Below are 50,465 nucleotides of genomic sequence, written 5' to 3' on the forward strand. Positions count from 1 at the left end.
TCCTCGCCAGCACCGGCATGACCCTCGAACCCGAACCACCGAGATAGCCCGAACCTCGGCCTTTCAACCTCTGTAGCGGCCTTCACGTCTCGCACCCGAAGAGGAGCCCAACGGGCGCCTTCGGTTCAGCGGAAAGGAGTGGTTCCTTGAGAAGGCCACCGGTCAAACTGGCCCTCGCTGTCTCAGTCGGCCTGGTCGCTTGGTCGCTGCCCAGCCTCGCGATCGCAGCCACCAAGAGCACCAACGGTTCTGTCACCAGGGATGTGGACAACTGGCAGGGGATCTCGGTCGAGGACACGTCCTGCGACAACCATGATGTGTACTCGGATTACAAGCGCGACTCCGGGTCGGCGCAGGTGTTCCGCAACTCCCAGGGCTGCGGCACCACCGAGACCAGCAGTAAATCGTCCTCGAACCTGATCCAGCGCTTCAACTCGTGTGTCGACGACGTGGGAACCAACACCTGCAGCAGCGACGCAACTCGCTAACCACGTGGTATGACAGTTCCAGGGTGAGTTTGGTGCGGGCGGGGACCAGCCCGACCCGCACCAAACTCCTGCGTTTGGAGGTCGAGTGTCGGCAATCAGGGATGCGCTGGCAGTACAGGCGCGGGGGCTGCGCTACTCAGTCGCCGACAGAGTGATCTTCGATGAGGTGGATCTAGAGGTCAAGTCGGGTGCGTCGATGGCGGTTGTGGGGCCGAGTGGCTCTGGAAAGACAACACTGTTGATGTGTCTTGCCGGTGTCCTACCATTGTCCGCTGGGCAGGTCTGGATCGGCGGCACGGAGTTGACCACTCTTAATACCAAGGCGCGGGCGGCTCTCCGCCTGAGGTCTATCGGTGTCGTGTATCAGTTCGGCGAGCTGCTTCCCGAGCTGACACCGCTGGAGAACGTCGCTCTCCCCGCGCTGCTGGCCGCTACGGGACGACGACGCGCTCACTCCCGTGCCGCCGAACTGCTGCGGGATCTCGGCGTTGGCGACCTGGCAGAAGCGGTGACCGCCACGCTGTCAGGCGGCGAGCGGCAGCGCGTCGCGGTGGCTCGGGCGCTCATCACGGAGCCCGCGGTGATGTTGGCAGATGAGCCGACCGGATCGTTGGATCGCGCCTCGGCGGATGTCGTCGCGGACCTGCTCTTCAAGCTCCCCGAGCAGTATGGCTGCGCGTTGATCGTCGTGACCCACAATGACCGGATAGCGGACCGGGCGGACCATCGCCTGTCCCTTGACTCCGGGCACCTGACCACCGTCGCCGCAGGCACCTCGTGAGCAGGGCTCTGATCCTCGTTGCACTCGGTCGCCGCGCGGGGCGGCGTGGTGGAGCCGGCAGCGCCGTCCACCGCTGGGCGCTCGTCGCCGCGGCGGCGACGGCCCTGTTCACCTGCTGGATCTTCCTCGCGATCAACGCGGTCGCTGTCGAGCGCACCGAGCGCATCGCGGCCCGAGAGCCGGTTTTCGTCGTCAGCGGCATGGAGTCGTCGGCGACTGCCCGGTGGATCCTCCACTCCGACTACGACGACAACAAGCAGTTCGATGTCTTCTACGTGGCGCCACTTCGCCCCGATGCGCCGCCGCCACCCGGCCTGCCTCGATGGCCCGCACCAGGCGAGGTGTTTCTGTCTCCGGCGCTACTCGACAGCTCGGACCCGCAAGCACTGCAGCAACGGTACGGCCGATACGGCGGGACGATCGCCCGACACGGCCTGACCAGTCCGGCGGAGCGGCTGGCCTACTATCGCCCTCCCACCGACCTGGCCTTCGACCAGCGCGAGGGACGAGTGGCGATCAGCGGATTCGGGATCGATCCCGAACGCATGGTGGGTGACCTCTCACCGAGCACCGTTTTTGTCTCAGGCAGCAGTTGGACAGCCACCGATGTCGCGGTTCTGGTTCTAGTTGTCGTGTCGATTCCGGCCGCCGTGCTTGTGCTGCTCGCCGTGCGCAGCAACGCCGAGCGGCGAGATCGCCGCCTTGCGATGCTCGACGCGCTCGGTGCCTCACCCCGGTCTCGGGCATGGGTGTTGATCGGCGAGGCCGTCACGCCGGTGGTCGTCGGAGCTCTGCTGGGTGGCCTGACCGTTCTGCTAGCGACGCTGGTCGACCTGCGCCTTCCTCTTACCGAGTACATCATCGCCGGCGACGACCTTGCCAGCACGCGCGCCCTGCTTGCCCCACTCGCACTCATTGTCGCGACTGGCATCCTCGCGCTCGTCGTGATCGTTCAGCTGCGCAGCAGTGCCCGGGGACAGACGAGGCCCAGGAAGTTGCAGACGCGTTTGCGGGGACTACCCCAGACCATCTTCCCGTTGGCGCTTGGCGCGGCCATCTGGGGCGCCGCCAACTCCGACGGTGGTATCAGTCCCGGCTTTCCCGTCGGGCTTGTGGTCTTCCTCGTCGGCATGGCGGCGACGTTTGCGACTCTGCCGTCGGTGCTGGCCAGCCTCGCCGTCACCGGTGGGCGCTGGATCGCCGTGCTCGGTGGTCGCCGCGGCTGGCCGTCGGCGGTCGTGGGAGGGCGGTGGCTTGGTGCTCGTCCCGCTCTCGTCGCCCGGCTCTGCGCGGCATTCGTGATCGGCTTGGGCCTGCTCGTGCAGGTGCAGGTGCAGGTGCAGCAGGAGTGGGTCGTCGAGCGCACCCGCGGACTAGCCAACGGCGCCTCCAGCTCAGCGCTTTCCGTTGGTGACAAACTCGTGTCCGTCCGCACCAAGGCAACGGCTGCGGGCGCGGACCAATTCGCCGAGGCGCTCGGCCGAGACCGTGTTCTGCGTGTCGTCGAGACCGCCGATCAACCCGTCGTCGTCGGTACATGCACCGCCCTGCAGGCCCTCGGGCGTCTTGCGCAATGTCCTCAGTCGCCGGTGCGCATCGAAGACGCCTACAGCAGCGCCAGCGCGAGGGGGCGGGCGCTGCTCTTTGACACCGAGATCTCCGATCCAGAGTTCGCAGTGACTGCGGCACCGGTGACGACCGGCGAGATCACCGGCTTCTTCGTGCTCAACGACGCAAGCAAGATCGGGGAGCAGCAGATCCAGCAAGCCGCGTATGCGACTCTGACCAAGCCCTACGTCTCGACGCCGGGACAAGACTGGATCGCAGGAGGCTTAGAAGGAGCCGCCACTTTCAGCTGGGTACTGGCATTCGGATTGATGGGCGTCGCAGTGCTGGTGCTCGCCGGGGCCCTCGCCGCCGTCAGCATCTTCCTCAGCCAGGCCAGCTCACTCGGCGTCCTCGCCGCCTACAACGCCGACCGCCGCCTCTACATCGGCATCGCCGGATGGAACCTGGCGCTACCGCTCGTCATCGCCGGCATCATCGGTGCGACCGTCGCTGGCTTCCTCGGATGGCTTGGACTCGTGATCCGCAGCGCGGGCGAACTCTCGATGAACCTCCTCGTTGCGGGCATCGTCGCAGTAGTGGCCTTGGCGACCCTGCTGGCCCTCGTGGGCGGGGAAGCCGCCTCGCGGGCCGCACGCTCGTGGCGCCCTTCCGACGACTGACAACGCAGACCATCCCAGCGTCACGCACATGTGCGCGACGTGATCATGCTGCTCAGGGTCTTCACGTGATCGGCGGCGGTCGGAAAGGTCGGCCAGGACTACCTGCGCCGCATCGTGCTCCGGGAGCGGGACAGACCGGGCGGCGCGGCACCGGAGTTGATCGGGCAGACCGTCAGGTTCGCGCTCGACCATGGCTACCACGTGGTGCTGGACGGCATCATGCACGCCGATCGCTATCGGAGCATGCTGACGAGCCTGCGGGACGGTCACCGGGGGCGGTCGCTGTTCTGCTACCTCGATGTGTCCCTGCCGGAGACGCTGCGGCGGCACCTCACGCGTCCGCAGGTGAGTGAGTTCAGTGCCGAGCAGATGAGCGGTTGGTACGCCGGGCACGACGTTCTGGGCTGGTCCGACGAGCTGGTCCTGGCGCAGAGCGCCGGGTTGGAGGAGGCCGTTCAGGCCATCGCCGCGGCCGCCGGACTGCCCCAGACCGGCCGTGATGACGACATGCTCCCGGTCGTTCCGTAGACCCAGCCTGTCCGATCACACCTTGAGGACGTCCACGTCGTACAGCGCTATCGACGCGTCTCGGGAGGCCAAGGTCAGACTTTCGGTGATTGCTTGGGCCACCAGCATGCGGTCGAAGGGATCGCGGTGATGTGATGGCAGACGCCCGGCGGCGATGGCGTGGGCGTAGGTCACCGGGAGTTCCCGGAAGCCCATGTCTCTTACCCGCTCCGCCAGGTCAGGGGGGCCGCCGAGTTTCCCGGTGCTCTGTTTGATGGTGATCTCCCACAGGGTGACCGGGGAGAGAAAGATGTCCGGCTCGTGTCGCAGTCGGTCGAGGAATTCGGTGCCGAGGGTCGGATCGCCGGTGATGGCCCAGAGCGCGACGTGGGTGTCCAGCAGCAGGGTCATGCGCCGATGCCGAAGTCGGTGGCGATCTCGGCGTTGGTCTGTGGCGAATCCCAGTCGCCGGACAGGTCCAGTTGACCGGCGAGGGAGCCGACTGCGGTGCGGTTGGCCCGCCGGACCAGCGGTACGACCTTCGCCACCGGAGTGCCCGCCCGGTCGATGATGATCTCCTCGCCGTGTTCCACCCGTTCGATGATGCGCGACAGATGGGTCTTGGCGTCATGCATGTTGTAGTGCACGGCCTCAGCCGACATGGCGTGACCCCCCTTGCTTAGCTAAGCGATTAGTCTAGCCGGCTTGGCCGCATGCGCCAGCGGCTTGGCTGTTCGGGTTCGGAGCGGGCAACGCCCGGTCGGCATTCGGGACGACAACCGCTTCCGCTTGACACCAACCGTCAAGCGCTTGACGATGGGTGTAAAGCGAAGGGGGTCGGTGTGTCACCAGAGAACGAGGAACTTGTCGTACAGCTCGTCAGGTTGATCGACGTTCGGCTGCTCGATCCGCTCGAGATCCTGGTCGACGGTCACCCGGCAGTCGACTCGCTGCGTGCCGTCGTGCGCGAACGGGCAAGCTCCTGGGCCACCACCATGGTCGGTGGCGACGAGCAGGCCGCGTACGGCGTGATCGTCCGAGCGATCTCGACGCTCTATCCCGGCGACGGCCCGTTCAACCCGCCCCTCGACTGGTGGCGCACGCCGCTCGGCCAGGTCGTCGCGCGACGGGTGGGCCACCCCACCGCCGAATCGGTGTCGTACGCGGTGGCCGGCGCCATGCTCGGCATCACCCGCCAGGGAGTTCACGACCTGGCCTCCCGTGGCAAGCTCGCCCGCCATCCCGAGGGCGGCGTGCTGTCCGCCGCCGTCCGCGACCGACTGCTCCGGCAAGGAACCCGACGTGCCTGATCCCCTCGTCAGCTCCGGCCGTGTGCCGATCGCGTACCGCGATTTCGGTGGATCGGGCCCCTCGCTGTTGCTGCTGCACGGTGCGGGCGGCAACCTCGCCCAGTTGACGACGCTGGCCGAGGAGTTGCGGCAGGCGTACCGGGTGGTCGGCGTCGACCTGCGCGGCCACGGGCGGTCCGGCGACGGCCCGTGGCGGTGGGACGAGGTGTTGGACGACCTGGCCGCCGTCGCCGACGGCCTCGGTCTCGACCGTCCCGCGGTCGTCGGGGTCTCCCTCGGTGGGATGTTGGCCGCGCTCTGGGCGCAGCGTCACCCGGAGTGTCCCGGCGCGGTCAGCCTGGACGGAAATCCTCCGCCGAGCCGCCCGGAGCAGCTCGCCGGGATGGACCCGGGGCAGGCGGTGACGGCGCTCGCCGAGCTGCGGGCCGTCTTCGACGGGATGGCCGCGATGATGGCCGAGCCGCTCACCGCCGAACGGCTGGCCGCGGCGGTGGCCGGGCAGCGGGCGATGGCCCGGCGGTACGGTGCCGATCCGGCGGACTGGGTGGCGGCCTTCGAACGGAACCTCGTGCCGTGCGACGACGGCCGTAACCTGCTGCGCCCCGATCCGGAGCTGACCGTGCGGTTGCGGGAGGCGATGGGGTCTCTGGACCTGGTCCCCGCCTACCGGGACGCCCGATGCCCTCTGCTGCTCGTCCTCGCCACCGAGGACCTGCCCGAGCAGGAACCGTTCTCCGAGGTGTACGCGGCCTACCGCCGGGCCATCAGGGCGCGACTCGCCGCCGTGGACAACCCGCGCCTGCGGGTGCTGGAACTGGCCGGCGCGAGCCACGCGATGGTCGCCGAACGCCCAGCGGACCTGGCCGCCATCGTCACCGACTTCCTCACCGAGGCAGCTTACGGCTGAGCCTGTCGCGGACGTGGCGGGCTCGCGTCCGACAGCTTGGGCTGTCGGCTAACGCGGTGGCGAGACGTACAACCCGGTGTTGCACCCCGTCTCGCCCGGCTCCAGCCACTCCCGGTCGTACCCCGGTGCGGTGATGGCTCCGTCGGGTTTGCGGACCAGCAGGAGGCAGTCTCGCTCGGCGGGCACGGCCAACACGGCGACCAGGGCGTTCTGGTGGGTGGCCGTGTCCACTGTGACGTGCTTCTCCGGGAAGGCGGCCCGCACTGTGGCCGCGAGGGTGTCGGGCGTGGCGGTGCGCAGTGCCGCGGTGAGCCGGGCGACCGCGTCATTGGGCATCGCCGGGTACGGCTTCGCCGTGGGCACCGGAGGGGCCGCCACGGGCGGGCAGTCGATCTCCTCGGACGTGGTGTTGCGATAGAGCTTCAGCCGATAGCGGTAGCACCGGGTGGCCTGACCGGCGGAGTGGCCGGGGTGGCCGAAGTTCCCGTCACTCTCCGGCACCGCCACCGTGAACCGGACGTCGATGGTGGCCTGCTCGTCGGCGGAGATGCGTCCCGACCAGGCCAGCGGTTCACGGTGGGTTCTCGACGTGCCGTTGGTGGCCGGTTCGAGGATCTCGGTCGCGGCGATGTACTCGGCGTCCCGCACCCGATCGCGACCACCGAGCTGCTCTTTGAGGTGCTCCGCCTCGGCCGCGGCCTCGTCCCGGGCCATCGAGTCGCCGTCGCCGTACTCCGCGCACCCGGCCGTCAGCAGACAGAGCGCCAGCACCGCGCAGACCAACGATGTGGAGCCGGAGCGACGACGGATGCCGGCTGCCCGTCGAGGCGTTGTCCGCCGCCATCCGCCCGTCCGCGTCCGGGGGAGCACAGGACCTTGATCGACGTCGTTCGAGGTGATCCGGTGCGGATGAGCCATGGCGTCGAGCCTGCCGGTCGACGGCAGCGAGAGGATGAGTGCCCGTACTCAGCCTGCTAGGCGGCCCGGTCCCTCGGCGCGGATTCATCGGACGATGCCAGTGGGGCGTGGGACGGGAGTCGGGCGTTCTGCCCGGTACGAGCGTCTTTGCGCATTGACCACTCTTAATTGGCTGTTGCAGTCGTCACACGTTCGACATACAGTCCCTGGGGAGAGCTTCGTAGCGATTGGAAAATGAGTGCGGTCGGGCAACAGCAGCCCTCCGCCAGTCCTTAGTGGCGTCGCTGTTCCGTGCTCGTCGCTCGATACCCGCATTCGGCATCCCGTCGACGGCAAGTGAAAGGAACAGCACGTGAAATCAGCCATATCCACCGCTCGAACGTCATTGTTGGCGCTCGCGGTCTTCGTCTCCGCCGCAGTGCCGGTCGTGCTGACAAATCAGCAGCCGGCCGCAGCCGCGGTCCAGGCGACCTACTACGTCGCCCCGGACGGCAACGACTCCAACGCGGGGACGATCGAATCCCCATTCAAGACTCTGCAACGCGCGCGGGATGTCGTCCGCACGGTGAATACGAACATGACCGGCGACATCGACGTGTTGCTGCGCGGTGGGAGTTATCCGATCAGCAGCACCGTCGAATTCGGCGCCAGCGATTCGGGCACCAACGGATTCCGGATCAGCTACGGCGCCTACCCCGGTGAGAAGCCGGTCCTCGACGGTGGTGTCCAGGTGACCGGGTGGACCCAGCACAGCGGCAATATCTGGAAGGCGCCGCTGGACCGCGCCAACAAGCTGCGTGCGCTGTATGTCAACGACAAGCGTGCCGTCATGGCGTCGAAGACCATCAGCTCGGGGGGCTGTTACGGGACGTACAACATCACGGCCAACCAGGCCGCGTGGGCGTGGGAGTCGGGCTCGCAGTGCGACGGCGCCAAATACAACCTGAATGATTTCCCCGCCGTCGCCCGCAACCAGGACGACATCGAGATCGAGACGGGCACGACCTGGACCACGGCCATCGTGGGCGTCCGCCAGGTGACCACGAGTTCCGACGGCGCGAACCGGGTTGCCCTGTTCCAGCAGCCGGGTGCGGCGATCGCCCAGGGCTCCTTCAACGGCAACGCCCAGGTGGGCGGCAGCCACAAGCTCATGAACGCCTACGAGTTCCTGGACGCGCCCGGCGAGTTCTTCTTCGACAAGGGCACCAAGACGGTCTACTACTACAAGGCCAGTGCCGACAACATGTCGACCGCGTCGGTCTACGCGCCCAACAACCTCACCACCGTGCTGCGAGTCGCCGGCACCTCGACCAGCAGTCACGCGCGCAACATCACGTTCTCCGGTCTGACGGTGCAGCACTCCGACTGGAACCTGTTCAACGTCGCCGGCGCGTCCTTCAAGCAGGCGCAGCAGGGCAACCTCGGTGCCCAGGTGTACGCGAAGGGCAACTTCCACGTCTACCACTACCGCAACGTGGACGTCACTCCCGGCATTCTCCAGGTGCAGAACGCCGACGGGATCCTCCTGCAACGCAACCGGATCCAGCACACCGGCGCCGACGGGATCAGCATGGTCAACGACGTGCAGGGCTCGCAGTTGATCGGCAACTCCACGAACGACATCGCGGGCTCCGCGATCCTGGTGGGCCATCCCCAGCACGTCTACATCGGTGACGGCACGTCGACGAACCGCGAGAAGTACTCCGCGCAGGTCGAGGGGCTGCCGAAGAACATCGACATCAAGAACAACTATCTCTACGACAGTGCCGTCCTGTTCAACGGGCACAGCGCCATCTCGGCCTACTTCGCGGACACCCTCACCATCCAGCACAACCGGATCGAGAAGACTCCGTGGTCGGGCATCACCCTCGGCTGGGGCTGGTGGAACTTCGACGGGTCATCGGGCTCGATCGTGCCCAACCGACCCACCACGACGGCGCGAAACAACAACATCAGCTACAACCACATCATCGACACGGTGCAGCGCCTCAGCGACACGGCCCCCATCTACACGCTCGGCAGCCAGCCCGGGACGATGATCACCAACAACTATCTCCAGGGCGTGCCGTCGGGCCACAAGTACGGGCTGCACCCGGACGAGGGATCGGCGTTCATCACCTTCCGCGACAACGTCCTGAGCATCGACAAGAACGTCACGTGGATGATCAACTCCGACGACTTCGGCCGGAAGCACGATCTGAGCATCACGCAGATCTACGGCCCGATCAACAAGGTCTCGAACAAGAACCTGCCGAACAGCACTGTCGCCGACATCCTCGTCTCCTCCGACTATGTCTGGCCCGCGGCGGCGTACGGCATCGCCGCGAATTCCGGCCTTGAGGACGCCTACCGGGACATCGTCCCGGCGAGCACCTTCTCCGCGCCGAACTACGTGCTGCCGGCCAGCACGTTCGTCGCAGGCGCCACGGCGTCGATCCCGATCCGGAGCACCGGCGACGCCACCAAGTCGGTCTGGCTGGCACCCTCCGGCACGACCACCTTCACCGCCGGGGCGACGATGACCAGGGCGGCCGGCAACGCCACGTCCATCGCCGTGCCGACGACCCAGGGCGAGTACCGGCTCTACGTCGTCGACGCACAGGGCAACCGGTCGGCGGAGTCGACATTCATCGTCCGGCAACAGCAGGGCGGCGGCGGCACGGGAGCCGGGCAGCTCGTGGGTGGCCAGTCCGGCCGCTGTGTCGAGGTGCCCAACTCCTCCACCACGAACGGCACCCAGACGCAACTCTGGGACTGCTCCACCGGCGCCAACCAGCGCTGGACCCAGACCGCCAGCAAGCAGCTGACGGTGTACGGCAACAAGTGCCTGGACGCGTCCGGGGCCGGTACGGCCAACGGCACCGCGGTCATCATCTGGGACTGCCACGGCGGCACGAACCAGCAGTGGAACGTCAACAGCAACGGCACCATCACGAACGCACAGTCCGGACTCTGCCTCGATGCCAACGGCGCCGCCACCGCCAACGGCACCAAGGTGATCCTCTGGTCGTGCAACGGCGGCGCGAACCAGCGGTGGACGCTGCGTAGCTGACCGACCAGACCCCGGGGCCAGGCCGACACGGGCCTGGCCCCGGGCTATTTCTGGTATCCGTAGTTGTCGCAGGTCCGGCGGCCGAGGACGCAGTTCTTGGTGCGCTTGTTCATGGTGGCGACGTCCCACATCACGAACGCGTCGCCGTGCATCGACGAGGCGCTCTTGCCCTCCTTGTCGGAGGAGAGGTAGTAGCCCGCCGGGGTGCCCTTCGCCGGGTACTGGATGTCGAAGGTGATCGCCGGAACCCGGACCGGATGGCTGGGCGGGCAGGCGTCGCCGCTGCCGTACGCCACATGGTCCTTGTGGTTGGGGCTGTCCAGGTGCTTGCCGTCCCAGCAGTCCGGGAACTGCATCATGAAGTGCAGCGTCGCGTCCCCTCCGCAGATGGGCCAGTTGCCGTTGGTGCTGCGGGCGACGCCGTCGAGATCCCCCGGGCCGTAGAAGGCGCAGTAGAACTGCCCGGTCGCGCCGCGCGGTGTCGGCTTCTTCTTCTTGGCGTCGCCGGAGATCATGCGGAGGCCGTTGGGCAGCGGCATCTGGCCCGTCGAGTTCTTGGCAAGCGATCGGTAGTAGACCCGGAAGCCCGTGGTCTCGACCGGCTTGCCCGTCGCGTTGTCGTAGAGCGTGGGCACCCAGTAGGCGGAGTGGTCCTGCGCCGGCTTGCAGGAGGTGGCCGTGAACTTCGTCAGGTCACCGGCGACGGTGTTCGCGTCGACCGCCTTGTTGCCGACGAAGGAGTGCATGTGTGAGGCGCCCGGTAGGCCGGGAGCGACGATCGGGTCATCCGGCAACCGGTGGCTGTACTGGCAGTCCGCGCGGAACTCCGGCAGGTTGCCCACACCGGCCGGGACCGGATCGATCGTCAACGCCCGGTACGCGTCGGCCTGCGCCGTCCAGGCCGTGCGGTCGACGGGGATCCAGCCGGTAGCGGGGATCTTCGGAGCGGCAGCGGTGGACGGGGTCGCGGCGATCGACGGGGTCGTGGAGGCCAACGGCGTCGCGACGGCCGACGCTGCCGCAGGGGACTCGGTGGGTCGGGCCGATGGAGACGGGTAATCCACGGCGTTGGCCGCGTTCGACGGCTCGGGCGGCACCCCGCCGTTGCCCAGGTACACGCCCCCGGCCGCGACGACGAGCAGCACCGCCGCTCCGGCGGCCACGCCGAGTTTGGTGCGGGCCGGCCACCCCGGCAGTCGATGACGGGACGCCGGCGGGCTCTCGTACGACACCTGTCACTCCCAACGAGCCGACATGAGGCTGACCCGAACGGCCACGGCCGCCGAATGGTAGGTGCCCGCCGCCCGTACTCGACAGTTCCTTAAACCTTCCTTAAAGTGCACGGATCGCTGTGTCCACACAGGTCGGTGCGTCGCGCCTGGCCACGGACGTGGAGCAGCCGAAAGTCGCGGATTACCGTTCCCCGGGGTGATATGTATCGCTTTCCCAACCCGTCGAAGGCGAAGGTTGCCTCGGGCTACCGTGTCCCCGGTTCAAGTGATCATCGTGAGCGGTCGACACCCGACCGGACTCACGGGAACCGGGTTGCACACCCGAAGGAGGTTCCATGGCTCGCACCCGCATGGTTGGGGCGCTCGCCGCTGTCCTCGTCCTACCGGCTCTCACCGTCGTGGCCGTGCCGTCACCGGCGTCGGCGGAAGCCGTCGCGCCGAAGGCCGCACCGCCAAGTGACATGCGTGAGCTCACCCGGAAGGACTTCACGCTGGACGGTCGGCCGATCGAGACGCCCGCGCGGTACCAGCCGCGCACCGGCGCGCGGCGGCAGGCGCAGTCGGTCGAGACGCCGGCGGTCGGCACGGTCCGTCAGTGGCTCGGCCTCGACGACGTCCAGGGCTCGGTCTACCGCAAGGACTACACGCTGCGGGCGGTCGGTGAGCACATCGAGGTCTGGGTCGCCAACGACCTGGCGTTCCCGGCCGGTGACTGCCGCGCGCAGGTGCCGTCGTCGACGCAGATCACCGACGCGCAGGTGAAGCACCTGGTCGACGAGTTCGACACGAACATGTACCCGAAGGAGACGAACGCCTTCAGCACCCCACCCGACCGGGACGGCTCCAACGCCCAGATCGGGCCGGACGCCAACGGCGACGGCGGGGTCTACACCGGTGCCGGCAACAAGACCGTCACGCTCGTGGACAACGTGCGGGACGACAACTACTACACGTTCCCGGCCGCGCCGACGTACATCGCCGGGTTCTTTTCCGCACAGTTCAACGAGCTGCTCGACCGCAACGTGATGACCGTCGACGCGTTCGACTGGCTGCACCGCATGACGCCGAACCCGCCGGACGAGCCGACAAGCGACCTGTGCACCAGCCGGGGCGCCCGGCCGAACAGCTACGAGGGCACGTTCGCGCACGAGTGGCAGCACCTCGCGCACTACTACGCGGACCCGTTCGAGGGTAACTGGATCAACGAGGGCCTCTCCGACTTCGCCATGTCGTTGACCGGGTACAGCGACTCGAAGGCCACGGTCTTCGACCGCGGCGCCGACAGTCACCTCTACTGCTACCAGGGGTTCGGCACGGTCCAGACGCCGTACAACACCAACCCGCGCGACTGCGGCGGACCGGAGAACTCCCTCACCCTGTGGGACGAGAGCCCCAACCCGAACGCGGTCCTCGCCGACTACGGCAGCGCGTACTCGTTCATGCTCTACCTGTACGACCGCTACGGCGCCGCCTTCATGTCCCGGCTGCACCGCGACGGTGCCCGGCAGGGCCTCGCGAGCCTGGACGCCGAGCTGGAGACGGTCGGGGTCCACGACGTCTACCAGGTCATCCACGACTTCCAGTCGATGACGCTGCTCGACAAGCTCGTCGGCGAGTCGAAGTTCGGCATCACCCTCGGCGTCGCCAAGAGCCGGGTCACCACGCCGAGCCTGCGCTCCACGGTCAACCTGGCCAGCACGGCGGCCAACGGTACGCCGGGGGCCGCCCCGAACGGAGCCGACTACGTGCAGCTGGGCACGGCCAAGGGCAAGGTGCTCAGCGGTCGCGACCTGCGGTCGGTGAAGTTCCAGGGCGCGAAGACCCTGCCCGCGCTCCCGCTGTCGTGGACGACCACCAGCCAGGACCCGGACCGGCCGGGCAACGCGGTGCTCTTCTCCGGCAACGCCAACAGCCTCGACTCGGCGGCGGTCAGCTCCGTCGCCGTGCCGACCGCCGACCCGACGCTGCGGTTCCAGGCCAAGTACGGGGCGGAGCTCGGCTACGACTACGGCTACGTCACCGTGTCGACGGACGGCGGTGCCACGTACACGGCGATCCCCGGTGACAAGACCGTCGACGGGCCGCGCGGTCCGGCGCTCAACGGCACGACGAGCGGCTTCGAGGCGCGCTCGTACGACCTGTCGGCGTACGCCGGGAAGACCGTGCTGCTCGGTTTCGAGTACGTCAGCGATGGCGGCACCAATGAGGGTGGCCTGCTGCTCGACGACATCACCGTCGGCGGGAAGCTGCTCAGTGACGGCACCAGCCTGGCGCCCTTCGACTCTCCGACGGAGATCCGGCCGACCCCGGTCGGCAACTGGAACCTGCGGCTCGTCGGCATCGACGAGAAGCACTCGATCGCCTGGCAGTTCGAGTCCAACGGCCGCTCCGAGGTCACCATCGGCAAGCTTGAGCTGGCCGTGCTGGACGCCTTCCCGAAGGTCGTCGCCGTGGTGGCGTACGACGAGCCGACCGAGCAGGTGCGGCAGTACGCGCCGTACCAGCTCACCGTGAACGGTGCGGTGCAGCCCGGGGGCAGCAGCTCGCTGAGCTGATCCGCACCCAGGTCGCGGGGCACCCGCCGTCGAGGTCGACGGTGGGTGCCCCGCCCGCTCTGGCCGGGTTGTCGGGACCGGAAAATGTCGGCCGGAGAGGTGCTGGCGGACCGCGTGCGGGTAATGCGGGGTGATGAAGTCGACCTGGAAGCCCCACGAGAAGCACGGCGGGCTGTCGAGCAAGGACAAGCGCGAGCTGCCGGAGACCGTCTTCGCGTTCCCCCGTGAGCGCAAGGAACCGATGACCGACGCCGGTCACGTCCGCAACGCCATCGCCCGGTTCGATCAGGTGCAGGGCGTCACCGACGAGGATCGGGACCTGGCCTTCCAGAACATCCTCACCGCCGCCAAGCACTACGGCGTCGAGGTCGCCGAGACCAACTGGCGTCAGCTCGGCAAGCTCCCGCACACACCGAATCCCGCCCACTGACCGACACGGTCGTCCGGGTCAGGCCGGCTTCAGCGAGGCCAGGATCTCTTCGTAGTGCGGGTTCTTCATGACGCCCAGCACGTTGCCGAACGGGTCGACGACCGCCGCGGTGATGAACCCCTCGTCACCGTGCGGGGTGATCGGCTGGTACTCGGTGGCGCCCAGCGCCAGCAGTCGGTCGACGGTGGCGTCGAGGTCGTCGACGTACCAGTGCATGACCACGCCACCGGGCCCCGTCGCGGCCCCGGGCGGCGCGAACCTGCGGTCGATGATGCCCAACTCCGCCTGGTAGTCGCCGATCCGGAACTCGGTGTAGGCCGGGCGTCCGTCCGGCCCGGGGCGCGAGAAGTACGCCTCGACGCCGAGGAAGTCGGCGTACCAGGCGGTGGCCGCCTCCACGTCGTCGGCCCAGATGTTGAGTGTGGCAAATCCCCGTAGACTCATCAGAAATTCCTTCCGTCGATGTCTTCGAGATGACGCTATCGGCGATCGCGGAAGCTTTGCTTCCGCAATAGTCGGCGTGTTCGCAGAAGTTGCGTGTAACCCGCCCCTTCCCCGGGTAGTCGCCGCCGTTGCCATCACGAGCGGCGGGGGTCAGCGTGGAAGCGAGGTATCCGGCGATCGAGGCGCACGGTCTGATCGGTGACCTGCAGACCGCCGCACTGATCAGCGCCGACGGCTCGGTCGACTGGTTCTGTGCGCCCCGCTTCGACTCACCGAGCGTCTTCGGCGCGCTGCTCGACCACGACAGGGGCGGCCACTTCCGGCTCACGCCCGACGGCGTCGACTACACGAGCAAACAGCTCTACCTGCCCGGTACGCCGATCCTGATCACCCGCTTCCACAGCGCCGACGGCGTGGGGGAGCTGTTGGACTTCATGCCCGTCACCGGCGAACGTGCCACCGACCGGCACCGGTTGATCCGGCTGGTGCGGATGGTCCGGGGGAGCATGCGGTTCCGCTTCGACTGCCGCCCACGGTTCAACTACGGGCGTGATTCGTACGAGATCGAGGTGCACCCCGAGGGTGACGTCTTCCGGAGCCCGACCCTCGACCTCACCCTCGCCGCGTTCCGAGACTCGGAACGGAAATTCGACGCGCGGGGAATCCGGCGCGACGCCGAGGGGGTGTCCGCGTCGTTCACCCTGCACGCGGGCGACATCGGCGGGGTCGTCCTGGAGACGGCCTGCCCGCACGCGCCCCGGGCGATGAGCACCGAGGAGGCGTGCGACCTGCTCGCCCAGACCCGCGACCACTGGCGGCGGTGGGTGGGCCGCTCCCGCTACAAGGGTCGCTGGCGGGAGGTGGTCGAGCGGTCGGCGATGACGCTCAAGCTGATGACGTACGCGCCGACAGGCGCACTGGTCGCCGCACCCACCGCCGGGCTGCCGGAGCAGATCGGCGGGCCGCGCAACTGGGACTATCGCTACACGTGGATCCGGGACGCGTCCTTCTCCGTGCACGCGTTGCTGCGCCTGGGCTTCACCGACGAGGCCCAGGGATATCTGTTCTGGCTCAACGAACGCATCCGCGAGGCCCGCGACGACAACCTGCCGCTGCAGGTGATGTACCGGATCGACGGTTCACCCGACCTCTCCGAGGAGGTGTTGGGTCACCTGGAGGGCTACCGGGGCTCCGCGCCGGTGCGGATCGGGAACGGCGCGGCCGGCCAACTGCAACTCGACATCTACGGCGAGGCGCTCGTCTCGTTGGAACTGGCGGACCGGAGCGGGCTGATCGCGCCGTACCAGGGGTGGCGCAAGACGGCAGGGATGATGGACTGGCTCTGCGAACACTGGAACCAACCCGAGGACGGCATCTGGGAGACCCGGTCCGGCCGGCAGGACTTCACCTACGGGCGGGTGCTGTCCTGGGTCGCGCTCGACCGTGCCATCCGCATCGCGCACCGCCGTGGGCGCCCCGGCGACACCGCCCGGTGGGCCGCCGAACGGGACGCCATCTACGAGCAGGTCATGACCCGTGGGTTCGACCCGGGATGTGGCGCGTTCGTGCAGCATTACGGCTCCGACATCCTGGACGCCTCGCTCCTGGCGATGCCCGGCCTGAACTTCATCTCGCCGACCGACCCGATGTGGGAGTCGACGCTGCGGGCGATGGACGACAGCCTGGTCTCCGACAGCCTGGTCTACCGCTACGACCCGAAGGCCTCACCGGACGGCCTCGCCGGCACCGAGGGCACCTTCAACATGTGCACCTTCTGGTACGTCCAGGCGCTGGCGTTGGCCGGTCGGGTCGACGACGCCCGGTTGACGTTCGAGAAGATGCTGACCTACGCCAGTCCGCTCGGCCTCTACTCGGAGGAGATCGCCCCGACCGGTGAGCAGATCGGCAACTTCCCGCAGGCGTTCAGCCATCTCTCGCTGATCAGCACGGCCACCCACCTCGACGACCTGCTCGACAGGGAGCAGTGCTGACCCGTTCGGTCAGAACAGTGTCAGCGGCTCGACGGGTGTCGGCTCGGGCAGCGGGTCCAGCTCGGGTACGCGTGCCCGTACCTCGTCGTGGAACCGGCGGGCGAGCACGGGCGCGTCGGCGTTGTCCGGGGTGTGCAGGAACATGGTCGGCGAGCGCCCCTCCCGCAACCAGGCCACCGTGACGTCGATCCAGCGCTGCCACCCCTCGACCGTGCGGGTCGGGTCGTCCCGGCCGAGGTAGCGGACGATCGGCCGGTCGGTAAGCGCGAGCGACCGGAGCGGCACGCGTGGCTTCTTGGTCCAGGCGTCCCGTTCGGCGTCGCTGCTGGGTGGGCTCGCGAAGAAGGCCGTCGTGTCGAAGGGGATCCACTCGGCGGACGCGACGGCGAGGGTCGTCTCCAGCAGCCGGGCCGCGTCGGCGTCGGTGAAGAACGCGGGATGGCGGACCTCCACGGCGTACCGGTGCGACGGCGGGAGTTGACCCAGGAAGCGGCGCAGGGTCGGGACGTCGGCGGGGGTGAAGGAGCCGGGCAGTTGGATCCAGAGGGCGTGTACGCGCGGGCCGAGCGGCTCGATCGCGTCGAGGAACGCGCGCAGCGGTTCGCCGACGACGGTGAGCCGGCGTTCGTGGGTGATGACCTTCGGGAGCTTGGGGACGAACCGGAAGCCGGGGTCCGTCTGTGCGGCCCACGATGCCACGGTGTCCCGGGCCGGGGTCGCGTAGAAGGTCGTGTTGCCCTCCACGGCGTCACACCAGCCGGCGTAGTGCCGCAGGCGCTCCGCGGGTGGCAGCTGGTGTCCCGGCCACGACCTGTGGCTCCACATCGCGCACCCCACGTGCAGACGCATGCCCGCCCTCTCCGCCGGTGACCCGTGCCTCGACCGGAGCCCACCGTATCGGGGCGCCTCGCCCCGCCACCCGCCGGACATCGTCAACTTGGGGTTGACGGAATCGGATCGTCAACTTACGGTTGACGCATGACAGATCCTCTCCAGATGAGCAACACCGTCAAGCTGGACGACCTGATCCAGGCCATCAAGAAGGCGCACACCGACGCGCTCGACCAGCTCACCGACGCGGTCATCGCCGCCGACCACCTCGGTGAGGTCGCCGACCACCTGATCGGGCACTTCGTCGACCAGGCGCGCCGCTCGGGCGCCTCCTGGACCGACATCGGCCGCAGCATGGGTGTCACCAAGCAGGCCGCCCAGAAGCGCTTCGTGCCGAAGGCCACCGACGGGTCGCCCCTCGACCCGAACGAATCCTTCGGCCGGTTCACCCCCCGGGCCCGCAACGTGGTGATGTCCTCCCAGGAGGAGGCCCGCGCCAGCGGAAGCCCCGAGATCCGCCCCGAGCACCTGGTGCTGGGCCTGCTTGCCGAGCCGGAAGGGCTGGCCGCCAAGGTGATGGCCGGCCGGGGCGCCACTGCCGAGGTGGTGCGGGAGAAGGTCGCCGCCCTCCTCCCGCCACCCGCCGAGCAGGTCCCGGACCTCATTCCGTACGACGCGCGTGGCAGGAAGGCGTTGGAGCTGACCTTCCGGGAGGCGCTGCGCCTCGGGCACAACTACATCGGCACCGAACACATCCTGCTGGCCCTGCTGGAGCAGGAGGACGGCACCGGCGTGCTCACCGATCTCGGCCTGGCGAAGGCGACTGTCGAGGCCGACCTGGCCGCCGCGCTCGCCGCCTTCACACCACCGAAGTGAGGCCCCGGCGTCAGGGCGCCTCGGGGAAGCCGTAACGCAGGGCGTGCTCCGGATCGGCCGGGTCGATCTGGCGCACGCCCGCGTCGGCGAGGCGCTTGTTGACCTCGTCGAGCTGCTCGCGCACCAGCCGGGCCTCCTCCTCGGTGACCCGGCCCCGGTGTGGCTTGCCGGCGTGCTCGAGCGTGCTGTAGTCGATCTTCTCGGCGCTCTTGCGGGCCTTCGGTGGGCGGACCCGCTCGGCCGTCCGCAACAGTTGCGCCATCGGCACGTCGGTGGCCATCGCGTCGAACTCGCTGGCCGTCAACACCACCCGACGCGGCTCGCCGCCACCGTGCCGGTCGTGGATCTCCACCACCGCCACGTCCAGGGCGGCGTCGTCGATGTTTTCCACCTCGCCCGGGGTGGCGTCCAACTGCACGGGCCCGGCGACCAGGTCCGGGTGCTCCAGCACGACGACGCGGACCACCTCGTCCTCCTGCCGCAGAACCGTGCCGGTGAAGTCGGAGACGTGGATCGTCTTCTTGCCCATGCGGGGAGCTTCTCCTGTCGTAGGCCGGATGCCGGACCACAAGAAATTACCCGACAGGTGTGCGAAAGCCCTCGCTGGACCTCCCCGGTGTGTCGCCTCGGGCGAAGGTCAGAGGCTGCCCTTCGGTGCCACCCACTCGCTGGGTTGACCGGTGACAGCGGTGATGCGGTCGTAGTCGGCGTCGTAGTGCAGGACGGTCGCGCCGTGTTCCTCGGCGGTCGCCGCGATGATCAGGTCGGGCAGCCGGAAGTTGCGGTGCTGGCTCTCGGCCGCGAGTAGGCGATGAACCGCCATGGCACGGTCCATCGCCGCTGTCGACACGTCCATCCACCGCCCTCCACGCAGTGCCTGCCAGAGGATCTCGTACCCCTTCGGGTGGGGTGCGTTGTTGAGGTATTCCAGGCTGGTCATGTGGCAGGCGGCGAGCCGCCCCTCGGCCAGAAGCGACTCGAAGCGCCGCCGGACCGACGCGTGACGCCCCTGCAGAACATAGACCGAGGTGTCCGCAAGATAGATCTGACCAGCCATCAAGCTGCCTCGGCGTTGCGTGCCTGCTCGGCGAGCGAGTCCAGGTCGCGACCGCCACCGTAGCGCCAGGCGTCCACGGACCCGGAGAAGTCCATCTCCACCTGATCGAAGGCGGCAACAACCTCGCGAGCCTGTCGGCGTACGGCGAACGCGTGCAGGGCTGCATTGATGGTGGCCACCTTGGTGTCGGTGCCGAGCACCTCCTTCGCGGCGTCCAGCCACTCGTCGTTCACGTCCACGGTGATGCGAGTCATGGCGTGAAGATACACCAGATTGGGCCGTGCCGAGGCACCAAATTCGAGTGAGGTTTGGTGCGTCAGAGCGTGTTCAGGCGGTGCTGACTCGAACTGCCGGCGGGCAGCTTGTTCAGCCCCGCCCACGACAGGGTGCGCCCGCCGAGCGCTGGGGGATGCCAGTAGCGCGGCTGGGGCGGGATGCCAGCGGTGCCCTCCGACGCGCGCCAGAGTCGCTCGGGGTCCTGCTGGTAGTGGGGGTACTGCTCATTCGGCATGGCCCTACCGTTGCAAACAAAGGTGTCCAGATAAGGACAAACATATGACGGTCGATCGCCGTGTGCGGTCACCGTGCCCCGCCCGGCCCTGCCGGATCGCAGCCCGGCCGGGCCAGCCCGGCGTACGGTGATCCACGACGGGTGGACCGACGGGGAGGTGGACATGCTCGACCGGCGGGTCCAACTGCACCTGGCCACCTGGCTCGGCCAGTGGCCGGCCGGGGCAGGGCTGCACGTGGTCGCCTCGCACCGACGGGCCGCGCCGGCCTGGGACGGCCGGCTGCGCCCCGCGCTCGCCGTGGATACCGGGCGCAGCGGCGTGCTCTCCGTCGCGCCGGACCGGGTGGCGGCGATCCGCTCGCTGATCCGGCGTACCCCGGACCGGTTTCTCGCCGCGTTGCCGCAGGCCGTGGGGCTGCCCGAGTGGTGCGTGCACGACGGCCCCTTCCGGTGGAGCGTGTCCCCCGCGCCGCTACCCGACGTGGGGGAGTGGACCCCACCGACGGCTCCCGGGCTGCCGCCCTGGCTGCGGCTCTTCGACCGGCCGGTGCTCGTGGTCCGCGACCCGGCCGGTGGCTACCTGGCCGGTGCCGGGATCAAACGGCACGACGCGTACGGGCACGAGTTGGCCGTCGGCACCGCGCCGGTCGCGCGGGGTCACGGCCTCGCCCGCCGACTCGTGGCACAGGCGGCGCGGCGGGTCCTCGACGAGGGGGCGGTGCCGACCTACCTGCACGAGCGGGACAACCTCGCCTCGGCCCGGGTCGCCGACGCGGCCGGTTTCCCGGATCGGGGCTGGCGGGCGTACGGGGTCTATCCGCGCTGAGTGGCGCCGGGCGCTCGCGGACCGTGGATCCCGGGCCGGATCCACGGTCCGCAACCTCCCCCCAGGCCCCGGTTCCGGGCGTGCCGACCCGCGTCGGGTCGGTACGCGTCGATCACGCTACGTATCGAACAGGCGTGGGGCAAGGTGTGAGCTGTCGGTTCGGAGTGTCGAAAAGCGGACTTGACCTGCTTCTTCGCTGATCGCTAGGTACCGGCCGGGTCAGTGACGGAGCGTGCGAATCAGGTCGAGCACCTGTCGGGTCACCGGCCGGAGGACCCGGAGCCGGGACAGCGCCACGAGCCGGTCGATCAGTGGTACGGCCCCGTCGATCAGCTGACGGGTCTTGGCCTGGCCCGGCGATCGATCGTGCACCCAGTAGAGGATCACGCCCATGTACGCGAGCCAGAGCAGCTCGGGCAGTTGCGGGCGAAGCTCGGCGTCGACCTTGGCCGTCGAGCCCGTCAACACCTCGGCGAAGAGGTCGATGGCCGCCTGTCGAGGACCGGAGGACTCCGCGGAGAAGGGGCTCAGCGGGGAGGTGGGCTCGGCCGCCGTCTTGAAGAAGGTCGCCGCGAACGCGTGCGACGGCGTCTGCACGTCGATCCCCGCGTGCAGCACTCCGGCCAGCCGGGCGCCGAACGCCTCCTCCCGATCGAGCACGGGCTGTGCGGCCGCCCGGTGCGCGGCCTGGGACTGGGCGTAGAACTCCTGGATCAGGTGGTCCTTGGAACCGAAGTAGTAGTAGGCGTTGCCGACCGCCACGCCGGCCTCCTGCGCGATCGCCCGCATGGTGGTCTGGGCGTAACCCCGCTCGCGGAACAGTCGCATCGCGGTGTCCCGGATGAGCTGCCGGGTCTGCTCTCCTCGGGCGGTGGCTGGGTCACCCGCAGTGGTCGTCTGCGCAGGCTGCTCGGTCATCGAGGCCACCGTATCCCGCCAGGTCGTTTGTCGGCTCGTCCCACGGGTCGCGGACCCGCTCCCGGATCGCCGAGGCGGCGGCCACCGCCTGTCGGGCGAGGGGCAGCAGGTGCGGTCGGGCCAGTCGCTCGGCCATGGACCGGTGGTCGGCCAACGCCCACAGGCAGGCGAACCAGGCGCCGTCGCCCGCGTACACCTCACCGGTGTCGGCGATCACGGTGAGGTCGCGCAGCGTCGCGTCGTGGTCCAGGCCGGGGAAGCGCCGCCGGGCCTCGGCGGACCCGGCCGGCACGAACTCCAGGGGTACGAGCTGGGCGCGGGAGGTCAACCAGCGGCGGGCGGCGCGGCAGAGCGGGCAGGCCGCGTCGAACAGCACGGTGAACCCCCGGATCCCGCCGTCGGAGTGCGCGGCGGGATCCGGGAGCCGACCGACGCCGTCGGTCGGTGGCACGGTCATCGGGTCGGCGGGTTGTTCGCCGGCCCGGCGCCGGGCTGCGGTCCGGCCGGCTGCGGTCCGGCCGGGTGCGGTCCGGCGGGGTGCGGTCCGGCGGGGTGCGGTCCGGCGGGGTGCGGTCCGGCCGGGTGCGGTCCGGCCGGGTACGCGCCGGTCGGCTGGGGCCCGGTCGGGTACGCGCCGACCAACTGCGGTCCGACTGGGGCGGGCTGCATGGGAAGTCGGCCGATCGGGGCGATCGGGGGGTGGGTGGCGAGCTGGCGGAGGCGGGTTCGGCGGTAGCGGCCCAGGGCGAAGACGTTGAAGAAGTGCAGCGCGCCCAGCACCAGCAGCACCAGGCCGACCTTGAGTGACAGTTCCTCCATGGCCTGGCTTGTCGACACCACCGCGTCGGAGTGCCTCATCGCCACCGTGACGTAGCCGAGGTTGAGCAGGTAGAACCCGACGACCAGGAGGCTGTTGACCGCTCGGGCGAGTCGTTCCTCGGCGAACACCTCCTCCAGGAAGACCAGCCCGTTGCGCGACAGTGCCCGCGCCACCCAGATGGTCAGGCCGACGCTGACCGCGAGGTAGATCACGTACATCCAGACCTTGGTGTCCATGTGGACGCCCTTCTTGAACGTGTTCAACTACCGACGTCGTCAGCCTAGGGCGAATGTTGAACATGTTCAAGAAGGGGCGACAGGTGACTGTGGACACTGTGCTGCGGCGCTGGAGCGCCGATCCGGCCGAGCCCGGGGACCTGGCCGGGAGATGCCGCGGCTCAGCCGGCCAGACCGAGGGCCTCGGCCGCCGCGCGACCATTGGCGTGGCTCGCGCCGTACGTGGTGACGAAGGCGCGTACGCCCGCGGGGCGCCACTGTGCCGGCCACCCCATCTCCACCACCGTCACCGGATGTTCGGCGGCCAAGCCGGCGACCAGCTCCGGGCCGCCGGGCAGCCGGTGCAGGTGGCGCCCCACAAGCACGATGGGTCGGTCACCGGCCAACCCTCGCAGCGTCGCCGGATCGGTCTCGGTGGCGATCACGCGAATCTCCGGCACCCCGTCGAGGTGCGGACCGAGCCCCCACGGCACCCGCCCCTCGGCGATCGTCGACTCGGTGTGCAACTGCACCACAAGCGGTCGGTCCAGGCCGGTGAGCACCCCGTCCACCCGGATGGCGCGACGCGCTGCCGCGTACCCCAGCTCGGTGTCGCCGGCCGTCGTCGACGCGACGGCGGTCCGGGTCCAGGCGGCGAGTTCGGCGGCGCGGCCGGCGGCCTGCTCGACCCGGGCGGTCGCCAACCGGCCGTCGGTGAGGGCGTCGACGATCTCGGCGGCCACCCGCTCGACAAGCGCGGCGTCGACCCGCGCGCCGATGCAGAGCAGGTCGGCGCCGGCCGCCAGGGCGCGGACCGCGGCCGGCCCGACCCCGCCGGCGGCGACCGCGGCCCCCTTCATCTCCAGCGCGTCGGTGATGACGGCGCCGGTGAAGCCGAGGTCGGTGCGGAGCAGGTCGACAAGGACGGCCCGACTGAAGGTGGCCGGATCGGCGCCGGTCAGCGCCGGCACCCGGATGTGCGCGGTCATCACGGCGCGGGCCCCGGCGGCGATGACCGCCCCGAACGGCGGCAGGTCCCGTTGGCGCAGCAGGCTCAGTGGAGCGTCCACGGTGGGCAGCTCGTGGTGGGAGTCGGCGACGGTGGCGCCGTGACCGGGGAAGTGCTTCGCGCAGGCGGCCACGCCGGCGGCCTGCAACCCGGTCACGGCGGCGGCCGAGTGCGCGGCCACCCGCACCGGGTCCGCGCCGAACGACCGGGTGCCGATCACCGGGTTCTCGTCGGCGGTGTTGACGTCCACCGTCGGGGCGAGGTTGACGGTGATGCCGAGCGCCGCCAGGTCGGCGCCGATCGACTGGTAGACCCGCCGGGTGAGGGCCACGTCGCCGATCGCGCCGAGGGCGGCGTTTCCGGGGTACGGGCTCCCGGTGGCATGCGCCAGCCGGGTCACGTCGCCGCCCTCCTCGTCGATGGCGACGAGCGCGTCCGGCCGGCCGGCGCGCAGGGCGGCGGTGCTCGCCGCCACCTGGGCGGGGTCGTGCACGTTGGTGCCGAACAGGGTGTGCCCGGCCAACCCGTCGGCCAGCAGTTCGACCGCCCAGTCGGGTGGAACGGGCCCCGGGTACGCGGCGAGCAGCGTGCCCAGTGCCAGCCGGCGCAGTCCTGCGTCCAACCCCACGTGATCTTCCCCCTTCGGTGCCCCACCGGTTACGAAACGTCATACCGGTGGTGGTCTTGGCCCTGCCGAATCGGCGGAGCGTCCCACTGTCGGGTGGCCGTTACGCTACGGCTACCCGTTCGCAGGTCGGTTTACAGTTAGCAAAGTTTACTAAAACTAGAGGACGTGTCATGAGTGCGACCCGGCTGCCCGGCACCCCCCGTCTGTTGCGGGCGCTCAACGACCGTGCGGCACTGGAACTGCTCCTCGAACGCGGCCCGCTGACCAGGGCCCGGCTCGGCGAGCTGACCGGGCTGTCGAAGGTCACCGCGTCCCAACTTGTCGAGCGGTTGGAGGAGCGTGGTCTCGTCACGCGGGTCGGCGAGCAGGCCGGCGGGCGGGGACCGAACGCCCAGCTCTACGCGGTCAGCCCCGGCAGCGCGCACGTGGTCGGCGTGGACGTCGGACCGGACCGGGTGGTGGCCGCGTGTGCCGACATCACCGGTGCGGTCATCGGCCGGGTGGAGCAGTCGACCCGGGACACCGACGACCCGGTGGGCGTCGTGCACAACGCCGTGGTGCAGGCGGCCAGCAGCGCCCACGCGCAGCTCAGCAGCGTACGGCGGATCGTGCTCGGCACCCCGGGCCTGGTCGACCCCGGCACCGGCGACATCACGTTCGCCTTCAACCTGCCGCGCTGGCACAGTGGTCTGCTCGCCGCCCTGCGCGACGACCTGCACACCCCGGTGGTCTTCGAGAACGACGTCAACCTGGCCGCGGTGGCCGAGGCGCAGTCCGGCGCCGCGCAGGGGCTCGCGGACTTCGTGCTGGTCTGGGTGGGCGCCGGCGTGGGCCTGGCGATCATGTTGGGTGGGCGGTTGCACCACGGCAGCAGTGGAGCGGCGGGTGAGATCGGCTACCTGCCGGTGCCCGGCGCGCCCATCCCTCGCGACGTCTCCCGCCGCGCCAAGCCCGCCTTCCAGCAGTTGATCGGTGCGGATTCGGTCCGCGCGGTGGCCCGCGAGCACGGCTATCCGGACACCGACGCCGCCGAGGCGGTGCGCGCGGCCGTCGCGGCCGGCGACGACGGTGGCCCGATGCTCGACGAGCTGGCCCGCCGGCTCGCGCTGGGCGTGGCCAGCACCTGCGTGGTGCTCGATCCGCCCCTGGTCGTGCTCGCCGGCGAGGTGGGCCAGGCCGGCGGCGCCGCCCTCGCCGAGCGGGTGCAGCACGAGGTCGCGGCGATCACCCTGGTCCGACCGCGGGTGGTGCCGACCGGGCTGACCGAGGAGCCGATCCTGCACGGGGCGCTGCGCACCGCCCTGGACGCCGTGCGCGACGAGGTGTTCGGCTCCACCGTCGGCTGAGCCCACTGCGCCGGTCATGTGGAGGAATATTTCACCGCAGCTCGGCGGGTTGCAAGCTCTTGCCGCGTTGTCGGCCTGAGCCGGTCCGTCGGGCCGCCCGGAGCGGGAGGCCCGACGAACCGCCTCTCAGATCAGGTCGCGGCGACGGAACACGGCGAACGCTGCGGCGGTCAGCCCGCCGGTGAGCCCGAGCAGCACCAACAGCGCCGGCAGCCAGGTCAGCGTGTAGAACGCGTCGCAGTAGCCACCGCTGCTTCCCCTGCACAGCTGGGCGTCGTAGAAGCGTGCGTCACCGTTGAGCCACGCCCCGATGTGGCTGGAGAGCATCAACAGGTCCGAGTGTGAAGCGTCGACGATCTCCAGCACCAGGCGGGCGCCCAACTCCCACAGCACCACGTACGCGGCGAGCGCGCCGAGCGCCGCCGACGTGTGCCGGCCCAGCGTGGCGATCGAGAAGCCCAGCGCGGCGGCCAGCAACACCAGCACCAGACCACGGCCGTGCACCGCGCCGAGCTCACTCCAGAAGTCGTTGCTCAACCGGCCGGGCAACCCGGCGGTCTGCCCGATCACCCAGAACGTGGCGAGGTAGGCCACCGACGCCAGCACGCTCAGGACCAGCACCGTGCCGAGCAGGGTGCCCAACTTGGCCCCGAGCACAGTCAACCGGCGTGGCCGCCAGAGCAGCAGGTTCACCACTCCGCCGGAGTTCAGGTCAGCGCCGATGTAGGAGGCGCCGACCAGGAAACCGAACAGCACCAGGAACGCGATGAGGAAGTAGAGCAGTGGCCGTGCCTGCTGGGCGAAGCTGAACACCCCCGGCAGGAAGTCGGCGGCGACCGGCAGTTGCTCCCGCAGGGCCGGATCGAACTCGGAGCAGTCGGCGGGGAGGTACAACCCGTCGTCCTCGGTCGGGAGCGCGCCGCCTCTGCGCTGCAGGCACTGCTGAAACGCGACCTCCATGCTCTGCCGCTGCTCGGCGGCCTGCGCCCGCGCCGAGTCCAGCTCCCTCGCGGTCGGCTTGTGCGACCCGGCCAGGGTGGTCGCCGCCGTCACGGCGAACGCCAACGCCAACAGGACGACCATGAGCTGCACGAAGCGACGACCGGACAGCCGCTCCAACTCGGCACGAACCAGGTTCACGCGTCCACTCCCCGATCGAGATCGATCACAGCTTCGCCCCGCTCGCCGTCCGGCAGCGCCGAGGCGTCCGGCAGCGCCGAGCCGTCGACCTGCCGGGGGACCGACGCGTGCGCGTACGCCCCCGTCAGCTCCAGGAAGACGCTCTCCAGATCCGGCCGAACCGGCGTCAGCTCGCCCACCCACAGCCCCTGCTCGCCGAGCACCCGGCTGACCACAGTCGGGTCACTCACCCCGCTCACCACGAGCGCCTCGCCGTCGACGACAGCCGTCAGTTGGGCCGCGTGCAGCAGCTCGGCGGCACGCTCCCGCTCGGCCACCCGCACCAGGAACTCGTGCCGATCGTGGCCCGCCAGCACCTCGTCCACCCGGCCCGACGCAACCCGCTTCCCCCGCGAAATGATCGTGACGTGGTCGCAGATCAACTGGATCTCGCCCAGGATGTGACTGGACACCAGGACGGTCACCCCGTCGGCCGCCAGCGACCGCATCAGGTCCCGCATCTCCCGGATGCCCGCCGGGTCCAGCCCGTTCGCCGGCTCGTCCAGGATCAGCAACCGCGGATCCTTCAACAGCGCGGACGCCACCGCGAGGCGCTGCTTCATGCCCAGCGAGTAGCCCTTCACCCGCTCGTCGCTCCGGTCGCGCAGACCCACCATCTCCAGCGCCTCGTCCACCCGCGAGACGGGGACCCCACCGGCACGAGCCAACAGGCGCAGCGTGCGGTGCCCGGTGAAGTTGCCGAAGAACTGTGGGCTCTCGACGATCGCGCCGACCTGCCCCGCCACCCGGGGCAGCAGCTCCGGCGACGGTTGGCCGAGCACGGTCATCCGCCCACCGTCGGCGCGTACCAGCCCGAGCAGGGCCCGCAGGGTGGTGGTCTTGCCGGAGCCGTTGGGGCCCAGGAAGCCATGGACCTGGCCGGCCTCGACCAGCAGGTCGAACCCGTCCACCGCCACCCGCCGGCCGTTACGCAGGCTGCGGAAGGTCTTGCGCAGACCCTCGATCTCGATGACCGCGCTCATCCGCGCGGCTCCGAATCTTGACGGAACATCAGCCGTCCTCCGGGATTGGTGATCAACGACACGGCGCTTCACCCTATGGCCGAGGCGCCGCCCATGGGGGGCGCCGCGGCGCTGCGTGGTTGGATGGTGTGGTGACTGATGACCTGATCCATGGCGCCGCCGGCGCCGCGCCTGTGGACCCGGATCTGGTGGTCAGCCTGGACGGCGTCGGGGTACGCCGGTCCGGCACCGCCCTCCTTCAGGACCTGACCTGGCGTGTCGAGTTGGACGAGCGTTGGGTGGTGCTTGGTTCCAACGGCGCGGGCAAGACGACCCTGCTCAACCTCGCCTCCGGCCGGCTGCACCCCACCACGGGCGTCGCGCACGTGCTCGGCGAACGGATCGGCCGCACCGACGTCAACGAGCTGCGTACCCGGATCGGGCTCACCACCGCCGCGCTCGCCGAGCGGCTGCCCGCCGACGAGCGGGTCACCGACGTGGTGGTGACCGCCGCCTGGTCGGTGGTCGGCCGCTGGCGGGAGAACTACGACCCGGCCGACGAGGCGCGGGCGCGGGCGCTGCTGAGCCAACTCGGCGTCGGTGGCCTCGCCGAGCGCCGCTACGGCACCCTCTCCGAGGGTGAGCGCAAGCGGGTGCAGATCGCCCGTGCCCTGATGACCGACCCGGAGCTGTTGCTGCTCGACGAGCCCGCCGCCGGGCTCGACCTGGGTGGTCGGGAAGACCTGGTCGCCCGACTGGCCGAGCTGGCGTACGACCCGGACGCCCCGGCGATGGTGCTTGTCACCCACCACGTGGAGGAGATCCCACCGGGGTTCACCCACGCGCTGCTGCTGCGCGAGGGCGGGGTGGTCGCCCAGGGCCTGCTCGCCGAGACGTTGACAGGTGACAACCTCTCCAAGACGTTCGGTCTGCCGCTCGTGGTCGAGCGGTCGGGCGACCGTTACACCGCGCGGGCCGCCTGAACGCCACGACAGGGCGGAGACGACAGTGCCGCAGACCCGGGTTGCCGTGGTGGGCAGCGCCAACATGGACCTGGTCGCGATGGCGCCCGCGCTGCCGCGGGTGGGCGAGACCACGCTCGGCACCGACTTCGTGATGGTGCCCGGCGGTAAGGGCGCCAACCAGGCCATCGCCGCGGTCCGGGCCGGCGCCGCCTGCGCCTTCCTCGGCGCGATCGGCTCGGACGCCTTCGGTGTCACCCTGCGGGCCCGGATCACCGCCGCCGGGGTGGACACCAGCCAACTACGCGTGGTCTACGGCACCTCAGGGGTCGCACTGGTCATGGTCAACGCGCAGGGTGAGAACGCCATCATGGTGACTCCCGGCGCCAACGACGCGCTTGTCGGCCTCACCGAGGAGGAACTGGCCACAGTACGCGCGGCGGACGTGCTGGTCGCCCAACTGGAGATCCCGGTGCAGACCGTGACGGCCGCCGCGGTGGCCGCCCGCGCCGCCGGCACCCGGGTCATCCTGAACGCCGCCCCGGCCCGGGACCTCCCACCCGAGCTGCTCGCCGCCGTGGACGTCCTGGTCGTCAACGAGGGCGAGGCGCAGACGCTCACCGGCCGAGGCCGGGAGGACCCCCGGGCGCTGCTCGACCTGACCCCCCGGGCCGTGCTCACTCTCGGCGGCGAGGGCGCGCGGTACGTCGACCGCGACGGCACCGACGTGCACGTGCCGGCGGTACGCGTCGACGTGGTCGACTCCACCGCCGCGGGCGACGCGTTCACCGCCGCGCTGGCCGTCGGCTGGGGCGAGGGACGCGACCTGGTCGACGCGGTGCGCTGGGCGTCGGCGGCGGGCGCGGCCTGCGTCCGCAAGCTCGGTGCCTCGGTGGCGCTACCGCAACGCGCCGAGATCGACGAACTGTACGCGCGGGCCTGAGCGCGCCGATCACCTGCGACTGCTGATCCTCCGCGCAGCCGGGGAGGGCTCAGCCGGCCGGCTCGTCGGCGAGCTTCTCGCCGCGACGGCGCAGCATGCCCAGCCCGGGAATGCCGGCCACGGCGAGCTTGAGGTCGCGGGTCACGTCGAGCAGGTCGTGCAGGTCGGGCCCGACCCGGTCCAGGGTGGCCAGGATCGGCAGGATGTCGGCCGTCAGGTGCTCCCTGAGTTTGGGCAGCTCATCGATCAGGTGGATCGCCGCGGTGATCTCCTCGTGGCTCAGCTCCTCGACGAACTTCGCGGCCATCGGCGCGGCCCGCCGCAGCGCCGGCTCGTACGCCGCCAGCAGCTCGGCCGCCGTGGCGGCGGCCTCCGCAGCGGTGCCCACGGTGGTGGCGGCCCGGCCGGCCACCCGGTCGGCCTCGGCGACCACCGTGCCCGCCGCCCTGGAGACCCGGTCGGCCTCGGCGACCACCACGGCGGCGGCAGCGGCCACCTCGGTGGCGGTGTCGATGGCGGTGGTCGCGGCGGCGCTGATGACGGCCACCTCGCGGACCGCCGCCTCGGCGTCGTTGAGCACCTGATCGGTCCGGTCCAGGGTCGTCTCGATCCGGTCCACCACGCCGTTGATCCGGGCCAGCAGCGCCTCCACCCCGTCCAGCACCGCGAACGCGCGGGCGGGCACGGCGGCCATCGAGGCGGCCGAGCCGAGCGCCTGGTCGAGAGCGGAGCGGGTCAGACCGACAACTGCGGTCGGTGTGGGGAGGGGGATCGCCATGGGGTCAAGTGTGCGTCGGCCGTGCCATAACCGCCCGACGGAGCCGGTCAGCGTGAGTGCCGGCCGGCGACGTCGGCGCGGGCCACCCGCAGCGCCCACCAGATCAGCGGCACCTGCAGCGGCACCCGGCCGTACGCGATGGCCCGCTTCGTCGGGCGTCGGCGTCGCCAGTCCACTGCCATCTTCACGTTCGCCGGCAGGACGGCGACGAAGAGCGCGGCGGCGGCCCGACCGCCGGCCCGACGGGTGGCCGGGTTCGCGACCGTAGCCGCCACCGCAAGTTCGGCCACTCCGCTGGCGTACGTCCAGAACCGGGCCGGGCCCGGCAACGCGCGCGGCACGATCGGGTCGTAGACGCCGGGGCGTACCAGGTGGGTGACACCGGCCACGGCGAGCAGGCCGGCCAGGGCGACGGCCTCACCGCGGCGGGTGGTCATCGATGGTCCCCCTGCTGTTCGACGGCGCGCTGCACGGCCCGGTAGATCTGCCCGAACCGTAGCGCGTCCGGGGTGCGCACCAGCAGGTCCTCGCGGCCGTGGTGCTGCACCCACAGCTCGTGCACGTGGCTGCCACGCTCGTAGGAGCGGTCCAGCCAGCCGAGGGGGATCTCCAGGAACGGCAGCGCCACAAGCGCCCCGACCGCGCAGGCGGCGAGGATGATCAGCGCCAGCTGCCAGTTGCCCCGGTCCTGAGCCGACCACGCCAGTGACAGCACGCAGACCACGGCGACCAACGGGGGCAGCGAGAGCAGCAGCACCAGGACACCGCGCCCCAGCACACGGCCGCGGACGGCGAGGGTTTTCTGGCCCCGCGCGTGCCAGACGAACGTCACGTCGGGCAGGGCGATCACGTGACCACCCGCCCGGATCGACTCGGAGGTCACCTGCACCGCGTCGTCCCGGTAATAGAGGGTCATCACTAAGCCTAACCACCGACAGGCAACATTCGCCTCCGCTGCGTGAGGTTCGCTCAGATCTTGGACATTTAGCGTCCGCGTCGAACCGGTTCCGGGCGGGGCCGCTATCGACGGCTGGCGGGGCGGGCCGGTTGGCTGTGTTCGACCGCCCGCTGCACCGCCCGGTAGATCTGACCGAAGCGCAACGCGTCGCCGGTGCGCAGCAACCGCACCGGCTGGCCGCGCCAGCGCGCCCAGATCTCCAGTTGACGGCTGCCCCGGGCGTACGAGCGGTCCAGGTGCTCGAAGAGGAAGTCGGCGACCGGCCCGACGGCCAGCCCGATCAGCACCGACGCGCCGACGATCGCGATCGTCACGGTGGGTGAGCGGTGCAGCCAGACGGCCACGCCGATGCCGAGCACCGCCGCGACCAGCGGACCGGCCAGGGCGGCGCCGATGGCGCCGCGCCCCACCAGGACGCGCCAGGAACGGCTGCCGCGGCGGTGCCAGATCATGGTGATGTCGGCGAGCGCGTAGCTGCGACCGTCGGCTCGGAAGGTGGTGGAGGTGACCTGCACCGACCTGTCGTCGTAATACGTCGTCATGGCTGGACTCCCGCCCGCGGGGCTGACACCACACTACTTACCCAAACGAGCCGGGTCGTAAGGTTGGCACGCGACTTCGACGAGGAAGTGAGGGCAGCGTGGGCGAGTTCGTTCGGCTGGAGACCAAGGACGGCATCGGCACGATCCGGCTGGAGCGGCCGCCGATGAACGCGCTCAACACCCAGGTGCAGGAGGAGTTGCGCGCCGCCGCCACGGCGGCCAGCGCCGACCCCGAGGTCCGCGCCGTCGTCGTGTACGGCGGGGAGAAGGTCTTCGCCGCCGGCGCCGACATCAAGCAGATGGCCGAGATGTCCTACGTGGACATGGCTGACCGGGCCGCGAACCTGTCCAGCGCGCTCGGCGCGATCGCCCGGATCCCCAAGCCGGTGGTCGCCGCGATCACCGGGTACGCCCTCGGTGGCGGCTGTGAGCTGGCGTTGGCCTGCGACTGGCGGGTGGTCGCCGAGGACGCCAAGCTCGGCCAGCCGGAGATCAAGCTGGGCATCATCCCGGGTGCGGGCGGCACCCAGCGGCTGGCCCGCCTGGTCGGCCCGGCCCGCGCCAAGGACCTGATCATGTCGGGGCGGATGGTGGACGCGCAGGAGGCGCTGCGGATCGGCCTGGCCGACCGGGTCGCCCCGGCCACCGAGGTGTACGACACGGCCGTGGAACTGATCACTCCGTACCTGACCGGGCCGGCGCAGGCGCTGCGCGCGGCGAAGCTGGCGGTCGACGGCGGTCTGGACATGGACCTGAACTCGGGTCTGGCCTGGGAGAGTCAGCTCTTCGCGGCGCTGTTCGCCACCGACGACAGGCGCGAGGGCATGACGGCGTTCGTCGAGAAGCGCACGCCTGACTTCACCGGCCGCTGAGCCCGCCGGTCCACCCTCCCACTGCCCCTGACCTCGGTAGCGTCCACCGGCCGGGACCACCGTCGGACGGTCAAGTGACTGGCCGGTAACCTGTGATCCCGGCCACGGACGATGGGAGCGACATGACGGAGCGGATCGAGGGTCACGGCGGCGAGTTGGCGCTCGCGGCCCTACGCGCGCACGGCGTACGGGAGATGTTCACACTCTCCGGCGGGCACGTCTTCCCGCTCTACGATGCCGCGTACAAGACCGACTTCCCGATCTACGACGTCCGGCACGAGCAGTCCGCTGTGTTCGCCGCCGAGGCGGTGGCCAAGTTGCAGCGCCGGCCCGGTCTCGCGGTGCTCACCGCCGGGCCCGGTGTCACGAACGGCATCTCCGGCATGACAAGCGCGTTCTTCAACGCCTCCCCGGTGCTGGTGCTCGGCGGGCGCGCGCCCGCGTTCCGCTGGGGCTCCGGCAGCCTCCAGGAGATGGACCACCTGCCGCTTGTCACCCCGGTCACCAAGCACGCCGAGACGGTGTTCAGCACCGACGACATCCCGCGTGCGGTGGGCGCCGCGCTCACCGCCGCGCTCACCCCGCACCGTGGGCCGGCCTTCCTCGACTTCCCGCTGGAGACGGTCTTCTCGGTCGCCGAGGTCGACCTGCCCGCCGTCTCCGGCGTCGACCCGGTCGTGCCGGACCCGGAGGAGGTCGGCCGCGCCGCGCTGCTCATCGCCGGTGCGCAGCGACCCGTCATCATCGCCGGCTCCGACGTGTACGCGGGCGACGCGGTCGCCGCGCTGCGCGAGGCGGCCGAGGCGTTGCAGGTGCCGGTCTTCGCGAACGGCATGGGCCGCGGCTCCCTCCCGCCGACGCACCCGCTCGCGTTCGCCAAGGCCCGTCGGGCCGCGCTCTCCGGCGCCGACGTGGTCGTGGTGGTCGGCACCCCCCTGGACTTCCGGCTCAGCTTCGGCGACTTCGGCGACGCCAAGGTGGTGCACATCGTCGACGCGCCCAGCCAACGGGCGACGCACGTGCAGCCGGCCGTCGCCCCCGCCGGTGACCTGCGCCTGATCCTGTCGGCGCTGGCCGATCACTCCGGTGACCGGGCCGACCACACCGACTGGATCGCCGACCTGCGCGTGGCCGAGGACGCGGCCAAGGCCCGGGACGCCGCCGAGATGGCCGCCGAGACCGACCCGATCCGTCCCGCCCGGATCTACGGCGAGCTGCGTCGGGCGCTGGACCCGGACGCGATCACCATCGGCGACGGCGGCGACTTCGTGTCGTACGCCGGGCGTTACCTGGAGCCGGCCCAACCCGGCACCTGGCTGGACCCGGGCCCGTACGGCTGCCTGGGCACCGGCATGGGCTACGCGATGGGTGCCCGGGTCAGTCACCCGGACCGGCAGATCTGCGTGCTGATGGGTGACGGCGCCGCCGGCTTCTCGCTGATGGACGTCGAGTCGCTGGTCCGGCAGAAGCTGCCGGTGGTGATCGTCGTCGGCAACAACGGCATCTGGGGGCTGGAGAAGCACCCGATGCGGGCCATGTACGGCTACGACGTGGCCGCCGACCTCCAACCGGAGTTGCGCTACGACACGGTGGTCAGCGCGCTCGGTGGGGCGGGGGAGACGGTCGCCAAGGCGGCCGACCTGGGCCCGGCCCTGCAACGGGCGTTCGACGCCGGAGTGCCGTACCTGGTGAACGTTCTCACCGACCCGACCGACGCGTACCCCCGGTCGTCGAACCTGGCCTGAGTCGTACCCGCCGCCGCCGTCGCCCGTCCGCGGGCGGCGGCGCGGCGTATTCCCGCAGCTAAATCGGCGGAAATTCGGCTCCCGTCGTCGTAACGTCAGCGCGGGATCGGCGGGATGTCAGCCCTGTCGCCCACAGTGGTGTCACCACTGACGACGACAGGAGTTGCGATGGACCACGCGATCCGCGCCGAGGGACTGGTACGGCGTTTCGGCGCCACCACCGCCCTCGCCGGAGTTGATCTGGAGGTTCCGACCGGGACCGTCTTCGGTCTGCTCGGGCCAAACGGCGCCGGCAAGACCACAGCCGTGCGGGTGCTCGCCACCCTGCTGGCCGCCGACGAGGGGCACGCCACGGTCGGTGGCTTCGACGTCGTGCGCGACGCGCACCAGGTGCGCCAGTTGATCGGTCTGACCGGCCAGTACGCCTCGGTCGACGAGACCCTGACCGGCGCGGAGAACCTGCTGTTGATCGGTCGGCTGCTCGGTCTGAGCAGGGCCGACGCCCGACAGCGCGCCCGCCAACTCCTCGCCGACTTCGACCTCAGCGACGCCGCCGACCGGGCCGCCAAGACCTTCTCGGGTGGCATGCGTCGCCGGCTGGACCTCGCCGCCAGCCTGGTCGGCCGGCCACAGGTGCTCTTCCTGGACGAGCCGACCACCGGCCTGGACCCGCGCAGCCGCAACGACCTGTGGGACATCGTCCGCACCCTGGTCTCCGACGGCGTGACGGTGCTGCTCACCACCCAGTACCTGGAGGAGGCCGATCAGCTCGCCGGTGAGATCGCCGTCGTCGACCACGGCCGGGTGATCGCCCAGGGCACGCCGGAGGAGCTGAAGGCCAAGACCGGCGGTCAGACCCTCACCGTGCGGCCGGCCGACAGCACCGACCTGGGCATCGTGACCGCGATCGTCGGCGAGGTGTCCGGTGCGGTTCCCGAGGTGGCCCAGAGTGCGGTCACCGTCGCCGTGAACGATCCGGGCGTGTTGCCCGCGGTGGTCCGCCGCCTCGACGCCGCCGAGATCGCGGTCGCCGAGCTGGCGCTGCGCGGCGCCAGCCTGGACGAGGTATTCCTCTCGCTCACCGGCCACCGGGCCGAGGACTCGCCGGCCGACACCGACCTGGAAAGGACCCCGGCATGACCGCCGCCACCCTCCCCGCCCCGCTGGCGCCGGCCCGCCGGCTCAGCCCGGCCGCAGGACTGCGCCACACCCTCACGCTGGCGTGGCGCAGCCTGGTGCAGATCAAGCACAACCCGATGGAGCTGCTCGACCTCAGCATCCAGCCGGTGATGTTCGTGCTGCTGTTCACCTACGTGTTCGGCACCGCCATCGCCGGATCGTCAGGTGAGTACCTGACCTTCATGCTGCCCGGCATCATGGTGCAGAACGCGCTGTTCGCCACGATGACGACCGGGTTCGGGTTGAACAACGACCTCACCAAGGGTGTGTTCGACCGTCTCCGGGCGCTGCCCATCGCCCGGTGGGCGCCACTGGCCGGCCGGATCCTCGCTGACACCGTCAAGCAGGCCTGGTCGATCGCGCTGCTGCTGGGCGTCGGGTCGATCCTGGGTTTCCGGGTCGGCAACGGGCTGCTCGGGGTGGTCGGGGCGTTCGCGCTGCTGCTGGCGTTCACGCTGGCCGCGTCGTGGATCTCGGTGCTGGTCGGCGTGCTGGTGAGCGAGCCGGACAAGGTGCAGATCTTCGGCTTCATGGTGATCTTCCCGCTGACGTTCACCAGCAACATCTTCGTACCCACCGACCGGATGCCGGGCTGGTTGCAGAGCTGGGTGGAGGTCAACCCGGTGACTGTGGTGGCCGACGCGCTGCGCGGGCTCCTGGTCAGTGGTCCGGTGGCCGGTCCGGTCCTCCAGACGCTGCTCTGGGGCTCCGGCATCGCGGTGATCTTCGCGCCGCTGGCGGTGCGCGCGCTCAAGCGTCGGGTGTGAGTCGACGCTCGGGCACCGACGCCGGCGCGACCGCGCCGGCGTTCACACCTCCGGCCGGTCACCCTCGCGGGGCGGCTCACCGTCGTGCCGGCGCAGGTCGTCCTCGCGCCGGCGCAGGTCCTCCTCCCAGCGGCGGAAGAGCTCCTGGTCCTGCTGCTTGGCGCGGTCCTGCACGGAGCGCAGGAACTCCGGATCGTCGTCGGGGGCGACCGGCCGGGGCCGCTGCCGCTCGGGCAAACCGCCGCCGCGAGGCCAGCTCTTCCCGGCGCCGGAGCTGGGCTCCCGGCCGGCGACGAACCAGGCGATCGAGCCGACCAGCGGGAAGAACAGGATGATCAACACCCAGGCGATTCGGGGGAGGGCGCGGATCTGACCCTCCTCGGCGGAGAGGCAACTGATCAGCGCGCAGACGGCGAGGACAATCTGCGCCAGGAAGAGGAGAACGTACAGCCGGGCCATCCACCCATCATGGCGCACCGAGTCTCGTCACCACAGTCCGCGAAGCACCAGCAGCACTCCCAGTAGTGCGAGCCCCACGGTGCCCACCGCGACCAGCGGCAGTGTCCGACCGCCGGTGCGGGCCGGCCCGGTGCCGGTGCCGCGGGGCCAGCAGAGCACCAGCAGGGCGCCCCAGAGCAGCACGACGACGCCGGCGATCAGCGCCCCGGCCGGGCCGCCCGCCGACGCCAACCGGACGGCGAGCGCGGTCACCACCGTCACCGTGAGCAGAGTGCGTCGCCAGGCCAGGCGGGTGCGCTCCGGTTGCAGCCCGGCGTCGCGTCCGGTGTTCACCGCCCGCCGACCGCCCGGACCAGCACGGCGATCACCAGCAGCACCGCGCCGGCGCCCACGGCCAGGGCCAGGATGGCGGGAAACCGGGACGCGGGCAGCTCCTGACCGAGCCGGATGGCCCGCTCGGTACGCGCCCAGTGGTCCACGGCCCGGATGGCGACGGCACCGCCGAGCAGGAGCAGCGCGACGGCGATCGCCTCCCGCAGGTGGCTCATCGGCAGGGGCGGCAGGAACTGCGCGGCGGCCAACCCGCCGCCGACCAGCGCCAACCCGGTGCGCAGCCAGGCGAGGAAGGTCCGTTCGTTGGCCAGCGAGAAGCGGTAGTCCGGCTGTTCACCGACCATGCCCAGCTCCGCCGGGTCGAACCATCGCCTGATCGCCGCCCACACGGTCGGAGATTATCCGCTTCCCATCCCGCTTAGCCTGACTCGGTGACTGATCTCGACGCAATGACGCTGCGCGCCGCCTACGACAACCAAATCCGTCCGGAGATCCCCGACCCCGTCCCGGCCGGCGTGACGGTGGAGCGGGACGGGCCGTTGGTGCGCATCATCGGGCTCGACGCCGGCGGCTTCCTCACCTACCGCGACCTGGGTGGACTCACCGGGGACGCGCTGGACGAGCTGATCGCCCGGCAGGTGGCCCTGTTCCGCGAGCGCGGCCAGTCGGTCGAGTGGAAGCTCAACGAGCACGACGAACCGGCGGACCTGGCGGACCGGCTGCGCGCCGCCGGCTTCGTGCCGGAGGACCGGGAGACCGTCGTGGTGGGGCCGGTCGCCCCGCTGGCCGCCGCGCTGCCGGTCACCCCCGAGGGGGTACGCCTGCGTGAGGTGACCTCGCGCGCCGACCTGGAGCGGATCGCCGCCATGGAGGCGGAGGTCTGGCAGGAGGACCGCTCGCATCTCGTCACGGGCCTGGCCAAGGAGATCGACGCCGACCCGAACTCGATCACCGTCGTGGTGGCCGAGGCGGACGGGACGGTGGTGAGCGCCGGCTGGGTGCGGTTCCCGGCGAACACCGGCTTCGCCACCCTGTGGGGCGGCTCGACCCTGCCGCAGTGGCGGCAACGGGGCATCTACCGGGCGCTCGTCAACTACCGGGCGCGGCTGGCCGACCAGCGAGGCCGGACGCTCATGCAGGTCGACTGTTCCGAGGACAGCCGGCCGATCCTCCAGCGGCTCGGCCTCGTCCCGGTCACCACCACCACCCCGTACGTCTACACTCCGTGATCATGGAGCAGCGGTTGACGGACGAGGAGCGGTTGACGCTCAAGACCGGCGCCTTCGGTGCCGTCTTCCTCGTCTCCAACGCCGACCCGGGGGTGCTGGGGGTGATCCGGGAGAGCCTCGCCGCGTCCAACGCGCTCTCCGACGCCAGCGGGACGGTCAAGGAGGCGCTCACCACCGGTCCGCTGCCGCGGCTTCCCCGGGACTCGCAGTTGGAGATCGAGTCGGTGGTGTTGCCGGCGCTGCGGCACGCGGTGCGGATCCTGCGGGACAAGTCACCGGGGGACGTGGACGCGTACCGCTCGGTGGTGTTGGGTGCGGCGGACCGGGTGGCCCGGGCGCACGCCGGGGTGGCGCCCGCCGAGGCGGCGGCCATCGACCAGATCCGGGGTGCGTTGGCCGACCCGGCCTGACCGTCGGCCCGTCGGTGAGCTGTGTCACTCTGAGTGCCCCGGGGAGCGCAAGCTACCGGCAGGTAACATTGCGCCGTGGGCAACTGCACAGCAGCCCGCGGTTGACCTGGCGTCGACCGACGCGCGACGCTGCGCCCCAGACCGGGCGAGCGAATCGCATCACCACACAGGAGGGTCGTCGAAGCGCGATGAATATCGTCGTACTCGTCAAGCAGGTGCCTGATTCGGGCGCGGACCGCAACCTGCGCAATGACGACAACACCGTCGACCGCGGTTCGGCGAACAACGTGATCAACGAGATGGACGAGTACGCCATCGAGGAGGCGCTGAAGATCAAGGAGGCGCACGGTGGCGAGGTCACCATCCTGACCATGGGTCCGGACCGGGCGACCGAGTCGATCCGCAAGGCGCTCTCCATGGGCCCGGACAAGGCCGTGCACGTGCTGGACGACGCCCTGCACGGTTCCTGTGCCGTCGCCACCTCGAAGGTGCTCGCCGCCGCGCTCGGTCAGCTCAATGCCGACCTGGTCATCTGCGGCGCGGAGTCCACCGACGGCCGGGTCCAGGTCATGCCGCACATGATCGCCGAGCGGCTGGGCGTCGCGGCGCTCACCGGCGCACGCAAGCTCACCGTCGACGGCAGCACGCTCACCGTCGAGCGGCAGACCGAGGAGGGCTACGAGGTCATCACCGCCGCCACCCCGGCCGTGGTCTCCGTCTGGGACACCATCAACGAGCCGCGCTACCCCTCCTTCAAGGGCATCATGGCCGCCAAGAAGAAGCCGGTGCAGACGTTCTCCCTGGCCGACCTGGGCGTCGCGCCCACCGAGGTGGGCTTCGACGGCGCCACGAGCGCCGTCGTCGAGCACAGCAAGCGCCCCCCGCGCTCCGGCGGCGCCAAGATCACTGATGAGGGTGAGGGCGGCGTCAAGCTCGTCGAGTTCCTCGCCACCGAGAAGTTCGTGTGAGAGGGGGGTCTGACATGTCTGAGGTTCTCGTCGTCGTCGAAGCCACGAAGGAATTCGGCGTCAAGAAGGTCACCCTGGAAATGCTCACCCTCGCCCGTGAGCTGGGCACGCCCAGCGCGGTGGTGCTCGGCGGGGCTGGCGCCGCCGAGGCGCTGAGCGGCAAGCTGGGCGAGTACGGCGCGGAGAAGATCTACGCCGCCGAGGGTGACGAGATCGACGGCTACCTGGTGGCTCCCAAGGCCACCGTGCTGGCCGAGCTGGTCCGGCGGGTGCAGCCGGTCGCCGTGCTGCTGGCCTCGGCCCAGGAGGGCAAGGAGATCGCCGCCCGGCTCGCCGTCAAGCTGGACAACGGAATCCTGACCGACGTGGTCGGCCTGGACGCCGACGGCACCGCGACCCAGATCGCCTTCGCCGGCTCCGCCATCGTCAAGTCCAAGGTCACCAAGGGCCTGCCGTTGGTCACCGTCCGGCCCAACTCGGTCACCCCCACCCCGGCGGCGGCCACCCCGACGATCGAGCAGCTCACCGTGTCGGTCACCGACGCCGACAAGCTGGCCAGGGTCGTCGAGCGGGTCGCCGAGCAGAAGGGCTCCCGGCCCGAGCTGACCGAGGCCGGCGTGGTCGTCTCCGGTGGTCGCGGCGTCGGCAACGCCGACAACTTCAAGCTGGTCGAGGAGTTGGCCGACCTGCTCGGCGGCGCCGTCGGCGCGTCCCGCGCGGCCGTCGACTCCGGCTTCTACCCGCACCAGTTCCAGGTGGGCCAGACCGGCAAGACGGTCTCCCCGCAGCTCTACGTCGCGCTCGGCATCTCCGGTGCCATCCAGCACCGGGCCGGCATGCAGACGTCGAAGACCATCGTCGCGGTCAACAAGGACGGCGAGGCGCCGATCTTCGAGCTGGCCGACTTCGGCGTGGTGGGTGACCTGTTCAAGATCGTCCCGCAGGCCGCCGAGGAGATCCGCAAGCGCAAGTGACCCTGCGACACGACAGTGGCCGCCCCACGACGGGGCGGCCACTTCTTTTCCGTGGGGAGCTGATCGGCGGGCCGGGGAGCTGAACCGGCCCGCCGATCAGCCCGTCAGGGTGCCCCTCAACAGGCTGTCGCCGGAGTGGCGGGTGTTGTTGTCGTACTGCTCGGCGGAGACGTCGACCACCGAATAGCTGGTGAGGTCGACATTCGGGGGCAGGGGCAGCAGCGCGTCCGAACCGCCACCCAGGGTGCCCACCGAGAACATCTCCATCGTCGTCGGATTGATCAGCCAAACCTCGTAGTACCCCGGGACGCGCGGGAGATTCGCCACGTGCAGATGTAGTTGGCCGTCCCGCAGAACCCGGGCGTCGCCCTTGGCCGCCGGTGGCGTCGAGCCGTACGCCGCCAGCGGCGCGCTCGCCACCACCACAGGCGTCGGAGCGGGCGCCGGGTCGTCCGGTCGCAGCACGGAGACCGTGCCCAGCACACCGACCGCCGCGGCGGCTGCCGCGGTCACCGCGGTGGCCGCCCAGCGCGACCAGCCGGCGCCCCGACGGGACCGGCGCGCCGAATCCAGCCGGGTGACAGTCGGCTCGGCCACCGAACCGGTGGCCTGCCCGGGGATGGGCCGCGGACGGATCTCGGCCGGCGACGGCTGCGCCGCTCTGACCTGGGCGGCGATGCCCTGCCAGACGTGCTCCGGCGGGTCGGGCAGGTCGGCCAGACCCTGCGTCTCGGTGCCGAGGCCGGCCACCTGCCGCAGGGTCGCCACCTCCGCACGGCAGAGCGCGCAGGTGCCGAGGTGGGTGCTCTCCCCGTTGTCCGCCTCGCTCTCACCGAGCGCCAGAAAGACCAGCCGCTCGTGGTCCAGGTGCTGCACCGTCCACCTCCCATCTGCGTTTCAAGCTCGCCATGCCGCGCCGGATGTGGCTCTTCACGGTGCCCAACGGCACGCCTGTCACCGTGGCTATCTGCTGGTGTGTCAGGTCGTCGTAGAAGGCCAGCTCCAGCATCCGTCGCTGGTCGTCCGGGAGACGAGCCAACTCGTCGGCGATCACCAACCGGTCCACCACGCGGTCCGGGTCCGGGTCGGCGGGTGCCAGCTCCGGCAGCTGCCGGACCGTCTCCACCACCCGGGTCTCCCGCGCCGAGGCGCGCATCCGGTCGATCACCTTGCGCCGGCCGATGCCGAGCAGCCAGCCGATCAGCGATCCCTTGGCCGGGTCGAAGGTGTCCCGACCCAGCCAGGCGGCGACGAACGTCGCCTGGGTGACGTCCTCGGCGTCGGCGCGGTTGGCCAGCATGGAGGTGGCCAGGTGGAACACGGCCCGACCGTACCTGTCGTACGCCTCGCGCAGCGCCGCGTCGTCACCGGCGCGGAAGCGCGGGTCGAGGTCGTCCACCGGGGGGTCCGGTTCCTCGTGCAGGGCCGTCATCGGGCGGCTCGCCTTCGATGGGGCATGCCCGACTGTAGCTGCCACAGTCTCCGCCCCACTCTCCCGGTCGATGTCATCTCAGCAGCTCTTCGTCTCGCGACCCCCGTTCGGATGCGGGTGGGGCCGAAAAAGAAAAGTGCCTCCGGCCCGCATCCGCGCGTCGGAGCGGCGGCGTAACCCGTTCTGCAAGCCAGGCCTGACGAATCAGCACCAATCACCAGGAGGCAGACATGCAGTTCTCGTACCTGCGTCGGGTCGCGGCGGGCGGCGCGGTCGCCGCGCTGGCCTTCGCCGGAGTCGGCGCACTCACCGCCACCCCCGCGTACGCCGCCACGTCGAAGGTCTCCGTCGTGCACGGCATCCCGGACACCCCTGTCGACGTCTACGTCAACGGCAAGAAGACGCTTGCGAACTTCAAGCCCGGTGACGTGGCCGGCCCGCTCAACCTGGAGGAGGGCGACTACGACATCGCGCTCACCAAGCCGGGCGAGCCGATCGGCAGCGCGATTCTCAAGGTCGACGACGCGGCCGTGCCAGGCGGCGCGAACATCAGCATCGCGGCACACCTCGACGCCGCCGGCCAGCCGAAGATCACCCCGTTCGTGAACGACGTCTCGAAGGTCGACGCCGGCAAGGCCCGGCTGATCGTCCGGCACACCGCGGCCGCACCGGCGGTGGACGTACGCGCCGGCGGCACCCCGGTCTTCAAGGGCCTCACCAACCCGAACGAGGCCAAGGGCGACGTCGACGCGGGCAGCGTCAAGGCCGACGTGGTGCTGGCCGGCACCGACACCGTGGCCATCGGCCCGGCCGACCTCAACCTCAAGGAGGGCACCGCCACGATCGTCTACGCGATCGGCTCCGCCGAGGGCAAGACCCTCGACGTGGTGGCGCAGACCATCACCGGCCTGCACTCCGCCCCGGGCGGCGTGCCGAGCGGTGACGGCGGTCAGGCCGGCACGGGCGTGGACACCTGGTGGTACGTGCTCACCGGCGCCGGCGTACTCCTGCTGCTGGGCGGCGGTGTGCGGATGGCGACCGCGCGGACCGGTCGCAAGTGACGGTGCGCAACCGCGGCGCGCTGGCGGCCCTGGCCGTCGGCGTTGCCGCGCTCACCGTCGCCGCCGTGGTGGCGTGCGGTTCCCAACCGGCGGGGAACGTGGGTGCCGAGGAGGCGACCACGCTGGCCAGCACCCCAGCGGCGGACGCCAGCGCGCCGTCGGTGCCGATCAGCGTCGGTGAGTTGCCGGCCGACGCGGCGGTCGTCCCGCCGGTACGGCTGGTGATCCCGGACATCGACGTCACCGCCACCGTCAACGCGGTGGGCATCAACGAGCGGACGAACGAGTTCGAGGTGCCGCCCAGCGTCGACCAGATCGGGTGGTACCGCTACGGGCCCGGCCTGGAGGCAACCGCCGGCTCGGTGGTCATCGCCGGTCACGTGGACAGCGTCAAACAGGGCAGGGGGGCGTTCTTCCGACTCCGTCAACTCGACAAGGGCGACACCCTGACCGCGACCGGCAGCGACGGCACGGCACGGCGGTACCGGGTCGTCGCCCGGGAGGAGTACGCGAAGACCAGGATTCCGTTGGACCGGTACTTCGCCCGGGACGGCAAACCGCGGCTGACTCTGATCACCTGTGGCGGGCCGTTCGACGCCAAGGCGCGCAAGTACCGCGACAACATCGTCGTCACAGCGGTGCCCGCCTGACCTGGGCCGCCGCCAGGGCCGGGGTGGTAAATCCCACCCCGGTCCGGTGCCGGGTCCCTCCGCCATCCGGGCGCCGCGGTGTCGGCCGTAGGCTGAACGGCGATGGCTTACCTGGATCACGCGGCGACGACTCCGATGCTCGACGAGGCACTGGAGGCGTACGTCGCTACCGCCCGCGAGGTCGGCAACGCGTCCTCCCTGCACGCGGCGGGTCGTCGTGCCCGCCGCCGGGTCGAGGAGTCCCGCGAGAAGGTCGCCGCGGTGCTGGGCGCCCGGCCGTCCGAGGTGATCTTCACGGGTGGCGGCACGGAGAGCGACAACCTCGCGGTCAAGGGCATCTTCTGGGCCCGCCGGGGAGCCGCCCCGGACCGCCGTCGGGTGGTCTCCAGCGCCGTCGAGCACCACGCGGTGCTCGACGCTGTCGACTGGCTCGTCGAGCACGAGGGGGCCGAGGTTGGCTGGCTGCCGGTGGACGCCGCCGGTCGGTTCGACCCGGAGGACCTGCGCGCCGAGTTGGCCGAGCACGCCGGCCGGGTGGCCGTGGTCACCGCGATGTGGGCAAACAACGAGGTGGGCACCATCCAGCCGGTCGCCGAGCTGGCCGCCGTCGCGGCCGAGCACGGTGTGCCGTTCCACACCGACGCCATCCAGGCGGTCGGTCAGGTGCCCGTCGACTTCGGCGCCAGCGGCGTCGCCGCGCTGACCGTCACCGGGCACAAGTTGGGCGGCCCGACCGGGGTGGGTGCGCTGCTGCTCGCCCGGGACGTGCCGGCCACGCCACTGCTGCACGGGGGCGGCCAGGAACGTGACATCCGTTCCGGCACCCTCGACACGGCCGGCATCGTTGCCTTCGCGGTCGCCGTCGAGACGGCGGTCAAGGGCCAGCAGGAGTACGCGGCCCGGGTGGCCGCCCTCCGCGACGACCTGATCGAGCGGGTTCGTCGGGCGGTGCCCGAGGTGATCTACAACGGTGACCCGACCGACCGGCTGCCCGGCAACGCGCACTTCTCCTTCCCGGGCTGCGAGGGCGACGCCCTGCTGCTCTTGCTCGACGCCCAGGGCATCGCCTGCTCGACGGGGTCGGCCTGCTCCGCGGGGGTCGCCCAGCCCTCCCACGTGCTGCTGGCGATGGGCGCCGACGACGACCGCGCCCGCTCCTCGCTGCGCTTCTCCCTCGGCCACACGAGCACCCAGGCCGACGTCGACGCCCTCATCGCTGCCCTCCCGACGGCTGTAGACCGAGCCCGCCGAGCCGCAGCCCTCCGCACCCCCCGCTAACCCCCCGCCCCCGCCCCGGGCTCCGCCCCTTCCTTCCGGCGATCTTGCACTTTCGGTTGGCGGTTCGCGTCTTGTGCGGCATATGTCGCCGCAGAAAGTGCAAGATCGCGTGGGTGGGGTGGGTGACTGGGCGCGGGTTCCGGGGTTTTCGGGGGTGGTGGATAGGGTTGTGGTGGGGAACTGGGGTGGGAAGGGGGTTCGCTGGTGAAGGTTCTGGCGGCTATGTCGGGCGGGGTTGACTCGGCCGTGGCGGCGGCGCGGGCGGTGGCGGCCGGGCACGACGTGACAGGCGTACACCTGGCGCTGGCTCGCAATCCACAGACCTATCGGACCGGGGCGCGTGGCTGCTGCACGCTTGAAGACTCCCGGGACGCACGGCGGGCCGCCGACGTGATCGGCATCCCCTTCTACGTGTGGGACATGGCCGACCGCTTCCACGAGGACGTGGTGGACGACTTCGTCGCCGAGTACGCCGCCGGGCGCACGCCGAACCCCTGCCTGCGCTGCAACGAGAAGATCAAGTTCGCGGCGGTGCTGGACCGGGCGGTGGCCCTGGGCTTCGACGCGGTGGTCACCGGGCACCACGCCCGGCTCGGCGCGGACGGGCTGCTGCGGCGCAGTGTCGACATCGCCAAGGACCAGTCGTACGTGCTGGCCGTGCTCACCCGCGAGCAACTGGACCGGTCGATCTTTCCGTTGGGCGACTCGACAAAGGCGCAGGTGCGCGCCGAGGCCGCCGAGCGTGGCCTGGCCGTGGCCGACAAGCCGGACTCGCACGACATCTGCTTCATCGCCGACGGCGACACCCGGGGCTTCCTGGCCGGTCGGCTCGGCGAGGCGCCCGGCGACGTGGTGGACGCCGGCACCGGCGCGGTGGTCGGCAGTCACAGTGGCGCGTACGCGTACACGGTGGGGCAGCGACGCGGGCTGCACCTGGACCGGCCGGCCCCGGACGGCCGCCCGCGTTACGTGCTCTCCATCACGCCGAAGACCAACACGGTGACCGTCGGCCCCGCCGAGGCGCTGGAGGTGTCCGAGGTCCGCGCCGTTCGTCCAGTCTGGACCGGCGGCGCACGCCCGGACGCGCCTGTCGAGTGCGAGGTGCAACTGCGTGCGCACGGCGACGTGGTGCCGGCGACCGTCGCCCTCGACGGTGACCTGCTGCACGCCGAGCTGCGCCGGCCGGTACGCGGTGTCGCCGCCGGCCAGGCAGTGGTCGCGTACCGGGCGGACCCGGCCGGCGACGTGGTCCTCGGCTCCGCGACCATCACCGGCTGACCGCACGGCCTGGGTGTCCGCGGGATAGCCTTCGGCCGTGACAGATCAGGCGTGGCCCTGGCCGGCCGGCGCGGCAACCGGAATTGGTTCGCTGCCCGGCACCGACATCGGCGAGGCCCAGCGGGTGGTCCTCGGTGAGCTTCCCGAGCTGCCCCATCTGCCCGAGCTGCCGGCCCGTGGTCCCGGCGCGGACCTGATCGGCCGGTCCGCCGGGCTGCTTGTCGAGCTGCCCGTCGAGGTGTACGCCGGACGGTGGCGGGTCGCCCCGCGCCCGGGCCGCGACCTGCGTCGAGCCCGTGACCTGATGGAACGTGACCTGGACCAGCTCGCCGAGCAGGCCGAGGGGTACGCCGGGCCGATCAAGGTGCAGGCCGCCGGCCCACTGACGCTTGCCGCGTCCGTGGAGTTGCCGATCGGCGGCCGTCTGTTGCGTGACCCCGGCGCGGTTCGTGATCTGACCGGCTCCCTCGCCGAAGGGCTGCGCGCGCACGTCGCGGCGGTGACCCGGCGGCTGCCCCGGGCGTCGGTGCTGCTCCAACTCGACGAGCCGTCGCTGCCGACCGTGCTGGCCGGGCGGGTGCCGACCGAGAGCGGGCTGGGCGCGTACCGGGCTGTCGACTCGGTGGACGCGGCCGCCCTGCTGCGCACGATCGTCGACGCGGTGGGCGTACCGACGCTCGTGCACTGCTGCGCCCCGGACGTGCCGCTGGAGCTGATCCGCTCCACCGGCGCCGTCGCCGTCGCCCTCGACCTGGACCTGGTCACCAAGCTGGACCCGCTCGGCGAGGCGCTCGACGCCGGCCTCGGGTTGTTGGCCGGGGCCGCGCCGACCCGACCGCCGTCGGCCGGTGGCGCGTCGACCTCCGCGCAGATCGCCGATCGGGTACGCCAGGTCTGGGACCGTCTGGGCTTTCCCCGTCGGCAGCTCGCCGAGCAGGTGGTGGTCACCCCGGCCTGCGGTCTCGCCGGTGCCACCCCGGAGTACGCGCGGGCGGTGCTCGCCGCGTGCCGGGACGCCGGCCGGCGGCTCGCCGAGGTGTGATGTTTCCTGTCGTACCCGGTGGGCAGGATGACGGTCATGATTGGACAGCTGCGTTCAGTGGTGATCGACTGCCCGGATCCGCGGGCGCTGGCGATGTTCTACGCCGAGTTGCTCGGGGTGCCTCTCGCCGAGGGTGAGACGGAGGACGACTGGGTGGTGCTGGGCGGTCCGCCCGGTCACCAACCTCGTCTCGCCTTCCAGCAGGCGCTCAACCTGCGGCCTCCGGTCTGGCCGGATCCGGAGCGCCCTCAGCAGTTCCACCTGGACGTGACGGTGGACGACATCGAGAGCGCGGAGAAGGCGGCACTCGCGCTCGGTGCGCGGCGGCTGCCGGGCGAGGGCGAGGGTTTCCGGGTCTACGCCGACCCGGCCGGCCATCCGTTCTGCCTCTGCTGGGACTGAGCCGGACGTGGGTTGCGGCGGCCGGGCATCATGGCCGCCGTGATCCCTACCCCTGCGCTGCGCGCCTCCGGTTCCCTCTTCGGCCTCGCCTACGGTGACGCCCTCGGCAAGCCCACCGAGTTCCTGACCGTCGCCGAGATCGAACACCGGTACGGCCCGACCGGTCCTCGTGAGCTGTCCGGCGAGCCGGCGCTTGTCACCGACGACACCCAGATGGCACTCGCGGTGGGCTGGGCGCTGCACGACGCGCCCGCACTCACCCCGGAGGCGGTGGAGCCGCTGCTGCGGCGGCGCTTCCAGGCCTGGGCGGTCAGCCCGGACAACAACCGCGCCCCGGGCATGACCTGCCTGCGCGCCTGCGGGGAGTTGAGCCGTGGGCTGCGCTGGCAGGAGGCAACCGTGGCCGGGTCGAAGGGGTGCGGGGCCAACATGCGGGTCACCCCGGTTGGCTTGCTCAACGTGGACCTCGACACGATGGCCGGGTTGGCCCAGTTGCAGGCCGGGATGACCCACGGCCACCCGACCGGGCTGGCCGCCAGCGAGCTGACCGCGTACGCGGTCCTCACGCTGCGTGCCGGCGCCACGTTGCCCGAGCTACCCGCGATCCTCACCGAGCGGGCGCGGTCCCAGCGCCTGGTCTACCGGGAGCAGTGGCTGGGTGATCTTTGGCAGCGCCCGGGGGTCGGGACACCGGAGGAGTTCATCGCCCGGGGCTGGGACGAGTGCCTGGCGGTGCTGGGTCGACTGACGGACGCCCTGCGCCTGCCGGACGACGGCGGCGACCCGTGCCGGGCCACCGGGGAGGGCTGGGTTGCCGAGGAGGCGCTGGCCACCGCGCTGCTCTGCGCCGTACGGCACGCCGACGACCCGGTGGCGGCCCTGTCCCGGGGCGCGACCACCGCCGGCGACTCCGACTCGATCGCCGCCCTGGCCGGCGCGTTCGTGGGCGCGGCCGCCGGCATGGCCGCCTGGCCGACCGGGTGGATCGACCGCATCGAGTACGCCGACCAACTCGCCACCCTCGGCACCGCCTGGGACTGACCGCCCCCGCCGCCCGGCCTGGGCTGGCCTGTGCGGCCTGGCCTGGCCTGGTCCGTCTGGCCTGGTCCGTCTGGCCTGGGCTGGCCTTCTCGGCCTGGGCTGGCCTTCTCGGCCTGGGCTGGCCTTCTCGGCCTGGGCTGGCCTTCTCGGCCTGGCTGGTCCGCCTGGCCTGGGCTGGCCTTCTCGGCCTGGCTGGTCCGCCTGGCCTGGGCTGGTCCGGTCTGCCGGCATGATCGACTCGGCTTCCTGGAAGTCGGGGTGTCCGACGGTCTGGGATGCCGCGGTTCCCGGGGACCCGAGTGGATCAACGCCTGGCGCGGCCCCGACGAGGGCCGGGACGGCCGACGCCCGGACCGACCAGGGTCAGGGGGTGGGCAGGTGACGCAGGCTGCGGACCTTGCGCCACAGGTCGGCGTCGCAGCGGCCGGCGTGGTCGGCGAAGGCGGCCGAGCTGAGTCGGATCGGCTCGGTCAGGCTGAGGTAGCTGTCGTGCTCCGCGCCGGGGTCCCAGTCCAGGGTGGGGATCCGTACGTGGTCGTCCCGGTCGCTCTTGTCCTGACTGGTGATCTTCAGGACGTCCGCGCCCCGGGAGTCCGTCCGCAGCACCAGACAGGGCCGCACCTTCGAGCCACTGCCGTCGGCGTACGGCACGTCTGCCCACCAGATCTCGCCGGGTGCCGGGGTGTCGTGCCGGTCGGTGTCGCGTGAGCGGCTCTTGGTGGCCGGCCGGTCGGTGCCGCGCGGTCGGGGCGGGGCGGGACGACGGCCACCGGTGCGGGCCGTGGCACCGCGATCCCCTCGGGTGCCCGAGGGGCGGGTGGAGACCCGGTGCCGCCAGCTGTTCCATGCCCAACCCGCGGCAACTGCCAGCAGGATCGCCGCAGCCCAGAGCAGTGCCTCGCGCATCGCGTTACCTCCTGCCCACCGACGGAGGCATCCCCGCCGCCTGCCCACGGGCGGGTACTCCCGCCTCGTGCCTGTCGGCGGGTACTCCCGCCTCGTGCCTGTCGGCGGGTACTCCCGCCTCGTGCCTGTCGGCGGGTACTCCCGCCTCGTGCCTGTCGGCGGGTACTCCCGCCTCGTGCCTGTCGGCGGGTACTCCCGCCTCGTGCCTGTCGGCGGGTACTCCCGCCTCGTGCCA

General features: G+C 70.8%; 56 protein-coding genes and 1 pseudogene. 30 read left to right on the forward strand and 27 right to left on the reverse strand.

What is annotated here, in order from left to right; translation table 11 throughout:
• The first annotated feature begins 146 nt into the window (after positions 1-146).
• The 4 genes and pseudogenes from ACLQ29_RS33800 to ACLQ29_RS33815 form a co-directional block, all read left to right on the forward strand.
• A complete protein-coding gene (locus ACLQ29_RS33800; RefSeq protein ID WP_425775432.1) occupies positions 147-488 on the forward strand; it encodes a hypothetical protein in 342 nt (113 codons plus the stop codon).
• 85 nt (positions 489-573) lie between these two features.
• Positions 574-1,269 (forward strand): ABC transporter ATP-binding protein, encoded by a 696-nt coding sequence (locus ACLQ29_RS33805; RefSeq protein ID WP_425775433.1) that lies wholly within the window; start codon positions 574-576, stop codon positions 1,267-1,269.
• Positions 1,266-3,497: an FtsX-like permease family protein gene (locus ACLQ29_RS33810; protein ID WP_425775434.1), complete on the forward strand. Its 2,232-nt coding sequence runs from the start codon at positions 1,266-1,268 to the stop codon at positions 3,495-3,497. The genes ACLQ29_RS33805 and ACLQ29_RS33810 overlap by 4 nt, the downstream gene beginning before the upstream one ends.
• A gap of 87 nt (positions 3,498-3,584) precedes the next feature.
• A pseudogene (locus ACLQ29_RS33815) lies at positions 3,585-4,025 on the forward strand (kinase); the annotation flags it as partial.
• 15 nt (positions 4,026-4,040) lie between these two features.
• Here the strand turns inward: ACLQ29_RS33815 and ACLQ29_RS33820 are convergent.
• Both ACLQ29_RS33820 and ACLQ29_RS33825 read right to left on the reverse strand, forming a co-directional pair.
• Positions 4,041-4,415 (reverse strand): type II toxin-antitoxin system VapC family toxin, encoded by a 375-nt coding sequence (locus tag ACLQ29_RS33820; RefSeq protein ID WP_425775435.1) that lies wholly within the window; start codon positions 4,413-4,415, stop codon positions 4,041-4,043.
• Positions 4,412-4,666 carry a type II toxin-antitoxin system Phd/YefM family antitoxin gene (locus tag ACLQ29_RS33825; RefSeq protein WP_357375944.1) on the reverse strand — a complete coding sequence of 85 codons (255 nt, stop codon included), beginning with the start codon at positions 4,664-4,666 and terminating at the stop codon, positions 4,412-4,414. The genes ACLQ29_RS33820 and ACLQ29_RS33825 overlap by 4 nt, the downstream gene beginning before the upstream one ends.
• Before the next feature lie 180 nt (positions 4,667-4,846).
• On the opposite strand from ACLQ29_RS33825, the gene ACLQ29_RS33830 reads away from it, so the two are divergent.
• Entirely contained in the window at positions 4,847-5,314 is a 468-nt protein-coding gene (locus ACLQ29_RS33830; protein ID WP_425775436.1) for a hypothetical protein, read from the forward strand.
• The gene (locus ACLQ29_RS33835) at positions 5,307-6,221 is read left to right on the forward strand and encodes an alpha/beta fold hydrolase (protein ID WP_425775437.1); all 915 of its coding nucleotides are present in this window, start codon (positions 5,307-5,309) and stop codon (positions 6,219-6,221) included. The genes ACLQ29_RS33830 and ACLQ29_RS33835 overlap by 8 nt, the downstream gene beginning before the upstream one ends.
• Positions 6,222-6,269: 48 nt before the next feature.
• Here the strand turns inward: ACLQ29_RS33835 and ACLQ29_RS33840 are convergent, their stop codons facing one another.
• Positions 6,270-6,992, reverse strand: a complete 723-nt coding sequence (locus ACLQ29_RS33840) for a hypothetical protein (protein WP_425775438.1) — start codon at positions 6,990-6,992, stop codon at positions 6,270-6,272.
• A 499-nt stretch (positions 6,993-7,491) separates the two neighbouring features.
• Here ACLQ29_RS33840 and ACLQ29_RS33845 point away from each other — a divergent pair, with 499 nt between their 5' ends.
• Positions 7,492-10,191 carry an RICIN domain-containing protein gene (locus tag ACLQ29_RS33845; protein WP_425775439.1) on the forward strand — a complete coding sequence of 900 codons (2,700 nt, stop codon included), beginning with the start codon at positions 7,492-7,494 and terminating at the stop codon, positions 10,189-10,191.
• A gap of 44 nt (positions 10,192-10,235) precedes the next feature.
• Here ACLQ29_RS33845 and ACLQ29_RS33850 read toward each other — a convergent pair whose 3' ends face one another.
• Complete coding sequence (locus tag ACLQ29_RS33850; protein WP_425775440.1) at positions 10,236-11,423, reverse strand: DUF1996 domain-containing protein; 1,188 nt, start codon at positions 11,421-11,423, stop codon at positions 10,236-10,238.
• A 335-nt stretch (positions 11,424-11,758) separates the two neighbouring features.
• On the opposite strand from ACLQ29_RS33850, the gene ACLQ29_RS33855 reads away from it, so the two are divergent.
• Together ACLQ29_RS33855 and ACLQ29_RS33860 are read left to right on the forward strand one after the other, a co-directional pair.
• Positions 11,759-13,978, forward strand: coding sequence for a peptidase M6 immune inhibitor A (locus tag ACLQ29_RS33855; RefSeq protein ID WP_425775441.1), 2,220 nt, complete (start codon positions 11,759-11,761; stop codon positions 13,976-13,978).
• Between the two features lie 133 nt (positions 13,979-14,111).
• The gene (locus ACLQ29_RS33860) at positions 14,112-14,408 is read left to right on the forward strand and encodes a DUF6582 domain-containing protein (RefSeq protein ID WP_425775442.1); all 297 of its coding nucleotides are present in this window, start codon (positions 14,112-14,114) and stop codon (positions 14,406-14,408) included.
• Between the two features lie 18 nt (positions 14,409-14,426).
• Here the strand turns inward: ACLQ29_RS33860 and ACLQ29_RS33865 are convergent, their stop codons facing one another.
• Entirely contained in the window at positions 14,427-14,852 is a 426-nt protein-coding gene (locus ACLQ29_RS33865; protein ID WP_393372589.1) for a VOC family protein, read from the reverse strand.
• A 155-nt stretch (positions 14,853-15,007) separates the two neighbouring features.
• On the opposite strand from ACLQ29_RS33865, the gene ACLQ29_RS33870 reads away from it, so the two are divergent.
• Entirely contained in the window at positions 15,008-16,843 is a 1,836-nt protein-coding gene (locus ACLQ29_RS33870) for a glycoside hydrolase family 15 protein (RefSeq protein ID WP_425775443.1), read from the forward strand.
• A gap of 9 nt (positions 16,844-16,852) precedes the next feature.
• Here the strand turns inward: ACLQ29_RS33870 and ACLQ29_RS33875 are convergent, their stop codons facing one another.
• Positions 16,853-17,668, reverse strand: a complete 816-nt coding sequence (locus ACLQ29_RS33875; protein WP_425775483.1) for a DUF72 domain-containing protein — start codon at positions 17,666-17,668, stop codon at positions 16,853-16,855.
• Between the two features lie 153 nt (positions 17,669-17,821).
• Between ACLQ29_RS33875 and ACLQ29_RS33880 the strand changes: the two genes are divergently transcribed.
• On the forward strand, positions 17,822-18,550 hold the full coding sequence (locus ACLQ29_RS33880) for a Clp protease N-terminal domain-containing protein (protein WP_425775444.1): 729 nt from the start codon (positions 17,822-17,824) through the stop codon (positions 18,548-18,550).
• A 10-nt stretch (positions 18,551-18,560) separates the two neighbouring features.
• On the opposite strand, the gene ACLQ29_RS33885 is transcribed toward ACLQ29_RS33880, so the two are convergent.
• The 4 genes from ACLQ29_RS33885 to ACLQ29_RS33900 all read right to left on the reverse strand — a co-directional run bounded on the left by ACLQ29_RS33885 (position 18,561) and on the right by ACLQ29_RS33900 (position 20,118).
• Entirely contained in the window at positions 18,561-19,079 is a 519-nt protein-coding gene (locus ACLQ29_RS33885; RefSeq protein WP_393372598.1) for a hypothetical protein, read from the reverse strand.
• Between the two features lie 108 nt (positions 19,080-19,187).
• Positions 19,188-19,607, reverse strand: a complete 420-nt coding sequence (locus ACLQ29_RS33890) for a PIN domain nuclease (protein ID WP_393372601.1) — start codon at positions 19,605-19,607, stop codon at positions 19,188-19,190.
• Positions 19,607-19,861 (reverse strand): type II toxin-antitoxin system VapB family antitoxin, encoded by a 255-nt coding sequence (locus tag ACLQ29_RS33895; RefSeq protein ID WP_393372603.1) that lies wholly within the window; start codon positions 19,859-19,861, stop codon positions 19,607-19,609. The genes ACLQ29_RS33890 and ACLQ29_RS33895 overlap by 1 nt, the downstream gene beginning before the upstream one ends.
• 62 nt (positions 19,862-19,923) lie before the next feature.
• Positions 19,924-20,118: a DNA repair protein gene (locus ACLQ29_RS33900; RefSeq protein WP_425775445.1), complete on the reverse strand. Its 195-nt coding sequence runs from the start codon at positions 20,116-20,118 to the stop codon at positions 19,924-19,926.
• A 163-nt stretch (positions 20,119-20,281) separates the two neighbouring features.
• Here ACLQ29_RS33900 and ACLQ29_RS33905 point away from each other — a divergent pair, with 163 nt between their 5' ends.
• Positions 20,282-20,944, forward strand: coding sequence for a GNAT family N-acetyltransferase (locus tag ACLQ29_RS33905; protein WP_425775484.1), 663 nt, complete (start codon positions 20,282-20,284; stop codon positions 20,942-20,944).
• Between the two features lie 219 nt (positions 20,945-21,163).
• Here ACLQ29_RS33905 and ACLQ29_RS33910 read toward each other — a convergent pair whose 3' ends face one another.
• The 4 genes from ACLQ29_RS33910 to ACLQ29_RS33925 all read right to left on the reverse strand — a co-directional run bounded on the left by ACLQ29_RS33910 (position 21,164) and on the right by ACLQ29_RS33925 (position 24,534).
• Complete coding sequence (locus ACLQ29_RS33910) at positions 21,164-21,862, reverse strand: TetR family transcriptional regulator (RefSeq protein ID WP_425775446.1); 699 nt, start codon at positions 21,860-21,862, stop codon at positions 21,164-21,166.
• The gene (locus ACLQ29_RS33915; protein WP_425775447.1) at positions 21,825-22,319 is read right to left on the reverse strand and encodes a thiol-disulfide oxidoreductase DCC family protein; all 495 of its coding nucleotides are present in this window, start codon (positions 22,317-22,319) and stop codon (positions 21,825-21,827) included. The genes ACLQ29_RS33910 and ACLQ29_RS33915 overlap by 38 nt, the downstream gene beginning before the upstream one ends.
• Complete coding sequence (locus ACLQ29_RS33920) at positions 22,316-22,918, reverse strand: hypothetical protein (RefSeq protein WP_425775448.1); 603 nt, start codon at positions 22,916-22,918, stop codon at positions 22,316-22,318. The genes ACLQ29_RS33915 and ACLQ29_RS33920 overlap by 4 nt, the downstream gene beginning before the upstream one ends.
• A gap of 161 nt (positions 22,919-23,079) precedes the next feature.
• A complete protein-coding gene (locus ACLQ29_RS33925; protein ID WP_425775449.1) occupies positions 23,080-24,534 on the reverse strand; it encodes a glycoside hydrolase family 3 protein in 1,455 nt (484 codons plus the stop codon).
• 170 nt (positions 24,535-24,704) lie between these two features.
• Here ACLQ29_RS33925 and ACLQ29_RS33930 point away from each other — a divergent pair, with 170 nt between their 5' ends.
• Complete coding sequence (locus ACLQ29_RS33930; protein ID WP_393372620.1) at positions 24,705-25,880, forward strand: ROK family transcriptional regulator; 1,176 nt, start codon at positions 24,705-24,707, stop codon at positions 25,878-25,880.
• A 126-nt stretch (positions 25,881-26,006) separates the two neighbouring features.
• Here the strand turns inward: ACLQ29_RS33930 and ACLQ29_RS33935 are convergent, their stop codons facing one another.
• Together ACLQ29_RS33935 and ACLQ29_RS33940 are read right to left on the reverse strand one after the other, a co-directional pair.
• The gene (locus ACLQ29_RS33935; protein ID WP_425775450.1) at positions 26,007-27,020 is read right to left on the reverse strand and encodes an ABC transporter permease subunit; all 1,014 of its coding nucleotides are present in this window, start codon (positions 27,018-27,020) and stop codon (positions 26,007-26,009) included.
• The gene (locus tag ACLQ29_RS33940; protein WP_425775451.1) at positions 27,017-28,042 is read right to left on the reverse strand and encodes an ABC transporter ATP-binding protein; all 1,026 of its coding nucleotides are present in this window, start codon (positions 28,040-28,042) and stop codon (positions 27,017-27,019) included. The genes ACLQ29_RS33935 and ACLQ29_RS33940 overlap by 4 nt, the downstream gene beginning before the upstream one ends.
• A 131-nt stretch (positions 28,043-28,173) precedes the next feature.
• On the opposite strand from ACLQ29_RS33940, the gene ACLQ29_RS33945 reads away from it, so the two are divergent.
• Positions 28,174-29,004 carry an ABC transporter ATP-binding protein gene (locus ACLQ29_RS33945; protein WP_425775452.1) on the forward strand — a complete coding sequence of 277 codons (831 nt, stop codon included), beginning with the start codon at positions 28,174-28,176 and terminating at the stop codon, positions 29,002-29,004.
• A 25-nt stretch (positions 29,005-29,029) separates the two neighbouring features.
• Complete coding sequence (locus tag ACLQ29_RS33950; RefSeq protein ID WP_425775453.1) at positions 29,030-29,926, forward strand: ribokinase; 897 nt, start codon at positions 29,030-29,032, stop codon at positions 29,924-29,926.
• Between the two features lie 49 nt (positions 29,927-29,975).
• Here ACLQ29_RS33950 and ACLQ29_RS33955 read toward each other — a convergent pair whose 3' ends face one another.
• The 4 genes from ACLQ29_RS33955 to ACLQ29_RS33970 form a co-directional block, all read right to left on the reverse strand.
• On the reverse strand, positions 29,976-30,704 hold the full coding sequence (locus ACLQ29_RS33955) for a hypothetical protein (RefSeq protein WP_425775454.1): 729 nt from the start codon (positions 30,702-30,704) through the stop codon (positions 29,976-29,978).
• Positions 30,705-30,751: 47 nt separating this feature from the next.
• On the reverse strand, positions 30,752-31,141 hold the full coding sequence (locus tag ACLQ29_RS33960; protein ID WP_425775456.1) for a DoxX family protein: 390 nt from the start codon (positions 31,139-31,141) through the stop codon (positions 30,752-30,754).
• A complete protein-coding gene (locus tag ACLQ29_RS33965) occupies positions 31,138-31,620 on the reverse strand; it encodes a DUF6232 family protein (protein ID WP_393372642.1) in 483 nt (160 codons plus the stop codon). The genes ACLQ29_RS33960 and ACLQ29_RS33965 overlap by 4 nt, the downstream gene beginning before the upstream one ends.
• Positions 31,621-31,724: 104 nt before the next feature.
• Positions 31,725-32,204 carry a DUF6232 family protein gene (locus ACLQ29_RS33970; RefSeq protein ID WP_425760173.1) on the reverse strand — a complete coding sequence of 160 codons (480 nt, stop codon included), beginning with the start codon at positions 32,202-32,204 and terminating at the stop codon, positions 31,725-31,727.
• A gap of 98 nt (positions 32,205-32,302) precedes the next feature.
• Between ACLQ29_RS33970 and ACLQ29_RS33975 the strand changes: the two genes are divergently transcribed.
• The 4 genes from ACLQ29_RS33975 to ACLQ29_RS33990 all read left to right on the forward strand — a co-directional run bounded on the left by ACLQ29_RS33975 (position 32,303) and on the right by ACLQ29_RS33990 (position 36,767).
• Positions 32,303-33,076 carry an enoyl-CoA hydratase/isomerase family protein gene (locus tag ACLQ29_RS33975; RefSeq protein ID WP_425775457.1) on the forward strand — a complete coding sequence of 258 codons (774 nt, stop codon included), beginning with the start codon at positions 32,303-32,305 and terminating at the stop codon, positions 33,074-33,076.
• A 122-nt stretch (positions 33,077-33,198) separates the two neighbouring features.
• Entirely contained in the window at positions 33,199-34,821 is a 1,623-nt protein-coding gene (locus ACLQ29_RS33980) for an acetolactate synthase (protein ID WP_425775458.1), read from the forward strand.
• A gap of 168 nt (positions 34,822-34,989) precedes the next feature.
• Positions 34,990-35,961: an ATP-binding cassette domain-containing protein gene (locus tag ACLQ29_RS33985; RefSeq protein ID WP_425775459.1), complete on the forward strand. Its 972-nt coding sequence runs from the start codon at positions 34,990-34,992 to the stop codon at positions 35,959-35,961.
• Entirely contained in the window at positions 35,958-36,767 is an 810-nt protein-coding gene (locus ACLQ29_RS33990; RefSeq protein WP_425775460.1) for an ABC transporter permease, read from the forward strand. The genes ACLQ29_RS33985 and ACLQ29_RS33990 overlap by 4 nt, the downstream gene beginning before the upstream one ends.
• Before the next feature lie 42 nt (positions 36,768-36,809).
• On the opposite strand, the gene ACLQ29_RS33995 is transcribed toward ACLQ29_RS33990, so the two are convergent.
• The 3 genes from ACLQ29_RS33995 to ACLQ29_RS34005 are packed head-to-tail and all read right to left on the reverse strand — an operon-like array spanning position 36,810 to position 37,903.
• Positions 36,810-37,226: a PLD nuclease N-terminal domain-containing protein gene (locus ACLQ29_RS33995; protein WP_425775461.1), complete on the reverse strand. Its 417-nt coding sequence runs from the start codon at positions 37,224-37,226 to the stop codon at positions 36,810-36,812.
• A gap of 27 nt (positions 37,227-37,253) precedes the next feature.
• Positions 37,254-37,559 (reverse strand): DUF202 domain-containing protein, encoded by a 306-nt coding sequence (locus tag ACLQ29_RS34000; RefSeq protein WP_425775462.1) that lies wholly within the window; start codon positions 37,557-37,559, stop codon positions 37,254-37,256.
• Entirely contained in the window at positions 37,556-37,903 is a 348-nt protein-coding gene (locus tag ACLQ29_RS34005) for a YidH family protein (RefSeq protein ID WP_425775485.1), read from the reverse strand. The genes ACLQ29_RS34000 and ACLQ29_RS34005 overlap by 4 nt, the downstream gene beginning before the upstream one ends.
• Positions 37,904-37,990: 87 nt before the next feature.
• Here ACLQ29_RS34005 and ACLQ29_RS34010 point away from each other — a divergent pair, with 87 nt between their 5' ends.
• From ACLQ29_RS34010 to ACLQ29_RS34025, 4 genes are all read left to right on the forward strand, one after another.
• Entirely contained in the window at positions 37,991-38,788 is a 798-nt protein-coding gene (locus ACLQ29_RS34010) for a GNAT family N-acetyltransferase (RefSeq protein ID WP_425775463.1), read from the forward strand.
• On the forward strand, positions 38,785-39,198 hold the full coding sequence (locus ACLQ29_RS34015) for a hypothetical protein (RefSeq protein ID WP_393372668.1): 414 nt from the start codon (positions 38,785-38,787) through the stop codon (positions 39,196-39,198). The genes ACLQ29_RS34010 and ACLQ29_RS34015 overlap by 4 nt, the downstream gene beginning before the upstream one ends.
• A 188-nt stretch (positions 39,199-39,386) precedes the next feature.
• Positions 39,387-40,166: an electron transfer flavoprotein subunit beta/FixA family protein gene (locus tag ACLQ29_RS34020; protein ID WP_425775464.1), complete on the forward strand. Its 780-nt coding sequence runs from the start codon at positions 39,387-39,389 to the stop codon at positions 40,164-40,166.
• A 14-nt stretch (positions 40,167-40,180) separates the two neighbouring features.
• Positions 40,181-41,140 carry an electron transfer flavoprotein subunit alpha/FixB family protein gene (locus ACLQ29_RS34025; RefSeq protein WP_425775465.1) on the forward strand — a complete coding sequence of 320 codons (960 nt, stop codon included), beginning with the start codon at positions 40,181-40,183 and terminating at the stop codon, positions 41,138-41,140.
• Between the two features lie 96 nt (positions 41,141-41,236).
• Here ACLQ29_RS34025 and ACLQ29_RS34030 read toward each other — a convergent pair whose 3' ends face one another.
• Positions 41,237-42,016 (reverse strand): anti-sigma factor, encoded by a 780-nt coding sequence (locus ACLQ29_RS34030; protein WP_425775466.1) that lies wholly within the window; start codon positions 42,014-42,016, stop codon positions 41,237-41,239.
• Positions 41,970-42,572 (reverse strand): RNA polymerase sigma factor, encoded by a 603-nt coding sequence (locus tag ACLQ29_RS34035; protein ID WP_425775467.1) that lies wholly within the window; start codon positions 42,570-42,572, stop codon positions 41,970-41,972. Before ACLQ29_RS34035 ends, ACLQ29_RS34030 begins: the two co-directional genes overlap by 47 nt.
• A 230-nt stretch (positions 42,573-42,802) precedes the next feature.
• Here ACLQ29_RS34035 and ACLQ29_RS34040 point away from each other — a divergent pair, with 230 nt between their 5' ends.
• From ACLQ29_RS34040 to ACLQ29_RS34070, 7 genes are all read left to right on the forward strand, one after another.
• Entirely contained in the window at positions 42,803-43,633 is an 831-nt protein-coding gene (locus ACLQ29_RS34040; protein ID WP_425775468.1) for a DUF4397 domain-containing protein, read from the forward strand.
• A complete protein-coding gene (locus tag ACLQ29_RS34045) occupies positions 43,630-44,283 on the forward strand; it encodes a class F sortase (RefSeq protein WP_425775469.1) in 654 nt (217 codons plus the stop codon). The genes ACLQ29_RS34040 and ACLQ29_RS34045 overlap by 4 nt, the downstream gene beginning before the upstream one ends.
• Before the next feature lie 102 nt (positions 44,284-44,385).
• The gene (locus ACLQ29_RS34050) at positions 44,386-45,561 is read left to right on the forward strand and encodes a cysteine desulfurase family protein (protein WP_425775470.1); all 1,176 of its coding nucleotides are present in this window, start codon (positions 44,386-44,388) and stop codon (positions 45,559-45,561) included.
• A gap of 204 nt (positions 45,562-45,765) precedes the next feature.
• Positions 45,766-46,839 (forward strand): tRNA 2-thiouridine(34) synthase MnmA, encoded by a 1,074-nt coding sequence (gene mnmA / locus ACLQ29_RS34055; protein ID WP_425775471.1) that lies wholly within the window; start codon positions 45,766-45,768, stop codon positions 46,837-46,839.
• A gap of 37 nt (positions 46,840-46,876) precedes the next feature.
• A complete protein-coding gene (locus tag ACLQ29_RS34060; protein ID WP_425775472.1) occupies positions 46,877-47,881 on the forward strand; it encodes a methionine synthase in 1,005 nt (334 codons plus the stop codon).
• A 36-nt stretch (positions 47,882-47,917) separates the two neighbouring features.
• Entirely contained in the window at positions 47,918-48,283 is a 366-nt protein-coding gene (locus ACLQ29_RS34065) for a VOC family protein (protein WP_425775473.1), read from the forward strand.
• A gap of 30 nt (positions 48,284-48,313) precedes the next feature.
• Positions 48,314-49,324, forward strand: a complete 1,011-nt coding sequence (locus ACLQ29_RS34070) for an ADP-ribosylglycohydrolase family protein (protein ID WP_425775474.1) — start codon at positions 48,314-48,316, stop codon at positions 49,322-49,324.
• 363 nt (positions 49,325-49,687) lie between these two features.
• Here the strand turns inward: ACLQ29_RS34070 and ACLQ29_RS34075 are convergent, their stop codons facing one another.
• Positions 49,688-50,230 (reverse strand): type II toxin-antitoxin system PemK/MazF family toxin, encoded by a 543-nt coding sequence (locus ACLQ29_RS34075; protein WP_393372693.1) that lies wholly within the window; start codon positions 50,228-50,230, stop codon positions 49,688-49,690.
• Positions 50,231-50,234: 4 nt separating this feature from the next.
• A partial coding sequence (locus ACLQ29_RS34080) for a hypothetical protein (RefSeq protein ID WP_425775476.1) occupies positions 50,235-50,465 on the reverse strand: 231 nt, incomplete at its 5' end.

This window comes from Micromonospora sp. DT228 (assembly GCF_049841595.1).
Taxonomy (GTDB): domain Bacteria; phylum Actinomycetota; class Actinomycetes; order Mycobacteriales; family Micromonosporaceae; genus Micromonospora.

What these genes read in the sequence shown, in the direction of transcription:
- ACLQ29_RS33820 (WP_425775435.1), bottom strand. Translation starts at nt 4,415, where the DNA reads ATGACCCTGCTGCTGGACACCCACGTCGCGCTCTGGGCCATCACCGGC.
- ACLQ29_RS33825 (WP_357375944.1), bottom strand. Translation starts at nt 4,666, where the DNA reads ATGTCGGCTGAGGCCGTGCACTACAACATGCATGACGCCAAGACCCAT.
- ACLQ29_RS33855 (WP_425775441.1), top strand. Translation starts at nt 11,759, where the DNA reads ATGGCTCGCACCCGCATGGTTGGGGCGCTCGCCGCTGTCCTCGTCCTA.
- ACLQ29_RS33860 (WP_425775442.1), top strand. Translation starts at nt 14,112, where the DNA reads ATGAAGTCGACCTGGAAGCCCCACGAGAAGCACGGCGGGCTGTCGAGC.
- ACLQ29_RS33865 (WP_393372589.1), bottom strand. Translation starts at nt 14,852, where the DNA reads ATGAGTCTACGGGGATTTGCCACACTCAACATCTGGGCCGACGACGTG.
- ACLQ29_RS33875 (WP_425775483.1), bottom strand. Translation starts at nt 17,668, where the DNA reads ATGTGGAGCCACAGGTCGTGGCCGGGACACCAGCTGCCACCCGCGGAG.
- ACLQ29_RS33880 (WP_425775444.1), top strand. Translation starts at nt 17,822, where the DNA reads ATGACAGATCCTCTCCAGATGAGCAACACCGTCAAGCTGGACGACCTG.
- ACLQ29_RS33885 (WP_393372598.1), bottom strand. Translation starts at nt 19,079, where the DNA reads ATGGGCAAGAAGACGATCCACGTCTCCGACTTCACCGGCACGGTTCTG.
- ACLQ29_RS33890 (WP_393372601.1), bottom strand. Translation starts at nt 19,607, where the DNA reads ATGGCTGGTCAGATCTATCTTGCGGACACCTCGGTCTATGTTCTGCAG.
- ACLQ29_RS33895 (WP_393372603.1), bottom strand. Translation starts at nt 19,861, where the DNA reads ATGACTCGCATCACCGTGGACGTGAACGACGAGTGGCTGGACGCCGCG.
- ACLQ29_RS33900 (WP_425775445.1), bottom strand. Translation starts at nt 20,118, where the DNA reads ATGCCGAATGAGCAGTACCCCCACTACCAGCAGGACCCCGAGCGACTC.
- ACLQ29_RS33905 (WP_425775484.1), top strand. Translation starts at nt 20,282, where the DNA reads ATGCTCGACCGGCGGGTCCAACTGCACCTGGCCACCTGGCTCGGCCAG.
- ACLQ29_RS33910 (WP_425775446.1), bottom strand. Translation starts at nt 21,862, where the DNA reads ATGACCGAGCAGCCTGCGCAGACGACCACTGCGGGTGACCCAGCCACC.
- ACLQ29_RS33915 (WP_425775447.1), bottom strand. Translation starts at nt 22,319, where the DNA reads ATGACCGTGCCACCGACCGACGGCGTCGGTCGGCTCCCGGATCCCGCC.
- ACLQ29_RS33920 (WP_425775448.1), bottom strand. Translation starts at nt 22,918, where the DNA reads ATGGACACCAAGGTCTGGATGTACGTGATCTACCTCGCGGTCAGCGTC.
- ACLQ29_RS33930 (WP_393372620.1), top strand. Translation starts at nt 24,705, where the DNA reads ATGAGTGCGACCCGGCTGCCCGGCACCCCCCGTCTGTTGCGGGCGCTC.
- ACLQ29_RS33940 (WP_425775451.1), bottom strand. Translation starts at nt 28,042, where the DNA reads ATGAGCGCGGTCATCGAGATCGAGGGTCTGCGCAAGACCTTCCGCAGC.
- ACLQ29_RS33955 (WP_425775454.1), bottom strand. Translation starts at nt 30,704, where the DNA reads ATGGCGATCCCCCTCCCCACACCGACCGCAGTTGTCGGTCTGACCCGC.
- ACLQ29_RS33960 (WP_425775456.1), bottom strand. Translation starts at nt 31,141, where the DNA reads ATGACCACCCGCCGCGGTGAGGCCGTCGCCCTGGCCGGCCTGCTCGCC.
- ACLQ29_RS33965 (WP_393372642.1), bottom strand. Translation starts at nt 31,620, where the DNA reads ATGACCCTCTATTACCGGGACGACGCGGTGCAGGTGACCTCCGAGTCG.
- ACLQ29_RS33970 (WP_425760173.1), bottom strand. Translation starts at nt 32,204, where the DNA reads ATGACGACGTATTACGACGACAGGTCGGTGCAGGTCACCTCCACCACC.
- ACLQ29_RS33980 (WP_425775458.1), top strand. Translation starts at nt 33,199, where the DNA reads ATGACGGAGCGGATCGAGGGTCACGGCGGCGAGTTGGCGCTCGCGGCC.
- ACLQ29_RS33985 (WP_425775459.1), top strand. Translation starts at nt 34,990, where the DNA reads ATGGACCACGCGATCCGCGCCGAGGGACTGGTACGGCGTTTCGGCGCC.
- ACLQ29_RS33990 (WP_425775460.1), top strand. Translation starts at nt 35,958, where the DNA reads ATGACCGCCGCCACCCTCCCCGCCCCGCTGGCGCCGGCCCGCCGGCTC.
- ACLQ29_RS33995 (WP_425775461.1), bottom strand. Translation starts at nt 37,226, where the DNA reads ATGGCCCGGCTGTACGTTCTCCTCTTCCTGGCGCAGATTGTCCTCGCC.
- ACLQ29_RS34005 (WP_425775485.1), bottom strand. Translation starts at nt 37,903, where the DNA reads ATGGTCGGTGAACAGCCGGACTACCGCTTCTCGCTGGCCAACGAACGG.
- ACLQ29_RS34020 (WP_425775464.1), top strand. Translation starts at nt 39,387, where the DNA reads ATGAATATCGTCGTACTCGTCAAGCAGGTGCCTGATTCGGGCGCGGAC.
- ACLQ29_RS34025 (WP_425775465.1), top strand. Translation starts at nt 40,181, where the DNA reads ATGTCTGAGGTTCTCGTCGTCGTCGAAGCCACGAAGGAATTCGGCGTC.
- ACLQ29_RS34035 (WP_425775467.1), bottom strand. Translation starts at nt 42,572, where the DNA reads ATGACGGCCCTGCACGAGGAACCGGACCCCCCGGTGGACGACCTCGAC.
- ACLQ29_RS34040 (WP_425775468.1), top strand. Translation starts at nt 42,803, where the DNA reads ATGCAGTTCTCGTACCTGCGTCGGGTCGCGGCGGGCGGCGCGGTCGCC.
- ACLQ29_RS34050 (WP_425775470.1), top strand. Translation starts at nt 44,386, where the DNA reads ATGGCTTACCTGGATCACGCGGCGACGACTCCGATGCTCGACGAGGCA.
- ACLQ29_RS34065 (WP_425775473.1), top strand. Translation starts at nt 47,918, where the DNA reads ATGATTGGACAGCTGCGTTCAGTGGTGATCGACTGCCCGGATCCGCGG.
- ACLQ29_RS34070 (WP_425775474.1), top strand. Translation starts at nt 48,314, where the DNA reads ATGGCCGCCGTGATCCCTACCCCTGCGCTGCGCGCCTCCGGTTCCCTC.
- ACLQ29_RS34075 (WP_393372693.1), bottom strand. Translation starts at nt 50,230, where the DNA reads ATGCGCGAGGCACTGCTCTGGGCTGCGGCGATCCTGCTGGCAGTTGCC.